Raw genomic sequence first — 47,685 nt, 5'->3', positions numbered from 1 at the left:
AGATGGCCGACTGGCTGGAGAGGAAATACTTGAGGAAGAAGGCCTGGTCGGCGCGCGCGAGGTCGCCCTGGTAGATCTGGATCGCGAACAGCGCGAGCACCGCGATACCCGCCATGAGCAGCCGCGCCGGCTTCCAGCGCCAGCCCAGCACGACGAGCGCCGGCGTCGTGCCGCAGAGCACCAGCTTGTCGTAGTAGTTCATGTGCGCGTGATAGCGCGAGAGCGCGAAGCCTGCGCCTGCCACGAGCGCCAGCGCGAACAGCCAGTCCACCACGCTCAGGCGGCGCAGGAAGGGGCGTTCGTCGAACAGGGCGTCGGCGAGAGGATCGTGTGCGCTCGCGGCGCCGTGCGCGTGAGCGGCATTGGCCACCTGAGCACGTTCGGCGCGGCGGGCCTTCGCGGAAGAGGAAACCTGAGACAAGTCCATGGGCTTACCGGTATTGATCGTGAGTGGCTGTCATCGCGTGCGTGGATCAGGGCGCACGGTCCTTGCCGCTGCCGTTCGTGTCGCCCGCATCGCTCGCTGCGCCGGTTTGCGGCGCCGCGCCTAGCGCACGGCCAACCGCGTCGCGGGTACGGGCGAACTCCTTCTCGAAGTCGAGGGTACGGCGGGCGGTCGACATCGCCATGATGACGTCGACGCCGTGGTCCTGATCATCCTGGCCCTTGCGGTCCTTCAACCAGAACCACAGACGCCGCTCACGCACGTAGAACATCGAGAAGATGCCGAGCACGAGCAACAGGCTGCCAAGATACACGACTTTCTTGCCCGGCGCGCGCGTCAACTGAAATACCGAAGCTTGCACCTGCTTGAATGAATCGAGCTGTAGATAGACGGGAGATCCATACAGGAAGCTGTCGGAAATCGCGTTGATCGAGTCTTGTACGAAGCGCGCGGCGTCGGCGTCGGGCTTCAGGTCGGGTTCGCCGGCCTGCTCGCGCGCGAGCTGCCAGAGGTCCCACGTCGCGCCCTCCAGCATGCGCAGCAGAAGGCTCGCCGCCTTTTCCTGCTGATCCTTCGGCACCGACTTGTCGATGAAGGCGGCCACGGCCTGGAAGCCGCCGGCGGCGCCCGCAGCTGCCGTCGCACCTGTCGGCGGAGGCACTGCGCCCGCGAAAAGGGTCAAGACACGCTCTGCGCTGTCTTCGAGATGCTGTTGCAGTTCGCTGTTCGAGGCGGGGACCGAACGCGCGGCGAAGCGCTTTGCCGCCTGCGCGCGGAGTGCGGGGTCCTCGAAGGCCGCGCGCAGCATCATCCACTCCTTCGGCGTGCCGCCACTGTCGGCGGGAATGCGCAGATAGCGGAACGGATCGTCGGGATTCTCGCGCATGCCGGCGAGGAACATGCGGTCGCCGCCGCCCACGTCCACGGGCAGCATGTAGTTGTTGTACTCGCGCGCCTGGCCGTCCTTGTCGCGCACCTTGTACTGCACCGAAGGGCCGACGTTATGCAGATCGAGCGGCTTTGAGCTCTTCGCACCGGACCCGAGACGCTCGTCGAACGCCTCCTTGAGCGACTGGTGCGCCACGCCGCGCGCGTCGTTCGCGCCACTGCCGTTCGAGATGTTTTCGACGTTGATCGCGCGGAAGTCGGCGAATTCGATGGTTTGCCCATCCACGCCCGGCACCGTCTGGCCGGCGGGCAGCGCGAGCGGCGCCGAATTGCCGATCGTGCCGCCGAACGGGAAGCTCTTCGCGCTTGCGCCGGACATGGGCCACGCCGTCATCGACATCTGCGAGCCGCCGTCCTGGAAGCTCGACTGGTAGATCGACACGCCGTCGTACTCGAATGGCTCGTTCACCTCGATGCGCGCGGGAATGCGCTGCCCCGTCTTGTGGTCGATCACGACGATGTCGCTCGCAAAGAGCTTGGGCATGCCGGTCGAGTAGTAATCGACGATGAACTTGTTGAGCTGGATGGAGAACGGCAAGTCCTGGATCAGCGAGCCGTCGGGCTGGTTCAGGATGGCCGTGGAAACGAACTGGCCTTCCGGTACCCAGGCGTAGCCGCGGAAGGTCGGGTTGGACTGCGAGAGCCGGTGCTCGGGCGGTATGTCGTTGATGACCGTGTTGCTGCGAATCGGCGTCTTGTCGAAGAGCCACATCTGGAATTTGATCGGCAGATTGCTGTCGAGCAGGCCGCCAAGACAAATGATCACGATCGCGAGGTGCGCGAAGATGTAGCCGATCTTCGTGAGCGCGCCGCGCTTGGCCGCGATGAGCGTGGCGCCGTCGGACTCGCGCGTGACGAATTTGTAGCCCATGCGCTGCGCCAGCTTGCCGAGCGTGGCGGCCGTTTGTGCGCGCGTGGCGCCCTCCACTGCGAACTCGCCCTTGTGATGGAACGCGCGCAAGCTGCCTTCGCGGACCTTGTCCTTCCAGCTCTTCATGTCCGCGAGCATCTTCGGCGCGTTGCGGATCACGCACAGCGAGACCGACACGACGAGAAAGCCGAGAATCGTCATGAACCACCACGCGCTGTAGACCGTGTAGAGGCTCAGCGAGCGGAAGATGTCGGCCCAGAAGGGGCCAAACTGATTGACGTAGTTCGGGTACGGGTCATCCTGCGTGAGCACCGTGCCGATGATGCTCGCAATGGCGAGCACAACGAGCAGCGCAATCGCGAAGCGCATCGAACTGATCAGTTCGACAGCGCTTTTCACTGCCTTCTGGCGAACATTCAACTGCAAACCCTGCGTGGTGACGCTCATTCAAACTCCGCTTTTCGCTCTTGCCGGCTTCTTGCCGGCTTCTTGCTGATGAGGCGCTACAGCAAAAAAGGGTGCAGGCGCGCCGCCTGCATGACGACGCCCTCACCCTTTTCTTGTTTTTCGGCCGGCCGCCCGATCAAACAGGCGGCAGGCCTATGACGCTCAATGCAGGCCGGCCGCGTAATCGGCGACGGCCTTGATTTCGTCGTCCGAGAGCCGGTGCGCGATGGTGCGCATCGGATCGTTATTGTTACGCGTGCCCTGCTGGAAGGCATTGAGCTGTGCAACGACATATTCCGACCACTGGCCCGAGAGCCGCGGATACTGGATCGGAATGCCCTGGCCCGTGGGTCCGTGGCACGCCGCACACGCCGGCACGCCCTTGTCCGCGATACCGCCACGCCAGATCGACTGGCCGAACGGCACGGTCTTCGCGTCGCGCGCGTAGCCGGGTTTGGGTGTCTGGGAGGCGAACCAGGCCGCCACGTTGATCATATCCTGGTCTGACAGCGCCGCAGCGAAGCCCGCCATGATGGGGTTCGCGCGCGCCGCTGGCTTGCCGCCGGGCTGCGGTTTGAAGTCCTTGAGTTGCTTGACGAGATAGTCGGCGTGCTGGCCGGCAAGCTTGGGATAGGCGCCGCCGGTGCTGTTGCCGTCGGCCGCGTGACAGGCCGCGCACACCTGTGCGGCAATGGCTTGCCCCCGGGCGAGGTCGGGCTTGGCCGGCGTTCCCTGATCCGCCGCGCTTGCGTGCCCCGCCATCATGAATAAACCCGCTGTTAGACCCGACGCTATCGCACTCTCGAACACCTTCAAGCACTTGCCCAGTCGATTCATTCGCGCACCTTGTTTCGTCTTGTGGGAATCAGGTTCTGCAATGGACGACAGCGACCGATCTACCTCGAAAGGCCCGCGCTGGCCTCACTGGTATTCAGTAAACCATCGCATTGTACAATAGCGCGCAAGGCAGCTCCGCGCCAGTCGGGCCTGCCCCCGATATCCCAGATTCCATCCCGGGCGCCTCCGGGCCCGGCGGGCCACCCGCCGCGTTGTTTCATATTGTGGTCCTTTTCCGATGGCCTTCCTGCTGCACCAAGCCCGCTTCTTCACGACGGTGAACCATATGCGCGACCTGCCCGCTACGGCGCGGCCCGAGGTTGCGTTCGCCGGCCGTTCGAACGCCGGCAAATCCACCGCCATCAACCTGCTGTGCAACCAGAAACGGCTCGCCTTCGCCTCGAAGACGCCGGGCCGCACCCAGCATATCAACTACTTCTCGGTCGGCCCCGCGGACGACCCCGCGGGCTATCTCGTCGACCTGCCCGGCTACGGCTACGCCGAAGTGCCGGCAGCCGCGAAGGCGCACTGGGAACAGTTGCTCTCGCTGTACCTGCAAACGCGCGCCCAACTCTCGGGCCTCATCCTGATGATGGACGCCCGCCGCCCGCTCACCGACCTCGACCGCCGCATGGTCGAATGGTTTGCGCCGACGGGCAAGCCGATCCACGCACTCCTCACGAAGTGCGACAAATTGACGCGTCAGGAAAGCGTGCTCGCGCTGCGCACGGCGAACAAGGCGTTCGACGAGTACAGCAAGCAAGGCTATGAAGGGAAGCTGAGCGCCCAGCTTTTTTCGGCGCTCAAGCGCGTGGGGCTCGACGAAGCGCACGCCGTGATCGAGAGCTGGATCGTGCCGCAGGAATCGCTCGGCGAGACCAACACGCAAGCGTAATAGCACCGCTGGCCCGTCGCTCCAGGCAGGCCATCAGCCGTCGAAAAGCCCACACACTCGGGCGTTTCACGCGTTTTCGTCAGATCTTTTCGCAACGCAGGCGCGGCTTTCGCCGTGCTATGTGCGTTACCGCACACAGACCGCACCGACGCCAGGCGCAAACGCCCTTTTGGGTCTTCGCGTCGGGGCCTTGCCACGCCAAGTCCGCGGCACATAAAAAAACCCGCCGTGATTTCCGGCGGGTTAAACAGCCTTATCGAAAAACGACAGGCACCCGCTCAGGGAGGAGAAGCGGGGAGCTCGGCGCCAGGCGCCTCGCTCGATCGGTATGATATACCATTGTCCCGAAAAGTTTCCTGCGCTCCCGGGACCCATCCCGTTTCAAGATATCCGCCGACATGAGCTTCTATCCGCATCATCGTCCGCGCCGCATGCGACGTGACGATTTCTCGCGCCGTCTGATGCGCGAAAACCTCCTCACCACGAATGATCTGATCTACCCCGTATTCGTCATTGCGGGCAACAACGTGCGCGAAGCCGTGCCGTCGATGCCCGGCGTCGAACGTGTGTCGATCGATCTGCTGATGGGCGTCGCCGAGCAGTGCGTCGAACTCGGCATTCCCGTGCTTTCGCTCTTCCCTGTTGTCGATCCGGCGCTCAAGACGCCCGATGGCATCGAGGCAACGAACCCCGACGGTGTGATTCCGCGCGCCGTGCGCGAGCTGAAGAAGCACTTCCCCGACCTCGGCGTGCTTTGCGACGTCGCGCTCGACCCGTATACGAGCCACGGCCAGGACGGCGTGCTCGACGAGAACGGCTACGTCATCAACGACGAAACCATCGAGATCCTCGTCGCGCAGGCGCGCGCGCAGGCCGAAGCGGGCGTCGATATCGTCGCGCCTTCGGACATGATGGACGGCCGCATCGGTGCGATCCGCGAGATGCTCGAGAGCGAGAACCACATCCACACGCGCATCATGGCGTACTCGGCCAAGTACGCTTCGGCGTTCTACGGACCGTTCCGTGACGCCGTGGGCTCGGCGTCGAATCTGGGCAAGGGCAACAAGATGACCTACCAGATGGACCCGTCGAACTCCGACGAAGCGCTGCGTGAAGTGCGCCTCGACATCGAGGAAGGCGCCGATATGGTGATGGTGAAGCCCGGCATGCCGTACCTCGACATCGTGCGCCGCGTGAAGGACGAATTCCGCTTCCCGACCTACGTGTATCAGGTGAGCGGCGAATACGCCATGCTCAAAGCCGCCGCGCAGAACGGCTGGCTCGATCACGACAAGGTGATGATGGAATCGCTGCTCGCGTTCAAGCGCGCGGGCGCCGACGGCATCCTCACGTATTTCGCGCTCGACGCCGCTCGTTTGCTGCGCGCACAGAAGTAAGCGCCGCGCGCACTGCATGAAAAAAGGCACGTCTGCGGACGTGCCTTTTTGTTTTTTGCTCGCGCAATACCGCAGATCCCGATCAGGCCGAAGGCGCTCCCTGCGTCTGCGGCGCGGGTGCCGTCAAGCGATCGAGACGCGCGAGGAAGCGGTCGGCGTTTTCGTAGCCGACCACGCGCAGCACTTCCCGGCCCTGCGTATCGAAGAAGATGATGCCAGGCGGTCCGAAGAGTCCAAAGCGCTTGAGCAGCGCCTGATCGTCGGAATTGTTGGCCGTGACGTCTGCGCGCATCAGGCCCAGTTCCGCGAGGCGTGCCTGCACGCGAGGGTCGCTGAACGTGAACTTCTCCATCTCCTTGCAGCTCACGCACCAGTCGGCGTAGAAGTCGAGCATCGACGGCTTGCCCGCTGTCTTGAGCGCCGCGTCCAGTTGCGCCGGCGAGCGCACGGGGGCAAAGACCAGCGCGTTCGCTGCGCTGGCGCCGGCGGACTGCGCCGCGCCGGTTGCGGCAACATCGCTCGCACCACCCACGCGCGCGGCAAGCACCGCAAGCGGACGCAGCGGATCGGTCGAGCCCGCCGCAAGACCGACGATCAGCGTCGCCGCCCAGATTGCGAACGCCGCGCCGAGACCGCGCCCGAGGCGGCGCCAGACGTTGGCCGCACCCGCGTTCGGCGTGAAAAGCCCAAGCGCGGCGGCCGCGAGCAGCAGCCAGAGGGCGGCGAGCAGCATCTGCGCGGTGGCGCCGAGCACCGGCCAGACGATCCACAGCGCGGCCGCCAGCAGCACGACGCCGAAGAATACCTTCACGCCATCCATCCATGCGCCCGCGCGAGGCAGCAGCGAGCCCGCGCCGAGGCCGAGGATCATCAGCGGCACACCAAGACCCAAGCCCATCGCAAAGAGCGCTGCGCCGCCCAGCACGGCGTTGCCCGTGTGCGCGATAAAGGCGAGCACCGCGAAAAGCGGCGCGGTCATGCAGGCGCCCACCACGAGCGCGGAAAGTGCACCCATCACGGCGACCGCCGCAAATTTGCCGCCGGAGCGGCCCTGCGTGGCGCGCGAGGCGCCATCCTGCCAGCGCTGCGGCAGCGCGATGTCGTAGCCCGCGATCAACATGACCGCGAACGCTGCCAGGAGCACCGCGAACACGCCGAGCACCCACGGATTTTGCAACCACGCCCCCAGGCTCTGCCCGACCAGCGCAGCGGCGATGCCCAGCACCGTGTAGACGAGCGCCATGCCGAGCACGTAGACGAACGAGAGCGCGAAGCCACGCGAGCGCGTGACGCGAACGCCCTCACCAACGATGATCGCCGAAAGGATCGGGATCATCGGATACGAACAGGGCAAGAGGCTCAGCACCATGCCGGCCACGAAGTACAGGCCGACCACGGCGAAAAAGCCGCCGCCCTGAAGCAACGACTGCGCATAGTCGGCGCTCGTGGCGCGCTCGTACCAGGGCTCCCCGGTGTCGCCAGCAGCGGGCGCTGCGTTGGATTGCGTCAGGGGCGTGGGCGTCGAGCGTGCCGCACCCGGAACGGTGCTCTGGCCAGCCGTAGCGGCCTGCAAAGCCGCGCCACTCACGTGGAACACGTGCTCAGCAGGCGGATAACAGATGCCGGCATCGGCACAGCCCTGCGACGTCACCGCGAGATCGAATGGACCGCTCGCCTTCTGCACCGGCACGTGAATCGTCAGCTCGCCACGATAGGTCTCGACGTTCTTCTGGAAAGTCGGATCGAACTTGATGTGGCCGGGCGGGATTTGCACCTCGCCCAGTTCGGCCGTCCCGTTGCGCGCGGCGAAAGCGAAGCGCTCGCGGTACATGTAGTAGCCGTCTGCGATCTTGAAATGCACATCGACCATGCCCGGCGCTTCGCTCGCGCTGAAGGTGAAGGCCTGATCGGGCGGCAGAAAGTCATCGTCGGCGGCGCGCGCGAGAGAAGTGCCGAACAGCAGAGGCAGCACGCAGCAGACGAGCAGGAGGAAGCCGGACAGCGAGGCGTACGGCGCGACGCGGGGGCGCCGATCGAAGCGGTTAGACATGTAGGGTGCGCTGAGTCTCGGCATTGACCCATTGACCGTAGGCGTTCGACGCCGTGGCCTGCCACGAGAGAATCTCGGGCGTTTCGTAGGGATGCTGGGTCTGGATGAACTGTTCGAGCTCGGCCGCGCGGGCGAGGCTCGTCTTGAAGAGCAGCTGAATCTCGTTGCCTGACTCGATGCTGCCCTGCCAGTGGTACTGCGAGTGCACGGCGCCAAGGCGCGTCACGCACGCAGCGAGACGCTGCGCGAGCGCCCCGGAGGCGAGCTTTTCGGCGGTGCCCTCGTCGGGCACCGTGGTCAGCATCAGGGTCACATTGAGGGTCACGACGAACTCCGGCTGCGCCCTCTTTCAAAACAAGGGCTTGAGGCAAGACGTGATGCTACCACCGCCCCGACCGGCGCGTGCTGCGCGCCCGTTGATGTCCCTGCCGCGTGAGGTGCATGCGATCCGGTACTTTGTGGGCCGCCGGGCGCACTACACCACCGCTCAGGTTCCCGAGAGGCTGAGCGATGTGCGCACCACGGCTCCCGAGCGCTGTAACTTCGCGAGTTCGCGCGCCTGCACCACGCTCATGAACTCGGCCCAGTCCCGCGCCAGAGCGGCTTTGTCGACCTTGTCGGTGTCGCCGAGCTTGTAGCGCTCGCCAGCCCGATAAGGCAGTTCCCAAGGTGCACGGTGCCAGGACCGCTCGGCAAGCGCAAGCAGCCGCGGATACACCATGTACTCGAAAAGCCGATCGTTGCGCATCACCTCGCCCCACGCCTGGCCCTGCATGCCTTCGACGCGCGGTGCGGCGCCCATACCCGTCAGCTCGAACGGATTGCCATCCCGATCGGGCATGATCTCGGCGTTCTGCGGCAGGTTATCGGGGGCAAGCGAGAAGACCTTGAAGCTGTCCGTTGCGTGCGAACCCCAGTAGTAACCGCGCTCATGCGGATCGATCGTGTGAGGAAAGTCGAAGTAGAGGTAGTCGGGCAGCGCGAGGACCGCACGGTAGCCCTTCTGGCTCCACGATTGCGCGGTATCCGCGCCGCCCCAGAAGAGCGTGTCCCAGAGCGTCACCATCACACTGTTCGTGGCGAAGTCCTGTGGACCGCTGGCGTGCTTGAGACCGTCCTGCCACGCCGCCATCGCACCAATGCCGTTGGCGCTCACGAGCCGACTGACGTCGATCGCGAACATCGTGGGCAATTCGTCGACCGACGCCACCCTGCCTTGTCGAATCAGCGCGGCGCACCATGGCGAACGTGCCCATGGTTTGTCCTGTGCGGCAAGGTCGATGCGCCCCTTGGCGGGATCGCCGCCGTCGCGCGCCTGAAAGCCGGCGCCAAGCAGAATGTTCTTTGCCTCGTCGCCGCCGAAGTGCCAGATCGAGAGCGGCGCGCCTGCCTCGCGATGCATGGCGGCGATTTCGCCGATGATCTTGCCTGCGAAGCGGCGCGCGCCGTCGGAACAGGGGTTCAGATCGGTCCGTCGGTCGTAGAACTGCACCGACGTAATATTCGACGTGTCCTGAGGATCGAGCAGACGATACTCGTTGGCGCCTTGTTCGTCGCCCTGCGAATGCAGCTTGCGATAGCGCGCCTCCATCGACACCACCGCCGCGCGAGCATGCGCTGGCATATCGATTTCCGGGATGACCTCGATGAAGCGGTCGGCGGCATAGCGCACGAGCGCGATGTATTCGGCGCGGCTCAGGTAGCCGCCGCCCGATTCGTTGTTTGGCCCAGAGGCCAATTGGGGGATGAGGCACCGGGTTTCGCCGGGATCGTGGCAACGCTGTCCGCCGATGTCGGTCAACTCCGGCAAGCCGGGAATCTGGATGCGCCAGCCTTCGTCGTCGGACAGATGCAGGTGCAGGCGATTGAGCTTGTAGGCGCTCATCTGGTCGATGAGGCGCTGCAGGGTCGCAGGATGGCGGAAGTTGCGCGCGAGGTCGACCATCATCCCGCGATGTGTGTAGCGAGGCGCGTCTTCGATGGTCAGTGCCGGCACGCGACCGCCCCCAGCGGGAGTCAGGGAGAACAGGGTCTGCACGGCGTAGTAAAGGCCCGGTGCGTCGAAAGCGTCAATGGCCACCCCATCTCGCGCGATGATCAGCCGATAGCCCCCCGATACCGCGATGTCCGCTGGCAACGTGTTGGGCGCGAGGCGGCCCGTTATCTGCATGGACGCTCCCGTCAAGCCGAGCGCTGATGCGCGTGCCTGCAGCGCGGCAAGCTGCCCGCCCGGTAAATCCGGCAACCCGAGCGCCACCCCGCCGATCTGGACGTCACCATCGCCCGCCTGCTCGCGCACAACGGCGGGAATCGCTCGCGCCGCAATCCGTTCGGCGGAAGGTGGCGAAGACTCAGCACGCGCACGTTGAACCTGCGCGGGCGTCTGCAGGAAAGCGGCCGCGCTATCCGGGCTGGGCGGCAGGCTTTCGACATACTGGGTTTCGTCGTCGGTATTGTTCGCCTTGAGGACGATCGGCGCCGCGCCGTCGACCACGACATAGGCGCGCGGCAACACATCGCTATAGCGCCGGTACCAGTACTCGCCCACGAAGGGCACTTCGATACGCTGACCCGGCGCCAGCGAGAATGCGCCTCGCTGGGGCGACAACGCGTACAGGTCGCCCGTAATGTGGCGCCACGAAATCGCAGCGTTGTCGATCGCGAGTATGCGCCGGATGCTGTGCATGTAGAGCGCCCAACCGCCTGCGCTCACGCGTTCTGTTCCCAGATTCTCGAGGATCAGGCGGCCACGCGCACAACTCGCCCAATCCGCGCCAAGGTTCGCGCAGGAAACACCGCTCTGGGTCGCGTCGTTCGTGTCGATGGCCACACTGAGCTTCAGGCTTGACGCGATCCGTTGCGCCTGGCCCTGGGTTGCGCCTGCGCTACTGTCGTCGGAGCCACTGCAAGCAGCAAGTGACATGGCAGCGGTCAGCGCGCAAAGCACTGCGACGAGTCGAGCGACTGAAGGATCCGAGGATCGTATTCGCGCGCCGCGAGTACTCCGCGGATGAGGCAAACCCACCGCGCACAACATCTTAAGTTGTCCGAATAAATCTCGAGAAAAATAAGACACGGTCTCCTCCGCTTTCAATAGCAGCTGCATTCGTGCCTGACTATACGTTGACGGTTCCGCATCGAGGTCGCGGTACATCAAACTCAGCGGCATTCGGTGGCGCTGCGTGCAATCGGGCGGAGCCAAAAGCAAAAAAGCCAGGCTAGGCCTGGCTTTTTTGCGTGCCGCTCGATCCGCAGTCAACAACTGCGTCAAGCGACTGAAAGCTTATTCCGCTTCCTGGACGTTCTCTTCCGCGACTTCCGGACGATCGAGCAGTTCGACCAGTGCCATCGGTGCGTTGTCGCCAACACGGAAACCGAACTTCAGGATACGCAGGTAGCCGCCCGGGCGGTTCGCGAAACGCGGACCGAGCACGTCGAACAGCTTCGTGACCGAGTCACGATCGCGCAGGCGGTTGAATGCCAGACGACGGTTTGCGAGCGACGGCTTCTTGCCCAGCGTGATGAGGGGCTCGACAACCTTACGGAGTTCCTTCGCCTTCGGCAGCGTCGTCTTGATGACTTCGTGCTCGATGAGCGAGTTGGACATGTTACGGAGCATTGCCAGACGGTGGCTGCTCGTGCGGTTCAGTTTCCGCAGACCATGACGGTGACGCATTTCAATTTCCTTGAAACAAAGTTTTGGTCCAGCTCTTCTATCGCTTCGCGACTACCGAAGCACGGGCCGGTACGTGAAAAAGGCAAGACGCGGATTTTAAAGGAAAATCCGCGTCCGTGCCACATACATTACTTGTCGAGACCAGCCGGCGGCCAGTTTTCGAGCTTCATGCCGAGCGTGAGACCGCGCGAAGCGAGCACTTCCTTGATCTCGTTGAGCGACTTGCGACCCAGGTTCGGGGTCTTGAGCAGCTCGTTCTCGGTGCGCTGGATCAGGTCGCCGATGTAGTAGATGTTCTCGGCCTTCAGGCAGTTCGCCGAGCGAACCGTGAGTTCGAGATCGTCCACCGGACGCAGCAGGATCGGATCGATCTGCGGTGCGCGCGACGGGGCTTCCGCCGCCGTTTCCGTGCCTTCCAGTGCAGCGAACACCGACAGCTGATCCACGAGGATGCGCGCCGACTGGCGGATCGCTTCCTCAGGCGAGATCACGCCGTTGGTTTCGATGTTCATCACGAGCTTGTCGAGGTCGGTACGCTGTTCAACGCGAGCGCTTTCCACGGCGTAGCTCACGCGGCGAACCGGCGAGAACGATGCGTCCAGCACGATACGGCCGATGATCTTGGCCGACTCGTCGCCATAGCGGCGCACGTTGCCCGGCACGTAGCCACGGCCCTTCTCGATCTTGATCTGCACGTCGAGCTTGCCGCCCTTCGTGAGGTGCGCAACCACGTGTTCCGGGTTGATCACTTCGCAGTCGTGCGAGAGTTCGATGTCGCCAGCGGTGACAACGCCTTCGCCTTCCTTGCGCAGCGTAACCGTCACTTCGTCACGGTTATGCAGCTTGAAAACAACGCCCTTCAGGTTCAGCAGCAGGTTGACCACATCCTCTTGCACACCATCAAGCGTCGAGTATTCGTGCACGACGCCTGCGATCGTCACTTCGGTCGGCGCGTAGCCCACCATCGACGACAGCAGCACGCGCCGGAGCGCGTTACCCAAGGTGTGGCCATAACCGCGTTCGAACGGCTCCATGACCACTTTCGCGTGGTTGTCGCCGAGCGATTCCACAGCGATGATCTTGGGTTTCAACAAACTGGTTTGCATAGGTTTTCCTTTTCAATACCCTCGGCTCGTTACACCGATAAGGCTGAGATGGCAACAACCTGAAAAAAACGGCCGAGGCCGCCTCCTGCGCGAAGCACAGAGGTTACCCCGGCCGTCAATCCGATTACCGCGAATACAATTCGACGATCAGGCTTTCGTTGATGTCGCCAGCGATGTCGCTGCGCTCAGGCATGCCCTTGAACGTGCCTTCGAACTTCTTCGCGTCGACCGACACCCAACCTGCCATGCCGCCTTGCTCTGCGAGCGAGAGGGCTTCGACGATACGCGCCTGCTTCTTCGCCTTTTCGCGAATCGCAACGACGTCGCCTGCCTTCACTTGCATCGACGGGATGTTCGCGACGACGCCGTTCAGCGTGAGAGCCTTGTGGCTCACGAGCTGACGCGCTTCAGCGCGGGTCGATGCGAAGCCCATGCGGTACACGACGTTGTCGAGACGCGACTCGAGCAGTTGCAGCAGGTTTTCGCCGGTGTTGCCCTTGATACGGTCAGCTTCTGCGAAGTAGCGGCGGAACTGGCGCTCGAGCACGCCGTAGATACGCTTCACTTTCTGCTTTTCGCGAAGCTGCGTGCCGTAGTCGGACGTACGGGCGCCCGAAGTGCGGCCGTGCTGGCCCGGCTTGCTGTCAAGCTTGCACTTGTCGGCGAGCGAGCGGCGTGCGCTCTTCAGGAAGAGGTCGGTGCCTTCACGGCGGGACAGCTTGGCCTTCGGGCCGATATAACGTGCCACGTTGCTTTCCTTCGATAATTGATCACGCGAAACCTTAGTGGGAAAACCCGCGGTATCGCGCTAGTCCGGCCCTTTGAGCCGAACGGTGGGCTTAGTCAATTCAATAACGCCGAGAGCCTGGGTCGCCGTTTCCGGCGGCTCAGGCGTTCGGCTCAAACGACGCCTTAGATACGGCGGCGCTTCGGCGGACGGCAGCCGTTGTGCGGGACCGGCGTCACGTCGGAGATCGCGGTGATCTTGATGCCAAGACCATGCAGCGCGCGCACCGCCGATTCGCGGCCAGGACCGGGGCCCTTGATCCGCACTTCGAGGTTCTTGACGCCGTATTCCATTGCAACACGGCCAGCCGATTCGGCTGCGACCTGAGCTGCGAAGGGGGTCGACTTACGCGAGCCCTTGAAGCCCTGACCGCCCGACGTTGCCCAGGCAAGTGCATTGCCTTGACGATCGGTGATCGTGATGATGGTGTTGTTGAACGACGCGTGAACGTGAACCACGCCCTCGGCGACGTTCTTCTTAACCTTCTTGCGAACGCGTTGCGCCGCGGAGTTGTTCGAAGCCTTAGCCATTACGTTTTCCTGTAACTTTCAGTTCCGCTTACTTCTTCAGCGACTGTGCTGCGCGGCGCGGACCCTTACGCGTACGTGCGTTGGTACGCGTACGCTGGCCACGCAGGGGCAGGCCCTTGCGATGGCGCACGCCGCGGTAGCAGCCGAGGTCCATCAGGCGCTTGATGTTCATCGTCACTTCACGGCGGAGATCGCCTTCGACGACAAACTTGCCCACTTCCTCACGCAGCTTTTCCAGATCCGCGTCGTTCAGGTCCTTGACCTTCTTGTTGAACGGCACACCGGCGGCCACGCAGATGTTGCGCGAACGCGTGCGGCCAACACCGAAAATTGCCGTCAGGCCGATTTCAGTGTGCTGGTGGTTCGGGATGTTAACCCCTGCAATACGAGCCATTGTTTTTCCTCAAACAAAAAGCGCAAGCGCGCTAATCAGCCTTGGCGCTGCTTGTGGCGCGGGTCCGAGCTGCAGATCACGCGAACGACGCCGTTGCGCTTGATGATTTTGCAGTTGCGGCAAATGCGCTTTACCGATGCCATCACTTTCATGATATTACCCTTTTTCCTAAATCACTTCGCCCGGAACACGATCCGCGCACGCGACAGATCGTAAGGCGTCAACTCAACCGTCACCTTGTCGCCCGGGAGAATGCGGATGTAGTGCATCCGCATCTTTCCGGAAATATGTCCCAGAACGACATGGCCGTTTTCCAGCTTCACCCGGAAGGTTGCGTTGGGGAGGTTTTCGATCACCTCGCCTTGCATCTGGATTACATCGTCTTTGGCCATAGGTCCTTTTAACGCATCGGGACGCCGCCGCCCTTGAAGTTGGCCTTCTTGAGCAGCGATTCATATTGTTGCGACATTACGTACGACTGCACCTGCGCCATGAAGTCCATTGTGACGACGACAATGATCAGCAGCGACGTTCCACCAAAATAAAACGGCACATTCCAGCGCAGCACCAGAAACTCCGGCAGCAGGCAAACGAACACGATATAGATCGCACCGGCCAGCGTCAGACGCGTGAGGATGCGGTCGATATAACGTGCCGTCTGATCGCCCGGGCGGATGCCAGGTACGAACGCGCCACTCTTCTTCAGGTTGTCGGCCGTCTCCCTGCTGTTGAACACCAGTGCGGTGTAGAAGAAGCAGAAGAACACGATCGCCAACGCATACAGCAACACGTACACGGGCTGGCCAGGCTTGAGGGCTTCGGCCACATTGTGCAGCGTGTCCGCAAACCAGCCGGTTCGCGAACCCGAACTGAACCAGTTCAGGATAGTTGCCGGGAACAGGATGATCGACGACGCGAAGATCGGCGGAATCACACCCGACATGTTCAACTTGAGCGGCAGGTGGGACGACTGCCCGCCGTAAATCTTGTTACCGACCTGACGCTTCGCATAGTTCACGAGGATCTTGCGCTGGCCGCGTTCGATGAACACCACCAGGTACGTCACGGCTGCGATCAGAACGACCACGATGATTGCCGAGATGATGCTCATCGAGCCGGTGCGAACCAGTTCGAAAAGCCCACCGAGCGCATTCGGGAAGCCTGCCGCGATCCCGCCGAAGATGATGATCGAGATACCGTTGCCAAGCCCGCGTTCCGTGATCTGCTCACCAAGCCACATCAGGAACATCGTGCCCGTTACGAGCGTCACGACCGTCGTCAAGCGGAACACCATGCCCGGATCGATCACGAGGCCGGGCTGGTTTTCCAGCGCGACCGCGATGCCGAACGCCTGAAACGTCGCCAGCACCACCGTGAAGATCCGCGTGTACTGCGTGATCTTGCGTTGTCCAGCCTGCCCTTCTTTCTTCAGCGCTTCCAGCTGCGGCGAGACAATCGCCATCAGCTGCAGGATGATCGACGCCGAAATATACGGCATCACACCCAGCGCGAAGATCGTGAACCGCGACAGTGCGCCACCCGAGAACATGTTGAACATGCCAAGGATGCCGCCCGACTGGCTTTGAAAGAGCTTCGCCAGCTGGTCCGGATCGATACCCGGGACCGGAATATGCGCGCCGATACGATAAACGACCAACGCCAGCAGCAGGAACACTGCCCGCCGACGCAGGTCGCCGAACTTCGGAGCGCTGCGACCGGTTTTTGCGAGACTCGGGCTGTTAGCCAAGTAGCTTCTCCGATGCAGATGCTAGTGACGGCGGGCAAGCCCGCGCGCACCACTCACAATCACTCGGCAAAAGAACCGCCTGCTGCTTCAATCGCAGCACGCGCATTCTTCGTCGCACCCAGACCCTTCACGACGACCTTACGCTTGATCTCGCCGGTAGCGATGATCTTCGCGCTGCGGGTCAGTTCGCCCACGAGGCCTGCCTGCTTGAGAGCCAACAGATCGATTTCGTCGACCGGCAGCTTCTCGAGGTCGGCGAGGCGCACTTCACCAACGAATTCCTTCGTCAGCGAGGTGAAGCCACGCTTCGGCAGACGACGCTGCAGCGGCATTTGACCGCCTTCGAAGCCAACCTTGTGGAAGCCGCCCGAACGCGATTTCTGACCCTTGTGACCACGGCCAGCGGTCTTGCCGAGGCCGGAGCCGATGCCGCGACCGACGCGACGCTTAGCGTGCTTCGCGCCTTCTGCCGGCTTCAGGTTATTCAATTCCATTTCAAACTCCTGGAGTCTTTGGTCGACCGCTTAGCCGATGACCTTAACGAGGTACGAGACCTTGTTGATCATGCCGCGCACAGCCGGCGTGTCCTGCAGCTCGGAAACCGAGTTCAGGCGGCGCAGGCCGAGACCGCGCACGGTGGCACGGTGCGTTTCGCGGGTCCCAATCAGGCTCTTGACGAGCTGAACCTTGACAGTTTTTTCAGACATGGTGCCCACCCTTAGCCCAGAATGTCTTCGACGGACTTGCCGCGCTTCGCTGCGATGTCAGCCGGGGTCGATTGCTTGCGCAGACCGTCCAGCGTGGCACGAACGAGGTTGTACGGGTTCGTCGAACCGTGGCTCTTGGCCACGACGTTCTGCACGCCCATCACGTCGAACACTGCGCGCATCGGGCCGCCGGCGATCACGCCCGTACCTGCCTTCGCCGGAGCGAGGAGGACGACCGATGCGCCGTGCTTGCCGTGCACTTCGTGTTGCAGGGTGCCGTTCTTCAGGGGCACCTTGAACATGTTGCGGCGAGCTTGTTCCATCGCCTTCTGGACAGCAACGGGCACTTCCTTCGACTTGCCCTTGCCCATACCGACGCGGCCATCACCGTCGCCAACCACGGTCAGTGCGGCGAAGCCGAGAATACGGCCACCCTTCACGACCTTGGTCACGCGGTTGACCGAAATCATTTTTTCGCGGAGGCCGTCGTCGCGTTCGTCAGCCTGAACTTTCGCTTGCATCTTTGCCATGACGAATTCCTTCCTTAGAACTTGAGCCCGGCTTCGCGCGCAGCATCAGCCAGCGCCTTGACGCGGCCGTGATAGCGGAAACCCGAGCGGTCAAAGGCGACGGATTCGATGCCGGCGGCCTTAGCCTTTTCTGCAATACGCTTGCCGATCAGCGAGGCTGCTGCGACGTTGCCGCCCTTGCCCGACTGGTCAGCCAGTTGCGCACGCACTTCAGCTTCAAGCGTCGACGCGCTGGCCAGCACCTTGGTGCCGCAGGGCGAGAACACTTGCGCATAGATGTGCGTGTTCGTGCGATGCACGGCCAGACGCGCGACCTGCAGCTCAGCGATCTTGAGACGCGTCTGACGAGCGCGGCGCAGGCGAGATTGAGTCTTATCCATGATTGCGCACCCTTACTTCTTCTTCGTTTCTTTGAGGATCACGACCTCGTCGGCGTAACGCACACCCTTGCCCTTGTAGGGCTCCGGCGGGCGATAACCGCGCACTTCTGCAGCGGTTTGGCCGACTTTCTGCTTGTCGATCCCCTTGATCACGATTTCCGTTTGCGACGGGGTTTCAGCCTTGATGCCTTCCGGCATCTGGTGCACCACGGGGTGCGAGAAACCCAGCGACAGGTTCAGCTTGTCGCCTTGCGCTTGAGCACGGTAACCGACGCCAACCAGCGTCAGCTTGCGCTCAAAACCCTTCGTCACGCCTTGCACCATGTTCGCGACAATTGCGCGCATCGTGCCCGACATTGCATTGGCTTCGCGGCTTTCATCGGTCGGCTCGAACTTGAGCGTACCGTTGTCGTTCACCACCTTCACGAGGCGGTTCGCAGCTTGCGAAATCGTACCCAGCGGGCCCTTGACGGTAATCTTCTCGTCGCTGAGCGTCGCTTCTGCGCCTTGCAGCGCGATCGGGCTCTTACCTACTCGAGACATGTTTCTTCTCCTTAGGCCTTAAGCGACGTAGCAGATAACTTCGCCGCCGACGCCAGTAGCGCGCGCCTTGCGGTCCGTCATCACACCCTTGGGCGTCGACACGATCGCAACGCCCAGGCCATTCATGACCTGCGGGATATCGTTGCGGCCGCGGTACACGCGCAGACCCGGCTTCGAAACGCGTTCGATGCGCTCGATAACGGGACGGCCAGCGTAGTACTTCAACGCGATGTTCAATTCCGACTTCGCACCTTCGGTTTTCACCGCGAAGTCGTCGATATAACCTTCGTCCTTCAGAACCTGCGCAATCGCAATCTTCACTTTCGACGAGGGCATAGCAACCGAAACCTTCTCGACCATCTGCGCATTGCGGATGCGAGTCAGCATATCGGCGATAGGATCACTCATGCTCATTTATGTTTCTCCTATTACCAGCTCGCCTTGGTGATGCCAGGGATCTCACCACGGAACGCGATTTCACGAATCTTGTTACGTGCGAGACCGAATTTGCGGAACGTGCCACGCGGACGGCCCGTGATCGCGCAGCGGTTACGCTTGCGAGTCGGGTTCGAGTTGCGGGGCAGTTGTTGCAGTTCGAGGCGAGCTGCGTAGCGCTCTTCTTCCGACTTGCTTTGGTCGTCGATGATCGCCTTCAGCGATGCGCGCTTCGGCGCAAATTTCGCTGCCAGACGAGCGCGCTTCTTTTCACGTTCGATCAGTGCCAGTTTAGCCACGGTAACCTCAGTTTCTGAACGGGAACTTGAAGCCGGCGAGCAGTGCCTTTGCTTCTTCGTCGGTCTTCGCGGTCGTCGTGATGCTGATGTTCAGCCCACGCAGCGCGTCGATCTTGTCGTAGTCGATTTCGGGGAAAATGATCTGCTCTTTCACACCGATGTTGTAGTTACCACGGCCGTCGAACGCCTTGCCCGACACGCCACGGAAGTCGCGCACGCGGGGCAGCGCAACCGTCACGAAACGGTCCAGGAATTCGTACATGGCGTTGCCACGCAGCGTGACCATCGTGCCGATCGGGTAGCCTTCGCGGATCTTGAAGCCGGCGATTGCCTTGCGCGACTTCGTGATGACGGGCTTCTGGCCGGCGATCTTCGTGAGGTCGCCAACGGCGTGCTCGAGGACCTTCTTGTCAGCGACGGCTTCACCAACACCCATGTTCAGGGTGATCTTGGTGAGGCGCGGCACTTCCATGACCGACTTGTAACCGAACTTCTCGATCAGGCCAGGAACGACCTTCTCTTTATAAAATTCTTGCAAACGTGCCATTTTTTACTCCGCAGCGTCAGGCGCTCAGAACAGCACCGGTCGTCTTCAGGAAACGGACCTTCTTGTCCCCTTCGACCTTGATGCCCACGCGCGACGGCTTACCGTTCGCGTCGACCAGTGCGACGTTCGAGATAGCCACCGGCATTGCCTTGGCTTCCACGCCACCCGTCGTACCCTTCATGGGGTTCGGCTTCACATGCTTTTTAGCGATGTTGATGCCTTCGACAGTGACGCGCTCTTCGCCGATGGCCAGCACGACGCCGCGCTTGCCCTTGTCTTTGCCAGTGACGATGATGACTTCGTCACCCTTGCGAATCTTGTTCATCGCGACTCCTTACAGCACTTCCGGCGCCAGCGAAACGATCTTCATGAATCGTTCGCTACGCAGCTCACGCGTAACCGGCCCGAAAATGCGGGTGCCGATCGGCTCAAGCTTGGTATTCAAAAGCACGGCGGCGTTGCCATCGAACTTGATCAGCGAGCCGTCTTGACGGCGCACGCCCTTCGCAGTGCGAACCACAACAGCGTTGTAGATTTCGCCCTTTTTCACGCGCCCGCGCGGCGTTGCTTCCTTGACGCTCACCTTGATGATGTCGCCAATGCTGGCATAACGACGCTTCGAGCCGCCGAGCACCTTGATGCACAGGACTTCACGTGCACCCGTGTTGTCGGCTACTTCAAGCCGAGTTTCGGTCTGGATCATGGTTTATCTTTCCCAACTTAATCCGGTCGCGCCACCATGGCACATCCGGTCAGTCTTGGTCCCGTCAGCCGCGCCGCCACTAGAACGACCGCTCAGCTGCTTGGGTAAGAACAGCAGCGACGGCAAACGAAACCGGCCATCGCATTCCGGTGAATCTTGCTAACCCGGACTGGCGCCCGGATCTGCTTCCCCACCTACATTCGCCTGCTGCTTTGCCAACAGCAAGCCCAAAAGGAGGGAAGACCAAGATTATAACCAGACAATCTTGGCCTCGCAAGCGAAATCTTCAGCGATTTCAATTACTTCTACACCCCGGAGAATGACTCCCCGGGGTGCTGCGTCACTTTTAGATGACGCGTGCTGCTTCGATCAGCTTCGACACGGTCCAGGCCTTCGTCTTCGAGAGAGGACGGGTTTCCTGAATTTCAACGAGGTCACCCTCGTTGTACGTGTTCGCTTCGTCGTGAGCGTGGTACTTCTTCGACTGCACGACGTACTTGCCGTAGATCGGGTGCTTAACGCGGCGCTCGACCAGGACGGTGACCGTCTTGTCCATCTTGTTGCTGACGACCTTGCCGACCAGCGTCCGCTTAAGCGAGGTTTTCACGCTTTCGTTCATTTCTGGTTCGCCTTCTGAGTCAGGACGGTCCGCACACGTGCGATGTCGCGACGAACCTTCTTCAGCTGGCTCGTGTTCGTGAGCTGCTGGGTCGCGAGTTGCATGCGCAGGCCGAATTGCGCCTTCAAGAGGTCCGACAGCTCTTTGTCGAGCGCGGCCTTGTCTTTCTGAAGAAGTTCAGATGCCTTCATCAATCACTCCTTAGGCGCCGAGCTGGCGAACCATGAAGACCGTCTTCAGCGGCAGCTTGGCTGCAGCCAGACGGAAGGCTTCACGGGCCAGTTCTTCGGACACACCATCCATTTCATACAGCATCTTGCCCGGCTGAATCTCGGCGACGTAGTACTCAGGGTTACCCTTACCGTTACCCATACGCACTTCCGCCGGCTTTTGCGAGATCGGCTTGTCCGGGAAGATACGGATCCAGATGCGGCCGCCACGCTTGATGTGACGCGTCATTGCACGACGCGCTGCTTCAATCTGACGCGCGGTCAGGCGACCACGACCGATAGCCTTCAGACCGTATTCACCGAACGAAACCGCGTTGCCGCGCGTTGCGATACCGGTGTTACGACCCTTCTGCTCTTTGCGATACTTCCTGCGTTTCGGTTGCAGCATCGTTATTCTCCACTCTTGCCGTCACCGCCGGCGCCACGGCGCGGTGCGCCACGACGGGCACCCGGTGCACCTTCGCCATCACGGCGCGGACGACGATCGCCCGGGCGCGCGTTGCGGCGCGGACGCTTTTCTTCGGCGACTTCTTCCACCACCGGTGCGTCGTTGCGGCCGAGCGTGTCGCCCTTGTAGACCCAAACCTTCACGCCGATGATGCCGTACGTCGTCTTCGCTTCCGAGGTTGCGTAGTCGATGTCAGCACGCAGCGTGTGAAGCGGCACTCGACCTTCGCGGTACCACTCGGTACGTGCGATTTCGATACCGTTCAGACGGCCGGCGCTCATGATCTTGATGCCCTGGGCACCCAGACGCATTGCGTTCTGCATCGCGCGCTTCATTGCGCGACGGAACATGATGCGGCGCTCGAGCTGCTGCGTGATCGAATCGGCGATCAGTTGAGCATCGGTTTCCGGCTTGCGGATTTCTTCGATGTTCACGTGAACCGGAACGCCCATGCGCTTCTGGAGTTCGGCCTTGAGGAGTTCGATGTCCTCGCCCTTCTTGCCGATCACCACACCCGGGCGCGAGCTGTAAATCGTGATGCGAGCGTTCTTTGCCGGACGCTCGATCACAACACGGCCCACCGAAGCGTTCTTCAGCTTCTTCTTCAGGTATTCACGAACACCGATGTCTTCCTTCAACATCGCCGCGAAATTGTTGTTGTTCGCGTACCAACGCGAAGCCCAATTGCGGCTGACGGCCAAACGGAAGCCAGTCGGATGAATTTTCTGTCCCATCGTATGGCTCCTTAATTCCCGACCGTCACAGTGATGTGACAGGATTGCTTCTCGATGCGGTTGCCGCGGCCCTTGGCGCGCGCGGTGAAACGCTTCAGCGAAGCTGCCTTGTCGACGTAGATGCTCTTGATCTTGAGCTCGTCGATGTCAGCACCTTCGTTGTGTTCCGCGTTTGCGATCGCCGAGAGCACAACCTTTTTCACGATGCCAGCCGCTTTCTTCGGCGAGAACGTCAGAACGTTCAGTGCCTTGTCGACCGGCAGACCGCGGATCTGGTCAGCCACAAGGCGCGTCTTCTGCGCCGAGATGCGGGCACCGCGATGAATTGCCTTCACTTCCATCTTGATTGCCCCTTATTTCTTGGCCTTCTTGTCGGCTGCGTGACCCTTGAACGTACGGGTCAGTGCGAACTCGCCAAGCTTGTGGCCGACCATGTTTTCCGTGACATACACCGGAACGTGTTGACGGCCGTTATGAACGGCGATCGTCAGGCCGATGAAGTCCGGCAGGATCGTCGAACGACGCGACCAGGTCTTGATCGGTTTCTTGTCGCGCGTAGCTGCAGCCGCCTCAACCTTCTTCAGCAAATGGGCGTCGCAGAACGGACCTTTCTTAATAGAACGTGCCATTGCCTACTCCTTAACGCTTGTGACGGCGCTGGACGATCATGCTCGTCGTGCGCTTGTTGCTGCGGGTGCGATAGCCCTTCGTCGGCGTGCCCCACGGGCTCACCGGGTCGCGACCAGCCGCAGTCTTGCCTTCGCCACCACCGTGCGGGTGGTCGACCGGGTTCATTGCAACGCCACGGACCGTCGGGCGGATACCGCGCCAGCGGTTCGCGCCAGCCTTACCGATTTGACGGAGGCTGTGCTCTTCGTTGCCGACTTCACCGATCGTTGCGCGGCACTCAACGTGCACGCGACGGATTTCACCCGAACGCAGACGAACCTGCGCGTAGATGCCTTCACGTGCCAGCAGCATTGCCGACGTACCAGCCGAACGCGCGATCTGCGCGCCCTTGCCCGGCAGCATTTCGATGCAGTGGATCGTCGTACCGACCGGAATGTTGCGGATCGGCAGTGCATTGCCTGCCTTGATCGGCGCTTCCGAACCCGACATCAGCTGCGCACCAACCGCCACGCCCTTCGGCGCGATGATGTAGCGGCGCTCGCCGTCTGCGTACAGAACCAGCGCGATGTTCGCGCTACGGTTCGGGTCGTACTCGAGACGCTCGACCTTCGCTGCGATACCGTCCTTGTTGCGACGGAAATCGATCACGCGGTAGTGCTGCTTGTGACCACCACCCTGGTGACGCGTCGTGATACGACCGTTGTTGTTACGACCGGCCTTCGAGGACTTCTTTTCGAGCAGCGCTGCGAACGGCGCACCCTTATGGAGGTCCTTGTTGACGATCTTGACCATCGCGCGGCGACCCGGCGAGGTCGGCTTAACTTTCACGATTGCCATGATTACTTGGCCTCCGCTTCAAAGTTGATTTCCTGGCCGGGCTTCAGGCAGACATACGCCTTCTTCACGTCCTTGCGCTTGCCGTTGAAGCGGCCAAAGCGCTTGGCTTTACCCTTCTGGACCAGCACGTTGACGGACTCGACTTCCACCTTGAACAGCAGCTCGACAGCAGCCTTGACTTCCTGCTTGTTCGCGTCCGGCGCGACTTCGAAGACGACTTGTTCGTTCTTCTCCGCAACCAGCGTCGCCTTTTCGGAGATCACCGGTGCGAGCAGGACCTGCATCAAACGATGATCGTTCTTGCGAATCTCGCTCATGACAGCAACTCCTCGATCTGGGCGACCGCTGCCTTCGTGATCAGGATCTTCTTGAAGTAGATCAGCGAGAGCGGGTCGGCAAAGCGCGGCTCAACGACTGCCACGTGGGGCAGGTTGCGCGACGCCAGGAACAGGTTCTCGTCGACCGTGTCGGTGATGACCAGCACGGATTCGAGACCCATGGCCTTGAATTTTTCGGCCAGCAGCTTCGTCTTCGGCGCTTCGAGCGAGAGCTCTTCCACGACCGAGATGCGGCCTTCGCGGGCCAGCTGCGAGAAGATCGAGCAGAGACCTGCGCGATGCATCTTCTTGTTGACCTTGTGCGAGAAGTTTTCTTCCGGCGAATTCGGGAAGATGCGACCACCGCCACGCCACAGCGGGCTCGACGACATACCGGCGCGAGCGCGGCCCGTACCCTTCTGACGCCACGGCTTCTTGGTGGTGTGCTTGACCTGTTCGCGGTCCTTCTGCGCGCGGTTACCGCTGCGCGCGTTCGCCTGATAGGCAACAACGATCTGGTGGATCAGCGCTTCGTTGTAGTCACGACCGAACACGACGTCCGATGCGTTGACTGCTGCGCCTTCCTGACCATTAGCGTTCAGGAGCTTCAGTTCCATTATTGCGCTCCTTTCTTGGCGCGGGCCTTGACAGCCGGCGTCACGAAAACCTTGCCGCCCTTTGCACCCGGGACAGCACCCTTCACGAGCAGCAGCTTGCGCTCTGCGTCGATACGGGCGATTTCGAGGTTTTGCACCGTCACGGTTTCGTCACCCATGTGACCGGTCATGCGCTTACCCGGGAAAACACGACCCGGATCCTGCGCCATACCGATCGAGCCCGGCACATTGTGCGAGCGCGAGTTACCGTGCGAAGCACGACCCGAAGCGAAGTTGTAACGCTTGATGGTACCGGCGTAGCCCTTACCGATCGAGGTGCCTTGCACGTCGATCTTCTGGCCTTCTTCGAAGAGTTCCACACCGATCACAGCGCCAGCGGACAGTTCGGCGGCCTTAGCGGCGTCGATCTGGAATTCCTTGAGGATTTCACCGGCTTGAACGCCAGCTTTGGCGAGATGACCTGCGAGCGGCTTCGTCACGCGCGATGCGCGGCGAGTGCCGAAAGCAACCTGCACGGCCGTGTAGCCGTCGGTTTCAACAGTCTTGATCTGCGTCACGCGGTTGTCGGACACGTCCAGCACGGTCACGGGAATCGAATCCCCGTCAGCCGTGAAGATACGCGTCATGCCAACCTTGCGACCTACGAGTCCAAGGCTCATCGTTTTCTCCATTCCCGACTGCGATTGGTCGGGGCTAATTTACAAAGTACCGGCGCGTTTTCGAGGTAAAGGCTCGAAAGGGACACACCGATTTTTTGCGCAAACGCGCGAAAAGACGTCAAGTATAACGTCCTTCCTCGTTTTCCGCAAGCAATCAAAGACTTAGCGCCGTCAGAGAATCTGACAGCGCTGGAGACTCTTACTGCAGCTTGATTTCGACGTCCACGCCAGCCGGGAGGTCCAGCTTCATCAGCGCGTCAACGGTCTTGTCCGTCGGGTCGACGATGTCCATCAGGCGCAGGTGGGTGCGGATTTCGAGCTGGTCGCGCGACGTCTTGTTGACGTGCGGCGAACGCAGAATGTCGAAACGCTGGATACGCGTCGGCAGCGGCACCGGACCGCGGACGATGGCACCCGTGCGCTTCGCCGTATCGACGATTTCAGCGGCCGACTGGTCGATCAGACGGTAGTCGAAAGCCTTCAGGCGGATACGGATTTTTTGGTTCTGCATGACAATTCCTTGAAAAGAGCGAGGCGGACTTGCGCCGCCAGACGATATAAAGAGCGCAGGACCACCCCGCGGCAAGGCGCCGCAAGGTGGTCCCAGGGTACATCAACTTCTACAGCAAGCCGAGTATTCTACTCGATTTACTCGATGATCTTTGCAACCACGCCGGCGCCGACGGTACGGCCACCTTCGCGGATTGCGAAGCGCAGACCTTCTTCCATCGCGATCGGAGCGATCAGCTTCACCGTGATCGACACGTTGTCGCCCGGCATGACCATTTCCTTGTCCTTCGGCAGCTCGATCGAGCCCGTCACGTCCGTCGTACGGAAGTAGAACTGCGGACGGTAGTTGTTGAAGAACGGCGTGTGACGGCCGCCTTCGTCCTTGCTCAGCACGTACACTTCAGCCGTGAAGTGCGTGTGCGGCGTGATCGAACCCGGCTTGGCCAGAACCTGGCCACGCTCCACGTCTTCACGCTTCGTGCCGCGCAGCAGGATACCCACGTTGTCGCCTGCCTGACCCTGGTCGAGCAGCTTGCGGAACATTTCCACGCCCGTGCAGGTCGTCTTCACCGTCGGCTTGATACCGACGATTTCGATTTCCTCGCCGACCTTCACGATGCCGCGCTCAACGCGACCCGTCACCACCGTGCCGCGACCCGAGATCGAGAACACGTCTTCCACCGGCATCAGGAACGCGCCGTCAACTGCACGCTCCGGCGTCGGGATGTACGTGTCCAGTGCGTCGGCCAGGTTCATGATCGCCACTTCACCCAGTTCGCCCTTGTCGCCTTCCAGCGCCAGCTTGGCCGAACCCTTGATGATCGGCGTGTCGTCGCCCGGGAAGTCGTACTTCGACAGGAGCTCGCGCACTTCCATTTCGACCAGCTCGAGCAGCTCGGCGTCGTCGACCATGTCGCACTTGTTCAGGAACACGATGATGTACGGAACACCAACCTGACGGGCGAGCAGGATGTGCTCACGCGTTTGCGGCATCGGGCCGTCAGCGGCCGAGCACACCAGGATTGCGCCGTCCATCTGTGCCGCGCCCGTGATCATGTTCTTCACGTAGTCAGCGTGGCCCGGGCAGTCGACGTGTGCGTAGTGGCGGTTAGCCGTTTCGTACTCGACGTGCGCGGTGTTGATGGTAATACCACGTGCCTTTTCTTCCGGCGCTGCGTCGATCTGGTCGTACGCCTTGGCTTCGCCGCCGAACTTCGCGGTCAGAACCGTCGTGATCGCTGCCGTCAGCGTGGTCTTGCCGTGGTCAACGTGACCGATCGTGCCCACGTTCACGTGCGGCTTGGTCCGTTCGAATTTACCTTTTGCCATGTTTCTCTTCTTTCAAAAAAGTGGTGAATCGGTGACTGAGCGATGCGGACCGGACTCACGCCCGATCCGCTTATGCGCCGATGCTTACTTCGCCTTCGCGCTGATGATCGCGTCGGCCACGTTACGCGGTGCTTCTGCGTAGTGCTTGAATTCCATCGTGTACGTTGCACGACCTTGCGTCAGCGAGCGCAGCGACGTCGAGTAGCCGAACATTTCCGACAGCGGCACTTCGGCGCGAACGATCTTGCCGCCGCCAACCATGTCTTCCATGCCCTGGACGATACCGCGACGGCCCGACAGGTCGCCCATCACGTTGCCCATGTAGTCTTCCGGCGTTTCGACTTCAACAGCCATCATCGGCTCGAGGATGACCGGCTGCGCCTTGCGCATGGCTTCCTTGAACGCCATCGAACCGGCCATGCGGAACGCATTTTCGTTCGAGTCAACGTCGTGGTACGAACCGAACGTCAGGTGAACCTTGACGTCGACGACCGGGAAGCCCGCCAGCACGCCTGCCTTCAGCGTGTCCTGGATACCCTTGTCCACCGCCGGGATGTATTCGCGCGGAATCACACCGCCCTTGATCTCGTCGAGGAACTCGTAGCCCTTGCCCTGTTCGTTCGGCTCGAGCGTGATGACCGCGTGACCGTACTGGCCGCGACCACCCGACTGCTTGACGAACTTGCCGTCCACGTCCTTCGCCGTTGCGCGGATCGTTTCACGGTAGGCAACCTGCGGCTTGCCGACGGTCGCTTCCACGCCGAATTCGCGCTTCATGCGGTCCACCAGAATTTCGAGGTGGAGCTCGCCCATACCCGAAATGATGGTCTGGCCCGATTCCTCGTCCGTCTGGACGCGGAACGACGGGTCTTCCTGCGCCAGGCGGTTCAGGGCGATGCCCATCTTTTCCTGGTCAGGCTTCGTCTTCGGCTCGACGGCCTGCGAAATCACCGGCTCCGGGAACACCATGCGTTCCAGGATGATCGGGTTCTGCGGGTCGCACAGCGTGTCACCCGTGGTCGCTTCCTTCAGGCCGACAGCAGCAGCGATGTCGCCGGCACGAACTTCCTTGATTTCTTCGCGGTTGTTCGCGTGCATCTGCAGAATACGGCCGAGGCGTTCCTTCTTGCCCTTGGTCGAGTTCAGCACGGTGTCGCCCGAGTTGACGATGCCCGAGTACGCGCGGAAGAAGATCAGCTGACCGACGAACGGGTCGGTCATGATCTTGAACGCGAGTGCTGCGAACTTCTCGTCGTCGGCTGCGCGGCGCTCTGCCACTTCGCCGTTTTCGAGTTCGCCCTTGACCGGGGGAATATCCACCGGCGACGGCAGGAAGTCGATCACGGCGTCGAGCATGCGCTGCACGCCCTTGTTCTTGAACGCGGTGCCGCACAGCATCGGCTGGATTTCGCACGCGATCGTACGGTCGCGCAGTGCCTTGACGACTTCCGCTTCCGTGAGCTCTTCGCCGCCGAGGTACTTCTCCATCAGCTCTTCGCTGGCTTCAGCCGCCGACTCGATCATCTTCTCGCGCCACTCGTTGCACGTGTCAACGAGTTCAGCCGGGATGTCGACGTAGTCGAACTTCGTGCCTTGCGAGGCTTCGTCCCAAATGATCGCCTTCATCTTGATCAGGTCGACCACGCCAGTGAACGTGTCTTCCGCGCCGATCGGCACCACGACCGGAACCGGATTCGCCTTCAGACGCGTTTTCAGCTGGTCGTAGACCTTGAAGAAGTTCGCGCCGGTACGGTCCATCTTGTTGACGAACGCGAGACGGGGAACCTTGTACTTGTTCGCCTGACGCCACACCGTTTCCGACTGCGGCTGCACGCCGCCCACTGCGCAGTAGACCATGCACGCGCCGTCGAGCACGCGCATCGAGCGCTCGACTTCAATCGTGAAGTCAACGTGGCCCGGGGTGTCGATGATGTTGATGCGGTGCTCGGGGTAGTTGCCGCCCATGCCCTTCCAGAACGCGGTCGTAGCAGCGGACGTGATCGTGATGCCACGCTCCTGTTCCTGCTCCATCCAGTCCATGGTCGCGGCGCCGTCGTGAACTTCACCAATCTTGTGGTTCACGCCGGTGTAAAACAGAATGCGCTCGGTCGTCGTCGTCTTGCCGGCGTCGATGTGAGCGCTAATACCGATGTTACGGTAGCGCTCGATAGGAGTCTTGCGAGCCACTTTGATCCTCTATCGGGAGGTGCGCGCCGGGTCATCCCGACCGGGTTGATCCCAACGCGCCTGAACACAAACGGGCGAGGCGCTTGATAAGCGCACCCGCCCGGAATTTTTTCCGTTTTTCGAGCAAACCCCGGTAGGGGCTTTCTCTTAGAAGCGGAAGTGCGAGAACGCCTTGTTCGCTTCTGCCATCCGGTGAACTTCGTCGCGCTTCTTCATCGCGCCGCCACGGCCTTCGGCCGCTTCGGTGAGTTCACCTGCCAGACGCAGAGCCATCGACTTCTCGCTGCGCTTCTTCGCGGCTTCACGCAGCCAACGCATCGCCAATGCCATACGACGCGAGGGGCGCACTTCGACCGGAACCTGATAGTTCGCACCACCAACGCGGCGGCTCTTCACTTCCACCACCGGCTTCACGTTGTTGAGTGCGACAGTGAACACTTCCAGCGGGTCCTTGCCACCCTTGGTCTGGATCTGTTCGAAAGCGCCGTACACGATACGCTCGGCAACCGACTTCTTGCCGGAGAGCATCAGCACGTTCATGAACTTGGCTACATCAACGTTGCCGAACTTCGGATCCGGCAATATTTCCCGCTTGGGGACTTCGCGACGACGCGGCATGTTTCTTCCTTTAACTTTTCAGTTGAAGCGCGGGTGAATCCCTTGCGCTCCGCGGCCACCAACTAACCCGATTCATCCATTACGACTTACCAGCCTGGTCGGGTGACCACTTACTCGACAGCACCGGCCAATCCGGCACCTGTCGCTTTTATCGCCTGCACTCTCGCGAGCGCGACGACACCTGACTCTTACTTCGCAGCCTTGGCGCGCTTTGCGCCGTACTTCGAACGAGCCTGCTTACGATCCTTGACGCCCTGGGTATCCAGCGAGCCACGAACCATGTGGTAACGCACACCCGGCAAGTCCTTCACACGGCCGCCGCGGATCAGCACGACCGAGTGTTCCTGCAGGTTGTGGCCTTCACCACCGATGTACGAAATGACTTCGAAGCCGTTCGTCAGGCGCACCTTGGCGACCTTACGGAGTGCCGAGTTCGGCTTCTTCGGCGTCGTCGTGTACACACGGGTGCACACGCCGCGACGCTGAGGGCAGTCCTGCAGGGCCGGCGACTTGCTCTTCGAAGCTTCCGAAGCGCGGCCTTTGCGAACCAGTTGATTGATGGTTGGCATTGTTTATTCCTGAAATTGAACAAAATCGACGCATTTATTTCCGGGCAAAGCGGAAACGCACGCGTATCGAACTCCGGAATTGGGTATTCGATGTTAGTTTTCGTCAAATCAATCGACGAGCACGCACATCCCAAAGACCGGAACCCAGCATGATATTCCGAAAATACCAAGCGAGTCAACGGCTTGCGACATTTCGGACGACGGAAGAAGTGACAGCGGCGTGACAATCCGGCGGCGCCCGGAATACCCGGAGGAAACGCCGCGCCTTATTCGTCGCCGACGACCTCGACGAGTTCCTCACCGAAGCGCTCGAGTTTTCGCGCGCCGATACCCGGAATGTCCCGCAAATCGTCCACCGACTCCGGCCCGTTGCGCGCGATTTCCGCCAACGTGGCGTCGTGGAAGATGACGTAGGCCGGCACGCCTTCACTCTTGGCGGTTTCGGTGCGCCACAGGCGCAGGCGCTCCCAGCGCGAGCGCTGGCGCGGGCTCATGCCAAGGGTCGGATCGGCGCGCTCGCTCGTGCGGCTCGACGACGTGCGCGTACGCGTGGGCTTCACGTAGCGGCGCATCGTGACGTTCTGCTCGCCCTTGAGGACCGGCTTGCTCGCCTCGGTGAGCACGAGCGAACCATAGCCGTCGTGGTCGACGGTGAGATAACCGAACGCCACCAGTTGCCGGAAGATTGCGCGCCACTCCGGCTCCGAAAGCGCCGAGCCGATGCCGAAGGTGGAGATTTTCTCGTGCCCGCGCTGCAGGATCTTCTCGTTGCGGTTGCCGCGCAGGATGTCGATCAGATGGCCGGCGCCGAAGTTGAAGCCGCTCGCGCGCTGCGCGCGGAACACGCAAGAGAGCGCCATTTGCGCTTCACGCGTCGCATCCCAGGTGGCGGGCGGCTCGAGGCACGTGTCGCAGTTGCCACACGGTTTGCTCTCCTCGCCGAAGTACGCGAGCAGCCGTACGCGTCGGCACGAGGCCGTTTCGCACAAGCCGAGCAGCGCGTCGAGCTTGCCCGTCTGCACACGCTTGTGCTGCTCGTCGGCTTCGGACTCGTCGATCATCTTGCGCTGCTGTACCACGTCGCCGAGGCCATAAGCCATCCACGCATTGGCCGCCAGCCCGTCGCGCCCCGCGCGGCCGGTTTCCTGGTAGTAGCCTTCCACACTCTTCGGCAAATCGAGATGCGCGACGAAACGCACGTCCGGCTTGTCGATGCCCATACCGAATGCGATGGTGGCGCACATCACCACGCCCTCCTCGCGCTGGAACAGCTCCTGGTGCTTCTGGCGCACCTCGAATTCCATGCCCGCGTGATACGGCAGCGCACGCAGCCCCTGCCCTTTCAACCACTCTGCAGTTTCTTCGACCTTACGGCGCGAGAGGCAATACACGACGCCCGCATCCGTGGTGCCGTCGGCGCGCGTGTGCTCCGCGCGGATGAAGTCGAGCAGCTGCGAGCGCGCGTTGTCCTTTTCAGCGATCCGGTAACGGATGTTCGGCCGGTCGAAGCTCGAGACGAACACGCGTGCGTCGTCGAGCGCGAGCCGGTGCGCAATTTCGTCGCGCGTGATGGCGTCGGCCGTCGCCGTGAGCGCAATGCGCGGCACGTTCGGAAAGCGTTCGTGCAGCACCGAGAGCTGGATGTATTCGGGCCGGAAGTCGTGGCCCCATTGCGAGACGCAATGCGCTTCGTCGATCGCAAAGAGCCCGATGCGCGTGCGCTCGAGCAAGTCGAGAAAGCGCGGCGTCATGAGGCGCTCGGGTGCGACGTAAAGCAGGTCGAGGTCGCCTTCGCGCAGCGCTCGCTCGGTAGCCGCGGCTTCGGCGCCGCTGAGCGTGGAATTGAGATAAGCGGCGCGCACGCCCACTTCCGTGAGCGCGGCCACCTGGTCCTGCATGAGCGCGATGAGCGGCGACACCACGATGCCGGCCCCTAGTCCGGCTTCGTGCCGCACAAGCGCCGGAATCTGGTAGCAGAGTGATTTGCCGCCGCCGGTAGGCATGAGCACCAGCGAATCGCCGCCCCCTGCAACGTGCTCGACGATTTCGGCTTGCTGCCCTCTAAACGCGGGATAGCCGAAGACTTCGTTGAGGATTTCGAGGGAGCGGGACATGAAGGGCACGGGATTCTGAAGCGGTCGGCGCATTCTACCAACCGCGGCGCTCCTCAAACCGCACTTCAAGCAACGTTAGCCGAAAGGTCGAGGCGCTGTACCGGATTCGAAGGCCGTTACCCAGCGGGAAACAAGAGCCCCTGAGGGCTGCGCGCGCATGCCGCGAGCGCAGACAACCAGGGTGAAACGGAGATAGTCAGGCGGCTTGACGCCCGCGCGCGATGCGCACTGCACCGACGATCGTCACAACGGCCACGATCGCGGCCACGATCGCGAATACGCCGGCCCCGAAGAGCACGAAGTTCGCGCCGACGAACATCAACGAGCCGACCGTGAGCAGCGCGGCGCCGCCCTTGGCCCGGCGCGCCAGCAACATGATGAAGCCGATAATCAGGAACGCCCACATCACGAGGAAGGTCGCGAAGAAGTTCGCCGCAGATTGATTGCTGACGTGATGCAGTAGCTGCGAAAAGCTGGCGACACACGCCACCAGATTCAGGATGAGACCGACCCCGACCACCCACATGATTACCGCCTCCAGATTCAGAAAAATGCCGCCAGCGTCGTACGAAAAGACCCACACAGGCGGACTTGGCGCGCTACGTTAGCACGCCTGACCGATGCGCGCAGCGAGCGGGCCGGCACTGCGGCACGAGGCCGCAGGCGCGAGCGGGCAAACGCCAGCGCCAATAAAAAAAGCCGCCCGGTGAATACCGGGCGGCTTTTGCGAGGGCACGTCAGCCCGAGGCACAAGGCGGCTTGCACCGCCCCAGGCTTACTCGTCCGTCGTATGCGGCTGTTGCGGCTGCTCGGCGGCCGGGGTTTCCGGCGTACCGAACTCGAACGCTTCTTCCGCTGCGATCTGGTCGAAACGCTCGCGATCCGACGATTCCTTCGCACGGCGCGCCTTGTGGAAGGCGAGACCCGTACCGGCCGGAATCAGACGACCGACGATCACGTTTTCCTTCAGGCCACGCAGATCGTCGCGCTTGCCCATGATCGCCGCTTCGGTCAGCACGCGCGTCGTTTCCTGGAACGATGCCGCCGAGATGAACGAGTCGGTCGAGAGCGATGCCTTCGTAATACCGAGCAGCACGTTCTCGTACGTTGCCGGGCGCTTGTCCTCGGCGTTCATCTTGTCGTTTTCGTCCAGCATGTCCGAACGCTCGACCTGCTCGCCCGGAATGAAGCGCGTATCACCGTTGTCGGTGATCTGCACACGACGCAGCATCTGACGCACGATCACTTCGATGTGTTTGTCGTTGATCTTCACGCCCTGCAGACGGTACACGTCCTGCACTTCGTCCACGATGTAACGCGACAGCGCTTCGATACCCTGCAGACGCAGGATGTCGTGCGGATCGGCCGGGCCGTCCACGATCATTTCGCCCTTGTTGACGACCTGACCGTCGTGGACCAGCACCTGCTTTTCCTTCGCGATCAGGAACTCGTGCTGATTGCCTTCGAGGTCCGTGATAACGAGACGCTGCTTGCCCTTCGTGTCCTTACCAAACGACGTCGTACCCGTGACTTCCGCCAGGATACCTGCGTCCTTCGGCGAACGTGCTTCGAACAGTTCCGCCACACGCGGCAGACCACCGGTAATGTCACGCGTCTTCTGCGCTTCGGTCGGGATACGTGCGAGCACTTCACCGACCTGCACTTGCTGACCGTCCTTCACGGTGATCAGTGCGCCGACCTGGAAGCCGATCTGCACCGAGTGCTCCGTGCCCGGGATCTTCACTTCGTCGCCGTTCGCGTCGAGCAGCTTGACCTGCGGACGCACGCTCTTCGCAGCCTGCGAACCGCGGCGCTTCACGTCGATCACGACGAGGGTCGACAGACCCGTGACGTCGTCGATCTGCTTGGCCACGGTCACGCCTTCTTCGACGTTCTCGAACTTCACCGTACCGCCGTACTCGGTGATGATCGGGCGCGTGAGCGGATCCCACGTTGCGAGCTGCGTGCCGGCCTTGATCGCGGCGCCATCGAGCTGCAGCAGCGTCGCGCCGTACGGCACCTTGTGACGCTCGCGCTCGCGGCCGTGATCGTCAGCGATGATGGCTTCGCCCGAACGCGAGATGACAACCTGCTCGCCCTTCGCATTCGTGACGTAACGCATCGTCGCCGTGAAGCGCACGGTACCGTTCGACTTGGCTTCCACCGACGAGGCCACTGCCGCACGCGATGCCGCACCACCGATGTGGAACGTACGCATCGTGAGCTGCGTGCCCGGTTCGCCGATCGACTGTGCTGCGATCACGCCGACTGCTTCGCCGACGTTCACACGCGAACCACGACCCAGGTCGCGGCCGTAGCACGATGCGCACAGGCCGTAACGCGTTTCGCAGGTCAGCGGCGTGCGCACGCGCACTTCGTCGATGCCGAGGCTTTCGATCGTTTCGACTGCGTCTTCGTCGAGCAGGTCGCCCGAAGCGTAGATCGTTTCCTGGGTTTCAGGATTGACGACGTCCGCCACCGCCACGCGGCCGAGAATACGGTCGCGCAGCGCTTCGACGACTTCACCGCCTTCCACGAGGGCCTTCATCGCCACGCCATTCGACGTGCCGCAATCTTCCTCGACGACCACGAGATCCTGCGTGACGTCGACGAGACGACGCGTCAGGTAACCCGAGTTCGCGGTCTTCAGTGCCGTATCAGCCAGACCCTTACGTGCACCGTGGGTCGAGATGAAGTACTGCAACACGTTCAGACCTTCGCGGAAGTTCGCGGTAATCGGCGTTTCGATAATCGAGCCGTCCGGCTTCGCCATCAGACCGCGCATACCCGCCAGCTGACGGATCTGGACCGCGGAACCCCGCGCGCCCGAGTCGGCCATCATGTAGATCGAGTTGAACGATTCCTGACGCGTTTCCTTGCCGTCGCGGTCGATGACCGGTTCCGTCGCGAGCTGCTCCATCATCGCCTTGCCGACCGCTTCCGACGTTGCCGACCAGATGTCGACCACGTTGTTGTAGCGTTCTTGCGCGGTGACGAGACCCGACATGTACTGACGGTCGTACTCCTTCACCTTCTTCGCGGCGTCGCCGACGATGGTTTCCTTCTGCGGCGGCACGAGCATGTCGTCCACGCAGATCGAAATACCGGCGCGCGTTGCAAGGCGGAAGCCCGACTGCATCAGCTGGTCGGCGAAGATCACCGTTTCACGCAGACCGCACTTGCGGAACGCGGTGTTGATCAGACGCGAGATTTCCTTCTTCTTCAGCGGCTTGTTCAGCACCGTGAACGGCAGGCCCGGCGGCAGGATTTCCGAGAGGATCGCGCGGCCGACCGTGGTCGCGTACAGCGTGATCTTCGGCACGAATGCCGGTGCGCCTTCCGACTTGTCCTCGTTATGGACCATTTCGGTAATACGCACGTTCACGCGCGAGGCCAGCTCGACTTCCTTGTTCTCGTAGGCGCGCAGTGCTTCCGACACGCCCGTGAACGTCATGCCTTCGCCCTTGCCGTTGATCGCTTCACGCGTGGCGTAGTACAGGCCGAGCACGATATCCTGCGACGGCACGATCGACGGATCGCCGTTGGCCGGGAACAGGACGTTGTTCGACGCGAGCATGAGCGTACGCGCTTCCATCTGCGCTTCGAGCGACAGCGGAACGTGCACAGCCATCTGGTCACCGTCGAAGTCGGCGTTGAACGCCGCGCAAACGAGCGGGTGCAGCTGGATTGCCTTACCTTCGATCAGCACCGGCTCGAAAGCCTGAATGCCAAGACGGTGCAGCGTCGGCGCACGGTTGAGCATGACCGGATGCTCGCGGATCACCTCTTCGAGGATGTCCCACACCACCGGCGTCTGGTTCTCGACTTCCTTCTTCGCAGCCTTGATGGTCGTGGCAACGCCCATCGTTTCCAGCTTGTTGAAGATGAACGGCTTGAAGAGTTCGAGCGCCATCAGCTTCGGCAGACCGCACTGGTGCAGCTTGAGCGTCGGACCCACCACGATGACCGAACGGCCCGAGTAGTCCACGCGCTTGCCCAGCAGGTTCTGACGGAAGCGGCCGCCCTTACCCTTGATCATGTCGGCGAGCGACTTCAGCGGACGCTTGTTCGCGCCCGTCATCGCCTTGCCGCGACGGCCGTTGTCGAGCAGCGAGTCAACCGCTTCCTGGAGCATCCGCTTTTCGTTGCGGACGATGATCTCCGGCGCCTTCAGCTCGAGCAGACGCTTCAGACGGTTGTTACGGTTGATGACGCGGCGATACAGGTCGTTCAGGTCCGAGGTCGCGAAGCGGCCACCGTCCAGCGGCACGAGCGGACGCAGTTCGGGCGGCAGCACCGGCAGCACTTCGAGCACCATCCATTCGGGCTTGATGCCCGAACGCTGGAAGGCCTCGAGCACCTTCAGGCGCTTCGCGTACTTCTTGATCTTCGCTTCCGAGCCGGTGTTCTTAAGCTCCGTGCGCAGCGTCTCGACCTGTTCGTCGATGTTGATCGCACGCAGCAGCTCGCGCACGCCTTCCGCGCCCATTTCAGCGCGGAATTCGTCACCGTACTCTTCGACCTTGTTGTAGTAATCCTCTTCGGTCATGATCTGCCGCGCCTTCAGCGGCGTCATGCCCGGTTCGATCACCACGTACGCTTCGAAGTACAGCACGCGCTCGATGTCGCGCAGCGTCATGTCGAGCACCATGCCCAGACGCGACGGCAGCGACTTCAGGAACCAGATGTGAGCGACCGGCGAGGCCAGCTCGATGTGGCCCATGCGTTCGCGACGCACCTTGGCGAGCGTGACTTCCACGCCGCACTTCTCGCAGATCACGCCACGATGCTTCAGGCGCTTGTACTTGCCGCAAAGGCATTCGTAGTCCTTGATCGGACCAAAAATCTTCGCGCAAAACAGACCATCCCGCTCCGGCTTGAACGTGCGGTAGTTGATGGTCTCCGGCTTCTTCACTTCGCCGAACGACCACGAACGGATCTTGTCCGGCGAGGCCAGACCGATCTTGATCGCGTCAAAAACTTCTTCTTGTTGGACTTGCTTGAATAGATCGAGCAGAGCTTTCATTGCCTTCTCTCCGTAGTCCGATTAGTTGCGGTCGAGGTCGATGTCGATGCCGAGCGAGCGGATTTCCTTCACCAGCACATTGAAGGATTCCGGCATGCCCGCGTCGATCACGTGGTCGCCCTTGACGAGGTTTTCGTACACCTTCGTCCGGCCCGTCACGTCATCGGACTTCACCGTCAACATTTCCTGCAGCACATACGAAGCGCCATACGCTTCGAGCGCCCACACTTCCATTTCACCGAAGCGCTGACCACCGAATTGCGCCTTACCACCCAGCGGCTGCTGCGTCACGAGCGAGTACGGACCCGTCGAACGCGCGTGCATCTTGTCGTCGACAAGGTGGTGCAGCTTCAGGTAGTGCATGTAGCCCACGGTGACCGTACGCTCGAACATCTCGCCCGTGCGGCCGTCGTACAGACGCACCTGGTTCTTCGACGGCGTCATGCCGAGGTTCGTCGCGATGTCGTCCGGGAACGCCAGGTCGAGCATCTTCGACATTTCCTCTTCGGTCGCACCGTCGAACACCGGCGTTGCGAACGGCACGCCTTCGCGCAGGTTCTTCGCGAGTTCGAGGATCTCGTCGTCGCTGAAGCTGTCGAGGTCTTCCTTGTGGCCCGATTCGTTGTAGATCTTCGTGAGGAACTCACGCATCTCCGCAACCTTCGTCTGACGCGCGAGCATTTCGCCAATACGCCAGCCCAGACCCTTCGCGGCCCAACCGAGGTGCACTTCGAGAACCTGACCCACGTTCATCCGTGACGGCACGCCGAGCGGGTTCAGCACGACGTCTGCCGGACGGCCATCAGCCATGTACGGCATGTCTTCGATCGGAACGATCTTCGACACCACACCCTTGTTACCGTGACGGCCTGCCATCTTGTCGCCAGGCTGCAGACGACGCTTCACCGCGAGGTACACCTTGACCATCTTCAGCACGCCCGGCGGCAGTTCGTCGCCTTGCGTGAGCTTCTTGCGCTTTTCTTCGAAAGCCAGATCGAACTGGTGACGCTTCTCTTCGATCGAGTTCTTGATCGCTTCGAGCTGCGCCGCTGCTTCTTCGTCCGCGAGACGGATGTCGAACCAGTGGTAGTGATCCAGGTCTTCGAGGTACGCGCGCTCGATCTTCGTGCCCTTCGCGAGCTTCTTCGGACCGCCGTTCGCGACCTTGCCTTCGAGCATACGTGCGAGACGCTGGAACGCGTCGCCTTCCACGATACGCAGCTGGTCGTTCAGGTCGAGGCGATAGCGCTTCAGTTCATCGTCGATGATCTGTTGTGCACGCTTGTCGCGCTGGATGCCTTCACGCGTGAACACCTGCACGTCGATGACCGTGCCGCTCATGCCCGAGGGCACACGCAGCGACGTGTCCTTCACGTCCGAAGCCTTCTCGCCGAAGATCGCGCGCAGCAGCTTTTCTTCCGGCGTGAGCTGGGTTTCGCCCTTCGGCGTGACCTTGCCCACGAGCACGTCGCCCGCTTCGACTTCCGCGCCGATGTACACGATGCCCGACTCGTCGAGACGGCCAAGCTGCACTTCCGCGAGGTTCGAAATGTCGCGCGTGATTTCTTCCGGTCCGAGCTTCGTGTCGCGTGCAACGACATTCAGTTCTTCGATGTGGATCGACGTGTAACGGTCGTCCGCAACCACCTTCTCCGAGATCAGGATCGAGTCTTCGAAGTTGTAGCCGTTCCACGGCATGAACGCGATCAGCATGTTCTGGCCGAGCGCGAGCTCGCCCAGATCGGTCGATGCGCCGTCAGCCAGCACGTCGCCGCGCGCAACCTTGTCGCCCATCTTCACGATCGGACGCTGGTTGATGTTCGTGTTCTGGTTCGAACGCGTGTACTTGATCAGGTTGTAGATATCGACACCAACCTCACCCGCCACCGCTTCGTCGTCGTTCACACGAATCACGATACGGCCTGCGTCGACGTAGTCCACCACGCCGCCACGCAGCGCCTGAACCGTCGTGCCCGAGTCGACCGCAACCGTGCGCTCGATACCCGTACCGACGACCGGCTTTTCCGGACGCAGGCAAGGCACGGCCTGACGCTGCATGTTCGAACCCATCAGTGCACGGTTCGCGTCGTCGTGCTCGAGGAACGGAATCAGCGAAGCAGCAACCGAGACGATCTGCGACGGCGCCACGTCCATGTACTGGATGCGGTCCGGCGTGACCATCAGCGTTTCGCCCGCTTCACGCGACGAGACGAGTTCGTCGGTCAGCGTGCCGTCTTCGGCCACTGCCGCGTTCGCCTGAGCGATCACGTAACGGCCTTCTTCGATCGCCGACAGGTAGTCGATCTGGTCGGTCACCTTGCTGTCCACGACCTTGCGATACGGCGTTTCGAGGAAGCCGTATTCGTTCAGGTGCGCGTACAGTGCGAGCGAGTTGATCAGACCAATGTTCGGACCTTCCGGCGTCTCGATCGGGCACACGCGGCCATAGTGGGTCGGGTGCACGTCGCGGACTTCAAAGCCTGCGCGCTCACGCGTCAGACCGCCCGGGCCCAGTGCGGAAACACGACGCTTGTGCGTGATTTCCGAGAGCGGGTTGGTCTGGTCCATGAACTGCGACAGCTGCGACGAACCGAAGAACTCGCGAATCGCCGACGAAATCGGCTTCGAGTTGATCAGGTCGTGCGGCATCAGGTTTTCGCTTTCGGCCTGGCCGAGGCGTTCCTTCACTGCACGTTCGACGCGCACGAGACCCGCGCGGAATTGATTCTCCGCGAGCTCGCCCACGCAACGCACGCGGCGGTTGCCCAAGTGGTCGATGTCGTCCACTTCGCCCTTGCCGTTGCGCAGCTCGACGAGGATCTTGATGGTCGCGAGGATGTCGTCGTCCTGCAGCGTCATCGGGCCGACGATTTCGTCACGGCCCACGCGGCGGTTGAACTTCATACGACCCACCTTCGAGAGGTCGTACGCTTCTTCGCTATAGAACAGGCGGTTGAACAGCGCCTCGACTGCCTCTTCGGTCGGCGGCTCGCCCGGACGCATCATGCGGTAGATCGCGATGCGCGCGGCCATCTTGTCGGCGGTTTCGTCGATACGCAGCGTCGACGAGATGTACGGACCCTGGTCCAGATCGTTCGTGTAGAGCGTCTGGATGTCCTTGATCTTCGCTTCGCGCAGCTTCTCGAGCACGCTTTCCGTGATCTCGTCGTTTGCGTTCGCGATCACTTCGCCCGTGTCGCCGTCGACGACGTTCTTCGCGAGAACGCGGCCGAGCAGATAATCTTCGGGGACCGAAATGTAGGTGGTCTTCGCGTTTTCGAGGTCGCGGATGTGCTTCGCGTTGATCCGCTTGTCCTTCTGGACGATGACCTTGCCTTCGCGATCGCTGATGTCGAAGCGCGCGACTTCACCGCGCAGACGCTCCGGCACGAACTCCATCTGCGCGCCTTCCGGCATCAGCGTGAAGTTGTCGAACACGAAGAAGTTCGCGAGGATCTGTTCCGGCGTGAGGCCGATAGCCTTCAGCAGGATCGTGACCGGCATCTTGCGGCGACGGTCCACACGGAAGTACAGCACGTCCTTCGGGTCGAACTCGAAATCGAGCCACGAACCGCGGTAAGGAATGATACGGGCCGAGAAAAGCAGTTTGCCCGAGCTGTGCGTCTTGCCCTTGTCGTGTTCGAAGAACACGCCAGGCGAGCGGTGCAGCTGCGAGACGATGACACGCTCGGTGCCGTTGATAACGAACGAACCGGTCGGCGTCATGAGCGGAATTTCGCCCATGTACACTTCCTGTTCCTTCACTTCCTTCACGACCGGCTTGCTCGGCGATTCCTTGTCGAGCAGGACGAGACGGACCTTGGCGCGCAGCGCCGAGCAGTACGTCAAACCGCGTTGCTGGCATTCCTTGATGTTGAATGCCGGCGACGACAGCATGTAGCTGACGAACTCTAGACGAGCAAAGCCGTTATGGGAAACAATAGGAAAAACGGACGAAAACGCTGCCTGCAGACCTTCCGGTTTGCGTTGTGCGGTCGCCGTTTCTGCTTGCAGGAAAGTGCTGAATGATTCAAGCTGGGTAGCCAGCAGGAAAGGAACCTGGTGAACGATGGGGCGTTTCGCGAAACTCTTGCGAATACGCTTCTTCTCGGTGAAGGAATAGTGCATACGATCTCCGAATCACGGCGGGTAGGACGACCCGAGTGTTCACCGACTGAGACCCGATGGCTTCGCGAGCCCTGGAAGCTTGGTGGTTGGCCTCTACCAACCGCTGGCTGACGGCAACGGATTTCGGCTTGTCATAACTTGCCCGCTGCCCGACCAAACTTGCCTTCTGCAGTCGCTTCAGAAGACAAAGAGAAGCGTCGTGCGCCCAGATGGTGCCCTTGAGGCTTTCACCCGGCGAAAGACGTTTTTCTTTGGCTTCTAGGTCCCGCATTCCGCCTCCGACTTCAAAAAAATCGAACACAAAAACGCAGAACCCACAAAGCACAAAAAGGCCGGCGGTGTAAAAACCGCCAGCCTTCGCACAGCGCGCTGAAACTTACTTGATTTCAGCCTTCGCGCCGGCTTCTTCCAGCTTCTTCTTCGCTTCTTCAGCAGCAGCCTTGGGCACCGCTTCCTTCACGGGCTTCGGTGCACCGTCGACCAGGTCCTTCGCTTCCTTCAGGCCGAGACCCGTCAGTTCACGAACGGCCTTAATGACCGAAACCTTGTTCGCGCCTGCTTCAAGCAGGTTGACCGTGAATTCGGTCTGCTCTTCAGCAGCAGCAGCAGCGCCGCCGCCTGCCGGGCCAGCGACTGCCACAGCAGCTGCCGACACGCCAAACTTCTCTTCGAATGCCTTGACCAGTTCGTTCAGTTCGAGAACCGACATCGAGCCAACGGCTTCGAGGATGTCTTCTTTTGCGATTGCCATTTGAAATTACTCCAGATTTGAATTCGGAAACAGCTAGCGATCTTCGCTCGCTCTTGCTCGTTCGTCTGCCTGAAATCAGGCAGCTTCTGCTTGCTTCTTCTCCGCCAGCGCGGCCAGAGCACGCGCGAAGCCGGAAACAGGAGCTTGCATAACGAACAGCAGTTTCGAGAGCAGTTCTTCGCGGCTCGGGATGTTGGCCAGCGCTTGCACGCCTGCCACGTCCATCACCTTGCCTTCGTAGGAACCAGCCTTGATGACCAACTTGTCATTGCCCTTCGCGAAGTCATTGACGACCTTCGCAGCAGCAATTGCATCTTCCGAGATGCCGTAGATCAGGGGGCCAGTCATCTGCTCTGCCAGCGGAGCAAACGGGGTACCTTCGACAGCGCGACGCGCCAGCGTGTTCTTCAACACGCGCAGGTACACCTGCTGCTCACGCGCTTTCGCGCGCAGCTTGGTCAGATCGCCAACCGCGATTCCACGATACTCGGCCAGCACCATGGTCTGAGCCTTCGCGACTTGCGCGGAGACTTCAGCCACGACGGCCTGCTTACCTTCTTTGTTCAGTGGCACGGTTAACCTCCAGATTCGACACACTTTGCTTTCGCTACATGTGCCGCGTTCAACAACGGCGACCGACCAGTCCGGAGTAAATCAGTTTGCATCTTCAGGCGTTGCCGCCCGCATCCGCTCACATCAGCACTTCAAAACCTTTTCGGGTTCGCCATCTGCGTTGGCTTTGCATTAAGGAAGCACCCAACTGCTGCACTTCCGCCAACGGTCTTTGACAACCGGTTGCACCGCGCAAACTGCCGCTGCACAACCGCCCAAAGCCCTTTAAATCCGCGCTGCTGTTCTTTCAAACCTCAGCGCGGCGAAACTATTACGCTGCGAGCGACGTTTGGTCGACGCGAACGCCAACGCCCATCGTGCTCGAGACAGCGATCTTGCGCAGGTACACGCCCTTGCTCGTTGCCGGCTTCGCCTTGGTCAGCGCGTCGAGGAGCGCGTCCAGGTTGCTGCGCAGCGCGGTCGGCTCGAACGATGCACGGCCGATGGTCGCGTGGATGATACCGGCCTTGTCGACACGGAATTGCACCTGACCAGCCTTCGCGTTCTTGACCGCGGTCGCCACGTCCGGCGTCACGGTGCCGACCTTCGGGTTCGGCATGAGGCCGCGCGGGCCGAGGATCTGACCGAGCGTACCGACAACGCGCATCGTGTCCGGCGAAGCGATCACGATGTCGAAGTTCAGGTTGCCGCCCTTGATCTGCTCGGCGAGGTCTTCCATACCGACGATCTCAGCGCCTGCTGCCTTGGCTTGCTCAGCCTTTTCACCTTGCGCGAACACTGCAACGCGGACCGACTTGCCGGTACCTGCGGGCAGAACGACCGAACCACGAACGACCTGGTCCGACTTCTTCGCATCGATGCCGAGCTGCACTGCAACGTCGATCGACTCGTCGAACTTCGCCGTGGCGCATTCCTTCACGAGCGACAGTGCGTCGCCGATCGGGTATTGCTTCTGGCGGTCGATCTTGGCAGCCAGTGCCTTTTGACGCTTCGAAACCTTAGCCATTTACACGCCCTCCACGACAATGCCCATCGAGCGGGCGCTACCAGCGATCGTGCGGACCGCTGCGTCCATATCGGCTGCCGTGAGGTCCGGCATCTTGGTCTTGGCGATTTCCTCAGCTTGCGCGCGGGTAATCGTAGCGACCTTGTCGGTGTGCGGCTTGGCCGAACCCTTGTCGACCTTCGCTGCCTTCTTGATCAGAACCGTAGCCGGCGGCGTCTTCAGGATGAACGTGAAGCTCTTGTCCGCGAATGCCGTGATCACGACCGGAACCGGCAGACCCGGTTCCATGGCTTGAGTCTGCGCGTTGAACGCCTTGCAGAACTCCATGATGTTCAGGCCGCGTTGACCCAGTGCCGGGCCGACCGGCGGCGACGGATTGGCTTTACCTGCAGGAATCTGCAGCTTGATAAAGCCGATGATTTTCTTTGCCATGTTGAAAACCTCTTTGGAACGCGTGAGCGTTCTGGTGAGTGGTAGCGCGCGCTCGCCACAATCTTCGCTGTGCCAACTGCTTTGGCGACATCTACAGCCGACTGGACTACTGGCGCTCCTCTACGGCCATAACGCGGACCGTAAGCGCGGAAAAACGGACCGCACCAGAGGCGCGATCCGTAGTATTCGATTTACAGCTTTTCGACCTGGCCGAATTCGAGTTCGACCGGTGTGGCGCGACCGAAAATGGTGACGGAGACCCGGACGCGCGACTTTTCGTAGTTGACTTCTTCGACGCTGCCGTTGAAGTCCGTGAACGGACCTTCCTTCACGCGGACCATCTCGCCGACTTCGAACAGGGTCTTGGGGCGCGGCTTCTCAACGCCTTCCTGCATCTGCGACATGATCTTTTCGACTTCGCGCGGCGAAATCGGGCTCGGGCGATTACGCGCCCCGCCGACAAAACCGGTCACCTTTGCCGTGTTCTTCACGAGGTGCCACGTTTCGTCCGTCATTTCCATCTCAACCAGGACATAGCCCGGGAAGAAACGACGTTCGGTCACTGATTTGTGACCACCCTTCACCTCGACCACTTCTTCCGTCGGAACGAGGATCTGGCCAAACTTGTCTTGCATGCCAGCACGTTCGATGCGCTCCTGAAGCGCACGTTGCACGCTCTTCTCCATGCCGGAGTAGGCGTGCACCACATACCAACGTTTTCCGCTCGGGGATGCCGGTGTATCGCTCATATCATTTCCAACCCAGAATCGCCGAGAAAATCACCCACTCGATGGACTTGTCGCAAACCCACAGAATGATGGCCATTGCCAGCACAAAACCGAAGACCACCAGGGTCGTTTGCGTGGCCTCTTTGCGAGTCGGCCAGACGACCTTGCGAACTTCCTTGTACGAGTCTTTGGCAAACGCGATGAAGCTCTTGCCGGGCGCCGAGAGAAGACCGACTACCACCCCCGCGATCACGCCCACTGCGAGCGCTGCACCGCGGACATACCACTCCTGGCTACCGAGCCAGTAGAACCCTACGAACCCGGCCACAACCAACAATACGCCCACTGCAAGCATCAGCTTGTCGCTGGAAGTATTAACAGTTTCGACGGAAGGATTCGCCATAACACCTTAAAGAACAACGCGCCGAAGCGCGAGAAGTTGGCAGGGGCAGAGGGAATCGAACCCCCAACCTTCGGTTTTGGAGACCGACGCTCTGCCAGTTGAGCTATACCCCTAAACCATTTTGGGGTTGGCGGCATCGCCAACCCCGAAACCACTTAGTCGATCAACGAGACTGGCAAAAACTTACTCGATGATCTTTGCAACCACGCCGGCGCCGACGGTACGGCCACCTTCGCGGATTGCGAAGCGCAGACCTTCTTCCATCGCGATCGGAGCGATCAGCTTCACCGTGATCGACACGTTGTCGCCCGGCATGACCATTTCCTTGTCCTTCGGCAGCTCGATCGAGCCCGTCACGTCCGTCGTACGGAAGTAGAACTGCGGACGGTAGTTGTTGAAGAACGGCGTGTGACGGCCGCCTTCGTCCTTGCTCAGCACGTACACTTCAGCCGTGAAGTGCGTGTGCGGCGTGATCGAACCCGGCTTGGCCAGAACCTGGCCACGCTCCACGTCTTCACGCTTCGTGCCGCGCAGCAGGATACCCACGTTGTCGCCTGCCTGACCCTGGTCGAGCAGCTTGCGGAACATTTCCACGCCCGTGCAGGTCGTCTTCACCGTCGGCTTGATACCGACGATTTCGATTTCCTCGCCGACCTTCACGATGCCGCGCTCAACGCGACCCGTCACCACCGTGCCGCGACCCGAGATCGAGAACACGTCTTCCACCGGCATCAGGAACGCGCCGTCAACTGCACGCTCCGGCGTCGGGATGTACGTGTCCAGTGCGTCGGCCAGGTTCATGATCGCCACTTCACCCAGTTCGCCCTTGTCGCCTTCCAGCGCCAGCTTGGCCGAACCCTTGATGATCGGCGTGTCGTCGCCCGGGAAGTCGTACTTCGACAGGAGCTCGCGCACTTCCATTTCGACCAGCTCGAGCAGCTCGGCGTCGTCGACCATGTCGCACTTGTTCAGGAACACGATGATGTACGGAACACCAACCTGACGGGCGAGCAGGATGTGCTCACGCGTTTGCGGCATCGGGCCGTCAGCGGCCGAGCACACCAGGATTGCGCCGTCCATCTGTGCCGCGCCCGTGATCATGTTCTTCACGTAGTCAGCGTGGCCCGGGCAGTCGACGTGTGCGTAGTGGCGGTTAGCCGTTTCGTACTCGACGTGCGCGGTGTTGATGGTAATACCACGTGCCTTTTCTTCCGGCGCTGCGTCGATCTGGTCGTACGCCTTGGCTTCGCCGCCGAACTTCGCGGTCAGAACCGTCGTGATCGCTGCCGTCAGCGTGGTCTTGCCGTGGTCAACGTGACCGATCGTGCCCACGTTCACGTGCGGCTTGGTCCGCTCAAACTTACCCTTGGCCATTTTCGACTCCTAAGAGGATTTTTCCGTACGTTGCGCGGGGCGCGCAAACAATCACTGGCTTGCTGCTGCCTGCTCGATGCGGGGCTTCTGAGGCCCGCTAGATACCGGCTGGTGCCCATGGGCAGGATCGAACTGCCGACCTCTCCCTTACCAAGGGAGTGCTCTACCACTGAGCCACATGGGCAAAAACTGCTCTAAACCGCTTTATTGCTTCGCTGGAGCGGGTGAAGGGAATCGAACCCTCGTCGTAAGCTTGGAAGGCTTCTGCTCTACCATTGAGCTACACCCGCGAGGTTCGCCGGCTTTGTACTGCTGCCGGCCCGACACTTACTACAGCTGAATTCTGGTGGAGGAGGTTGGATTCGAACCAACGTAGGCGTAAGCCAACAGATTTACAGTCTGCCCCCTTTAGCCACTCGGGCACCCCTCCGCAGAGAACTGATGATTATGGGGGAACATCCGAATCGTGTCAAGCACTTTGTTCGGCGCCGATCCCACAACGCTCTCACTTATAGGGAGAGCGAAAAAGCAAAAACCCCGGCTTTTTAGGGCCGGGGTTTCGCTTGTAGAGG

At 61.3% G+C, this 47,685-nt stretch carries 51 protein-coding genes, 4 tRNA genes and 1 pseudogene; 2 read left to right on the top strand and 54 right to left on the bottom strand.

All coding sequences use genetic code 11. The features are described 5' to 3' along the window. The 3 genes and pseudogenes from U5A65_RS39845 to U5A65_RS39835 all read right to left on the bottom strand — a co-directional run. A pseudogene (locus tag U5A65_RS39845) lies at positions 1–427 on the bottom strand (c-type cytochrome biogenesis protein CcsB); the annotation flags it as partial. Between the two features lie 46 nt (positions 428–473). Further along, on the bottom strand, positions 474–2,711 hold the full coding sequence (locus tag U5A65_RS39840) for a cytochrome c biogenesis protein ResB (RefSeq protein ID WP_321949597.1): 2,238 nt from the start codon (positions 2,709–2,711) through the stop codon (positions 474–476). 162 nt (positions 2,712–2,873) lie between these two features. Next, positions 2,874–3,548, bottom strand: coding sequence for a c-type cytochrome (locus U5A65_RS39835; RefSeq protein WP_321917564.1), 675 nt, complete (start codon positions 3,546–3,548; stop codon positions 2,874–2,876). Positions 3,549–3,786: 238 nt separating this feature from the next. Here U5A65_RS39835 and yihA point away from each other — a divergent pair, with 238 nt between their 5' ends. Together yihA and hemB are read left to right on the top strand one after the other, a co-directional pair. Next, positions 3,787–4,443: a ribosome biogenesis GTP-binding protein YihA/YsxC gene (yihA, locus tag U5A65_RS39830; RefSeq protein WP_321939835.1), complete on the top strand. Its 657-nt coding sequence runs from the start codon at positions 3,787–3,789 to the stop codon at positions 4,441–4,443. Between the two features lie 398 nt (positions 4,444–4,841). Then, positions 4,842–5,840, top strand: coding sequence for a porphobilinogen synthase (hemB, locus tag U5A65_RS39825; protein ID WP_321939836.1), 999 nt, complete (start codon positions 4,842–4,844; stop codon positions 5,838–5,840). An 82-nt stretch (positions 5,841–5,922) separates the two neighbouring features. On the opposite strand, the gene dsbD is transcribed toward hemB, so the two are convergent. The 51 genes from dsbD to U5A65_RS39570 form a co-directional block, all read right to left on the bottom strand. Next, positions 5,923–7,890 (bottom strand): protein-disulfide reductase DsbD, encoded by a 1,968-nt coding sequence (gene dsbD, locus U5A65_RS39820; RefSeq protein WP_321949596.1) that lies wholly within the window; start codon positions 7,888–7,890, stop codon positions 5,923–5,925. After that, positions 7,883–8,194, bottom strand: coding sequence for a divalent-cation tolerance protein CutA (gene cutA, locus U5A65_RS39815; RefSeq protein ID WP_199272101.1), 312 nt, complete (start codon positions 8,192–8,194; stop codon positions 7,883–7,885). The genes dsbD and cutA overlap by 8 nt, the downstream gene beginning before the upstream one ends. Positions 8,195–8,377: 183 nt before the next feature. Beyond that, on the bottom strand, positions 8,378–10,813 hold the full coding sequence (locus U5A65_RS39810; RefSeq protein WP_321949595.1) for a family 20 glycosylhydrolase: 2,436 nt from the start codon (positions 10,811–10,813) through the stop codon (positions 8,378–8,380). Between the two features lie 360 nt (positions 10,814–11,173). After that, entirely contained in the window at positions 11,174–11,566 is a 393-nt protein-coding gene (gene rplQ, locus U5A65_RS39805; RefSeq protein WP_027797304.1) for a 50S ribosomal protein L17, read from the bottom strand. A gap of 128 nt (positions 11,567–11,694) precedes the next feature. Next, a complete protein-coding gene (locus tag U5A65_RS39800) occupies positions 11,695–12,672 on the bottom strand; it encodes a DNA-directed RNA polymerase subunit alpha (protein ID WP_027819335.1) in 978 nt (325 codons plus the stop codon). 124 nt (positions 12,673–12,796) lie between these two features. Next, positions 12,797–13,420 carry a 30S ribosomal protein S4 gene (rpsD, locus tag U5A65_RS39795; protein WP_158758789.1) on the bottom strand — a complete coding sequence of 208 codons (624 nt, stop codon included), beginning with the start codon at positions 13,418–13,420 and terminating at the stop codon, positions 12,797–12,799. A gap of 164 nt (positions 13,421–13,584) precedes the next feature. After that, complete coding sequence (rpsK, locus tag U5A65_RS39790; RefSeq protein WP_006052224.1) at positions 13,585–13,989, bottom strand: 30S ribosomal protein S11; 405 nt, start codon at positions 13,987–13,989, stop codon at positions 13,585–13,587. Positions 13,990–14,017: 28 nt separating this feature from the next. Further along, entirely contained in the window at positions 14,018–14,383 is a 366-nt protein-coding gene (gene rpsM / locus U5A65_RS39785) for a 30S ribosomal protein S13 (protein WP_028213337.1), read from the bottom strand. 35 nt (positions 14,384–14,418) lie between these two features. Beyond that, the gene (rpmJ, locus tag U5A65_RS39780; RefSeq protein WP_027819338.1) at positions 14,419–14,535 is read right to left on the bottom strand and encodes a 50S ribosomal protein L36; all 117 of its coding nucleotides are present in this window, start codon (positions 14,533–14,535) and stop codon (positions 14,419–14,421) included. 21 nt (positions 14,536–14,556) lie between these two features. Continuing rightward, a complete protein-coding gene (gene infA / locus U5A65_RS39775; protein ID WP_004521905.1) occupies positions 14,557–14,775 on the bottom strand; it encodes a translation initiation factor IF-1 in 219 nt (72 codons plus the stop codon). A gap of 8 nt (positions 14,776–14,783) precedes the next feature. Further along, positions 14,784–16,130: a preprotein translocase subunit SecY gene (gene secY / locus U5A65_RS39770; RefSeq protein WP_028206524.1), complete on the bottom strand. Its 1,347-nt coding sequence runs from the start codon at positions 16,128–16,130 to the stop codon at positions 14,784–14,786. 59 nt (positions 16,131–16,189) lie between these two features. Further along, on the bottom strand, positions 16,190–16,624 hold the full coding sequence (gene rplO / locus U5A65_RS39765) for a 50S ribosomal protein L15 (RefSeq protein WP_028228146.1): 435 nt from the start codon (positions 16,622–16,624) through the stop codon (positions 16,190–16,192). 30 nt (positions 16,625–16,654) lie between these two features. Continuing rightward, on the bottom strand, positions 16,655–16,837 hold the full coding sequence (gene rpmD / locus U5A65_RS39760; RefSeq protein ID WP_010106952.1) for a 50S ribosomal protein L30: 183 nt from the start codon (positions 16,835–16,837) through the stop codon (positions 16,655–16,657). An 11-nt stretch (positions 16,838–16,848) separates the two neighbouring features. Further along, positions 16,849–17,367, bottom strand: a complete 519-nt coding sequence (gene rpsE / locus U5A65_RS39755) for a 30S ribosomal protein S5 (protein WP_028206522.1) — start codon at positions 17,365–17,367, stop codon at positions 16,849–16,851. Positions 17,368–17,381: 14 nt separating this feature from the next. Next, a complete protein-coding gene (rplR, locus tag U5A65_RS39750; protein WP_027819343.1) occupies positions 17,382–17,747 on the bottom strand; it encodes a 50S ribosomal protein L18 in 366 nt (121 codons plus the stop codon). Between the two features lie 12 nt (positions 17,748–17,759). Further along, on the bottom strand, positions 17,760–18,290 hold the full coding sequence (gene rplF, locus U5A65_RS39745) for a 50S ribosomal protein L6 (protein ID WP_321917555.1): 531 nt from the start codon (positions 18,288–18,290) through the stop codon (positions 17,760–17,762). An 18-nt stretch (positions 18,291–18,308) separates the two neighbouring features. Then, positions 18,309–18,704, bottom strand: a complete 396-nt coding sequence (gene rpsH, locus U5A65_RS39740; protein WP_027819345.1) for a 30S ribosomal protein S8 — start codon at positions 18,702–18,704, stop codon at positions 18,309–18,311. 14 nt (positions 18,705–18,718) lie between these two features. Next, on the bottom strand, positions 18,719–19,024 hold the full coding sequence (gene rpsN / locus U5A65_RS39735; protein ID WP_028206520.1) for a 30S ribosomal protein S14: 306 nt from the start codon (positions 19,022–19,024) through the stop codon (positions 18,719–18,721). Between the two features lie 7 nt (positions 19,025–19,031). Next, positions 19,032–19,571 (bottom strand): 50S ribosomal protein L5, encoded by a 540-nt coding sequence (rplE, locus tag U5A65_RS39730; protein ID WP_069268213.1) that lies wholly within the window; start codon positions 19,569–19,571, stop codon positions 19,032–19,034. Positions 19,572–19,587: 16 nt separating this feature from the next. Beyond that, positions 19,588–19,896 (bottom strand): 50S ribosomal protein L24, encoded by a 309-nt coding sequence (gene rplX / locus U5A65_RS39725; protein ID WP_321917550.1) that lies wholly within the window; start codon positions 19,894–19,896, stop codon positions 19,588–19,590. Between the two features lie 9 nt (positions 19,897–19,905). After that, positions 19,906–20,274 carry a 50S ribosomal protein L14 gene (gene rplN, locus U5A65_RS39720; protein ID WP_028206517.1) on the bottom strand — a complete coding sequence of 123 codons (369 nt, stop codon included), beginning with the start codon at positions 20,272–20,274 and terminating at the stop codon, positions 19,906–19,908. Positions 20,275–20,620: 346 nt separating this feature from the next. Continuing rightward, positions 20,621–20,893 carry a 30S ribosomal protein S17 gene (rpsQ, locus tag U5A65_RS39715; RefSeq protein WP_028206516.1) on the bottom strand — a complete coding sequence of 91 codons (273 nt, stop codon included), beginning with the start codon at positions 20,891–20,893 and terminating at the stop codon, positions 20,621–20,623. Beyond that, the gene (gene rpmC, locus U5A65_RS39710; RefSeq protein WP_028206515.1) at positions 20,890–21,084 is read right to left on the bottom strand and encodes a 50S ribosomal protein L29; all 195 of its coding nucleotides are present in this window, start codon (positions 21,082–21,084) and stop codon (positions 20,890–20,892) included. Before rpmC ends, rpsQ begins: the two co-directional genes overlap by 4 nt. A gap of 10 nt (positions 21,085–21,094) precedes the next feature. Continuing rightward, complete coding sequence (gene rplP, locus U5A65_RS39705; protein ID WP_042269753.1) at positions 21,095–21,511, bottom strand: 50S ribosomal protein L16; 417 nt, start codon at positions 21,509–21,511, stop codon at positions 21,095–21,097. A gap of 2 nt (positions 21,512–21,513) precedes the next feature. Beyond that, a complete protein-coding gene (rpsC, locus tag U5A65_RS39700; protein ID WP_027797287.1) occupies positions 21,514–22,305 on the bottom strand; it encodes a 30S ribosomal protein S3 in 792 nt (263 codons plus the stop codon). Between the two features lie 11 nt (positions 22,306–22,316). Continuing rightward, positions 22,317–22,646: a 50S ribosomal protein L22 gene (rplV, locus tag U5A65_RS39695; RefSeq protein ID WP_004199272.1), complete on the bottom strand. Its 330-nt coding sequence runs from the start codon at positions 22,644–22,646 to the stop codon at positions 22,317–22,319. A 12-nt stretch (positions 22,647–22,658) separates the two neighbouring features. Beyond that, on the bottom strand, positions 22,659–22,934 hold the full coding sequence (gene rpsS, locus U5A65_RS39690) for a 30S ribosomal protein S19 (RefSeq protein ID WP_027797286.1): 276 nt from the start codon (positions 22,932–22,934) through the stop codon (positions 22,659–22,661). Positions 22,935–22,944: 10 nt separating this feature from the next. Then, the gene (gene rplB, locus U5A65_RS39685) at positions 22,945–23,772 is read right to left on the bottom strand and encodes a 50S ribosomal protein L2 (RefSeq protein ID WP_321917547.1); all 828 of its coding nucleotides are present in this window, start codon (positions 23,770–23,772) and stop codon (positions 22,945–22,947) included. Between the two features lie 2 nt (positions 23,773–23,774). After that, positions 23,775–24,089, bottom strand: coding sequence for a 50S ribosomal protein L23 (gene rplW / locus U5A65_RS39680; protein ID WP_028206513.1), 315 nt, complete (start codon positions 24,087–24,089; stop codon positions 23,775–23,777). Next, a complete protein-coding gene (rplD, locus tag U5A65_RS39675; protein ID WP_028222627.1) occupies positions 24,086–24,706 on the bottom strand; it encodes a 50S ribosomal protein L4 in 621 nt (206 codons plus the stop codon). Before rplD ends, rplW begins: the two co-directional genes overlap by 4 nt. Next, a complete protein-coding gene (rplC, locus tag U5A65_RS39670; protein WP_028222628.1) occupies positions 24,706–25,365 on the bottom strand; it encodes a 50S ribosomal protein L3 in 660 nt (219 codons plus the stop codon). The genes rplD and rplC overlap by 1 nt, the downstream gene beginning before the upstream one ends. A gap of 199 nt (positions 25,366–25,564) precedes the next feature. After that, positions 25,565–25,876, bottom strand: a complete 312-nt coding sequence (rpsJ, locus tag U5A65_RS39665) for a 30S ribosomal protein S10 (protein ID WP_017777154.1) — start codon at positions 25,874–25,876, stop codon at positions 25,565–25,567. 137 nt (positions 25,877–26,013) lie between these two features. Then, positions 26,014–27,204: an elongation factor Tu gene (gene tuf / locus U5A65_RS39660; RefSeq protein WP_028371383.1), complete on the bottom strand. Its 1,191-nt coding sequence runs from the start codon at positions 27,202–27,204 to the stop codon at positions 26,014–26,016. Positions 27,205–27,288: 84 nt separating this feature from the next. Continuing rightward, positions 27,289–29,391 (bottom strand): elongation factor G, encoded by a 2,103-nt coding sequence (gene fusA, locus U5A65_RS39655; protein ID WP_321917543.1) that lies wholly within the window; start codon positions 29,389–29,391, stop codon positions 27,289–27,291. A 147-nt stretch (positions 29,392–29,538) separates the two neighbouring features. Beyond that, a complete protein-coding gene (gene rpsG, locus U5A65_RS39650; RefSeq protein ID WP_158758793.1) occupies positions 29,539–30,009 on the bottom strand; it encodes a 30S ribosomal protein S7 in 471 nt (156 codons plus the stop codon). 188 nt (positions 30,010–30,197) lie between these two features. After that, positions 30,198–30,578 (bottom strand): 30S ribosomal protein S12, encoded by a 381-nt coding sequence (rpsL, locus tag U5A65_RS39645; protein WP_124154012.1) that lies wholly within the window; start codon positions 30,576–30,578, stop codon positions 30,198–30,200. A 266-nt stretch (positions 30,579–30,844) separates the two neighbouring features. Beyond that, positions 30,845–32,692, bottom strand: coding sequence for a DNA helicase RecQ (gene recQ, locus U5A65_RS39640; RefSeq protein ID WP_321917539.1), 1,848 nt, complete (start codon positions 32,690–32,692; stop codon positions 30,845–30,847). A 196-nt stretch (positions 32,693–32,888) separates the two neighbouring features. Further along, entirely contained in the window at positions 32,889–33,218 is a 330-nt protein-coding gene (locus U5A65_RS39635; RefSeq protein WP_321917537.1) for a hypothetical protein, read from the bottom strand. A gap of 249 nt (positions 33,219–33,467) precedes the next feature. Then, positions 33,468–37,718: a DNA-directed RNA polymerase subunit beta' gene (gene rpoC, locus U5A65_RS39630; RefSeq protein ID WP_321939843.1), complete on the bottom strand. Its 4,251-nt coding sequence runs from the start codon at positions 37,716–37,718 to the stop codon at positions 33,468–33,470. A gap of 21 nt (positions 37,719–37,739) precedes the next feature. After that, entirely contained in the window at positions 37,740–41,846 is a 4,107-nt protein-coding gene (gene rpoB, locus U5A65_RS39625; RefSeq protein WP_321917533.1) for a DNA-directed RNA polymerase subunit beta, read from the bottom strand. Between the two features lie 376 nt (positions 41,847–42,222). After that, positions 42,223–42,597: a 50S ribosomal protein L7/L12 gene (gene rplL, locus U5A65_RS39620; RefSeq protein ID WP_027821097.1), complete on the bottom strand. Its 375-nt coding sequence runs from the start codon at positions 42,595–42,597 to the stop codon at positions 42,223–42,225. Between the two features lie 75 nt (positions 42,598–42,672). Beyond that, positions 42,673–43,170, bottom strand: coding sequence for a 50S ribosomal protein L10 (gene rplJ / locus U5A65_RS39615; protein ID WP_069269335.1), 498 nt, complete (start codon positions 43,168–43,170; stop codon positions 42,673–42,675). 310 nt (positions 43,171–43,480) lie between these two features. Then, positions 43,481–44,176 (bottom strand): 50S ribosomal protein L1, encoded by a 696-nt coding sequence (gene rplA / locus U5A65_RS39610; RefSeq protein WP_042272956.1) that lies wholly within the window; start codon positions 44,174–44,176, stop codon positions 43,481–43,483. After that, positions 44,177–44,608 (bottom strand): 50S ribosomal protein L11, encoded by a 432-nt coding sequence (gene rplK, locus U5A65_RS39605; protein WP_027797945.1) that lies wholly within the window; start codon positions 44,606–44,608, stop codon positions 44,177–44,179. A gap of 191 nt (positions 44,609–44,799) precedes the next feature. Beyond that, positions 44,800–45,357 (bottom strand): transcription termination/antitermination protein NusG, encoded by a 558-nt coding sequence (nusG, locus tag U5A65_RS39600; protein WP_028208939.1) that lies wholly within the window; start codon positions 45,355–45,357, stop codon positions 44,800–44,802. A gap of 1 nt (position 45,358) precedes the next feature. Further along, positions 45,359–45,739, bottom strand: coding sequence for a preprotein translocase subunit SecE (secE, locus tag U5A65_RS39595; RefSeq protein ID WP_321917529.1), 381 nt, complete (start codon positions 45,737–45,739; stop codon positions 45,359–45,361). A gap of 37 nt (positions 45,740–45,776) precedes the next feature. Continuing rightward, positions 45,777–45,852 (bottom strand) — tRNA-Trp (locus tag U5A65_RS39590). Between the two features lie 70 nt (positions 45,853–45,922). Further along, positions 45,923–47,113: an elongation factor Tu gene (gene tuf, locus U5A65_RS39585; protein ID WP_028371383.1), complete on the bottom strand. Its 1,191-nt coding sequence runs from the start codon at positions 47,111–47,113 to the stop codon at positions 45,923–45,925. 109 nt (positions 47,114–47,222) lie between these two features. Next, positions 47,223–47,297 (bottom strand) — tRNA-Thr (locus U5A65_RS39580). A gap of 32 nt (positions 47,298–47,329) precedes the next feature. Then, positions 47,330–47,403: transfer RNA gene (locus U5A65_RS39575), tRNA-Gly, on the bottom strand. A 54-nt stretch (positions 47,404–47,457) separates the two neighbouring features. Further along, a tRNA-Tyr gene (locus tag U5A65_RS39570) sits at positions 47,458–47,543 on the bottom strand. Between the last annotated feature and the right edge of the window lie 142 nt (positions 47,544–47,685).

Source organism: Paraburkholderia sp. J10-1 (genome assembly GCF_905220165.1).
In the GTDB taxonomy this organism is placed as follows: domain Bacteria; phylum Pseudomonadota; class Gammaproteobacteria; order Burkholderiales; family Burkholderiaceae; genus Paraburkholderia.
Note: the sequence above shows the minus strand (reverse complement) of the source record. Positions and strands in the feature narration are given on the sequence as shown.

Excerpts from the sequence above, each read along its gene's own strand:
- recQ (WP_321917539.1), bottom strand. The coding sequence starts at position 32,692 with ATGTCCCGCTCCCTCGAAATCCTCAACGAAGTCTTCGGCTATCCCGCG.
- yihA (WP_321939835.1), top strand. The coding sequence starts at position 3,787 with ATGGCCTTCCTGCTGCACCAAGCCCGCTTCTTCACGACGGTGAACCAT.
- infA (WP_004521905.1), bottom strand. The coding sequence starts at position 14,775 with ATGGCCAAAGACGATGTAATCCAGATGCAAGGCGAGGTGATCGAAAAC.
- rpsQ (WP_028206516.1), bottom strand. The coding sequence starts at position 20,893 with ATGAACGAAAGCGTGAAAACCTCGCTTAAGCGGACGCTGGTCGGCAAG.
- rpmD (WP_010106952.1), bottom strand. The coding sequence starts at position 16,837 with ATGTCTGAAAAAACTGTCAAGGTTCAGCTCGTCAAGAGCCTGATTGGG.
- rpsK (WP_006052224.1), bottom strand. The coding sequence starts at position 13,989 with ATGGCTAAGGCTTCGAACAACTCCGCGGCGCAACGCGTTCGCAAGAAG.
- rplB (WP_321917547.1), bottom strand. The coding sequence starts at position 23,772 with ATGGCAATCGTGAAAGTTAAGCCGACCTCGCCGGGTCGCCGCGCGATG.
- rpsE (WP_028206522.1), bottom strand. The coding sequence starts at position 17,367 with ATGGCAAAGATGCAAGCGAAAGTTCAGGCTGACGAACGCGACGACGGC.
- rpoC (WP_321939843.1), bottom strand. The coding sequence starts at position 37,718 with ATGAAAGCTCTGCTCGATCTATTCAAGCAAGTCCAACAAGAAGAAGTT.
- rpsL (WP_124154012.1), bottom strand. The coding sequence starts at position 30,578 with ATGCCAACCATCAATCAACTGGTTCGCAAAGGCCGCGCTTCGGAAGCT.
- rpsG (WP_158758793.1), bottom strand. The coding sequence starts at position 30,009 with ATGCCGCGTCGTCGCGAAGTCCCCAAGCGGGAAATATTGCCGGATCCG.
- rpsJ (WP_017777154.1), bottom strand. The coding sequence starts at position 25,876 with ATGCAGAACCAAAAAATCCGTATCCGCCTGAAGGCTTTCGACTACCGT.
- tuf (WP_028371383.1), bottom strand. The coding sequence starts at position 47,113 with ATGGCCAAGGGTAAGTTTGAGCGGACCAAGCCGCACGTGAACGTGGGC.
- rplP (WP_042269753.1), bottom strand. The coding sequence starts at position 21,511 with ATGCTGCAACCGAAACGCAGGAAGTATCGCAAAGAGCAGAAGGGTCGT.
- rplA (WP_042272956.1), bottom strand. The coding sequence starts at position 44,176 with ATGGCTAAGGTTTCGAAGCGTCAAAAGGCACTGGCTGCCAAGATCGAC.
- rplE (WP_069268213.1), bottom strand. The coding sequence starts at position 19,571 with ATGGCACGTTTGCAAGAATTTTATAAAGAGAAGGTCGTTCCTGGCCTG.
- dsbD (WP_321949596.1), bottom strand. The coding sequence starts at position 7,890 with ATGTCTAACCGCTTCGATCGGCGCCCCCGCGTCGCGCCGTACGCCTCG.
- rplK (WP_027797945.1), bottom strand. The coding sequence starts at position 44,608 with ATGGCAAAGAAAATCATCGGCTTTATCAAGCTGCAGATTCCTGCAGGT.
- cutA (WP_199272101.1), bottom strand. The coding sequence starts at position 8,194 with ATGCTGACCACGGTGCCCGACGAGGGCACCGCCGAAAAGCTCGCCTCC.
- U5A65_RS39635 (WP_321917537.1), bottom strand. The coding sequence starts at position 33,218 with ATGTGGGTGGTCGGGGTCGGTCTCATCCTGAATCTGGTGGCGTGTGTC.
- rpsM (WP_028213337.1), bottom strand. The coding sequence starts at position 14,383 with ATGGCTCGTATTGCAGGGGTTAACATCCCGAACCACCAGCACACTGAA.
- rplO (WP_028228146.1), bottom strand. The coding sequence starts at position 16,624 with ATGGAATTGAATAACCTGAAGCCGGCAGAAGGCGCGAAGCACGCTAAG.
- rplQ (WP_027797304.1), bottom strand. The coding sequence starts at position 11,566 with ATGCGTCACCGTCATGGTCTGCGGAAACTGAACCGCACGAGCAGCCAC.
- nusG (WP_028208939.1), bottom strand. The coding sequence starts at position 45,357 with ATGAGCGATACACCGGCATCCCCGAGCGGAAAACGTTGGTATGTGGTG.
- rplF (WP_321917555.1), bottom strand. The coding sequence starts at position 18,290 with ATGTCTCGAGTAGGTAAGAGCCCGATCGCGCTGCAAGGCGCAGAAGCG.
- hemB (WP_321939836.1), top strand. The coding sequence starts at position 4,842 with ATGAGCTTCTATCCGCATCATCGTCCGCGCCGCATGCGACGTGACGAT.
- tuf (WP_028371383.1), bottom strand. The coding sequence starts at position 27,204 with ATGGCAAAAGGTAAATTCGAACGGACCAAGCCGCACGTGAACGTGGGC.
- rpmC (WP_028206515.1), bottom strand. The coding sequence starts at position 21,084 with ATGAAGGCATCTGAACTTCTTCAGAAAGACAAGGCCGCGCTCGACAAA.
- U5A65_RS39835 (WP_321917564.1), bottom strand. The coding sequence starts at position 3,548 with ATGAATCGACTGGGCAAGTGCTTGAAGGTGTTCGAGAGTGCGATAGCG.
- rplL (WP_027821097.1), bottom strand. The coding sequence starts at position 42,597 with ATGGCAATCGCAAAAGAAGACATCCTCGAAGCCGTTGGCTCGATGTCG.
- secE (WP_321917529.1), bottom strand. The coding sequence starts at position 45,739 with ATGGCGAATCCTTCCGTCGAAACTGTTAATACTTCCAGCGACAAGCTG.
- rpsH (WP_027819345.1), bottom strand. The coding sequence starts at position 18,704 with ATGAGCATGAGTGATCCTATCGCCGATATGCTGACTCGCATCCGCAAT.
- rpoB (WP_321917533.1), bottom strand. The coding sequence starts at position 41,846 with ATGCACTATTCCTTCACCGAGAAGAAGCGTATTCGCAAGAGTTTCGCG.
- U5A65_RS39840 (WP_321949597.1), bottom strand. The coding sequence starts at position 2,711 with ATGAGCGTCACCACGCAGGGTTTGCAGTTGAATGTTCGCCAGAAGGCA.
- rplN (WP_028206517.1), bottom strand. The coding sequence starts at position 20,274 with ATGATCCAGACCGAAACTCGGCTTGAAGTAGCCGACAACACGGGTGCA.
- rpsC (WP_027797287.1), bottom strand. The coding sequence starts at position 22,305 with ATGGGACAGAAAATTCATCCGACTGGCTTCCGTTTGGCCGTCAGCCGC.
- rplR (WP_027819343.1), bottom strand. The coding sequence starts at position 17,747 with ATGGATAAGACTCAATCTCGCCTGCGCCGCGCTCGTCAGACGCGTCTC.
- U5A65_RS39800 (WP_027819335.1), bottom strand. The coding sequence starts at position 12,672 with ATGCAAACCAGTTTGTTGAAACCCAAGATCATCGCTGTGGAATCGCTC.
- rpsS (WP_027797286.1), bottom strand. The coding sequence starts at position 22,934 with ATGGCACGTTCTATTAAGAAAGGTCCGTTCTGCGACGCCCATTTGCTG.
- rplC (WP_028222628.1), bottom strand. The coding sequence starts at position 25,365 with ATGAGCCTTGGACTCGTAGGTCGCAAGGTTGGCATGACGCGTATCTTC.
- rplV (WP_004199272.1), bottom strand. The coding sequence starts at position 22,646 with ATGGAAGTGAAGGCAATTCATCGCGGTGCCCGCATCTCGGCGCAGAAG.
- rplX (WP_321917550.1), bottom strand. The coding sequence starts at position 19,896 with ATGAACAAGATTCGCAAGGGTGACGAAGTCATCATCGTCACTGGCAAA.
- rpmJ (WP_027819338.1), bottom strand. The coding sequence starts at position 14,535 with ATGAAAGTGATGGCATCGGTAAAGCGCATTTGCCGCAACTGCAAAATC.
- rplW (WP_028206513.1), bottom strand. The coding sequence starts at position 24,089 with ATGAGCGAGATTCGCAAGAACGATCATCGTTTGATGCAGGTCCTGCTC.
- U5A65_RS39810 (WP_321949595.1), bottom strand. The coding sequence starts at position 10,813 with ATGTCACTTGCTGCTTGCAGTGGCTCCGACGACAGTAGCGCAGGCGCA.
- rplD (WP_028222627.1), bottom strand. The coding sequence starts at position 24,706 with ATGGAACTGAAGCTCCTGAACGCTAATGGTCAGGAAGGCGCAGCAGTC.